A 56949-nucleotide genomic window follows, 5' to 3' on the forward strand; every position below is an offset into this window, starting at 1 on the left:
CCTCTTCGCGGTCTTCACCGGTCTCTGCGCGCTCGCGCAGGGCTATCGCGATCTGCTCGCGTTCCGCACGATGGCGGGCGTCGGCCTGGGCGGGGAATTCGGCATCGGCATGGCGCTCGTCGCGGAAGCGTGGCCCGCGCATCAGCGGGCGCGCGTGTCGTCATATGTCGGGCTCGGCTGGCAGCTCGGCGTGCTCGCCGCCGCGCTGCTCACGCCGCTCCTTCTGCCGGTGATCGGCTGGCGCGGCATGTTCGCCGTCGGCCTGATGCCGGCGGTCGTGTCGTTCTTCGTGCGGCGGCGCGTGGCGGAGCCGGCGCTTTTCACCGAGCGCCGTCTGAACACGGCCGCGACCGCGACCGCGCCCGGGCTGCCGCTGCGGCGCCTCTTTCACGACGCACGCACCGCGCGTGCGAGCCTCGGCGTGATCGTGCTGTGTTCGGTGCAGAACTTCGGCTACTACGGCTTGATGATCTGGCTCCCGAGCTATTTGTCGAAAACCTTCGGCTATTCGCTCACGAAGTCAGGCGTGTGGACCGCCGCGACGGTCCTCGGCATGGCGCTCGGCATCTGGCTCTTCGGCATGGCCGCCGACCGCTTCGGACGCAAGCCGGCGTTCCTCGTCTATCAGATCGGCGCCGTCGCGATGGTCTTCGTCTATTCGAACCTCACGAGCCCGGCCGCCCTTCTCGTCGGCGGCGCGGTGATGGGCGTGTTCGTCAACGGCATGATCGGCGGCTACGGCGCGCTCATCTCCGAGATCTACCCGACCGAAGCGCGCGCCACCGCGCAGAACGTGCTGTTCAACATCGGGCGCGCGGTCGGCGGGCTCGGACCTGTCGTGGTCGGCGCGCTGGCGGCGCGTTATACGTTCGCGGTGGCGCTCGCCTTTCTCGCGTCGATTTATCTTCTCGATATCCTGGCCACGCTCTTTCTCATTCCGGAGATGCGCGGCGCAGACCTCCAATAAAGCGCCGCCGCCGGCCGTTCATCCGACGAAACGCACGCCCGCCAACGCTGTGCGCGCGAAATGCTGCTTCGCGCCATTTGAACTATGCGGTGTACACTGAACGTCCAAATAAAAGCCTCCGTCCGCCCGCGTCATCCTTGCCGGGCGGCACGTTGCGTCTATCCGACGCGCCGGGCGACTGAAAACATTGGTCCATCGATTCACACACCCGCACACAATGTTGAGCGGTCGCAGGCTGTGAACCCTGTTCAAATAATTTCTACACGTCTCAGGCTAATCATGGACGAACAACTCAAGCAAAGCGCCCTCGCGTACCACCAGAATCCGCGTCCCGGCAAGATCTCGGTCACGCCGACCAAACCCCTGTCCAACCAGCTCGACCTGTCGCTCGCGTATTCGCCGGGCGTCGCCGCCGCATGCATGGCCATCTACGACGAACCGCTCGACGCCCAGAAGTACACGTCGCGCGCGAACCTCGTCGGCGTCGTGACGAACGGCACCGCCGTGCTCGGCCTGGGCAACATCGGCCCGCTCGCCGCCAAGCCGGTGATGGAAGGCAAGGGCTGTCTCTTCAAGAAGTTCGCGGGCATCGACGTGTTTGACATCGAACTGAACGAGACGGACCCGGACAAGCTCGTCGATGCCATCGCGATGCTCGAGCCGACGCTCGGCGGCATCAATCTCGAAGACATCAAGGCGCCGGAATGCTTCTACATCGAAAAGAAGCTGCGCGAGCGCATGAAGATTCCGGTCTTCCACGACGACCAACACGGCACGGCGATCATCGCGTCGGCGGCGATTCTCAACGGCCTCAAAGTGGTCGGCAAGACGCTCGACAACGTGAAGCTCGTCTGCTCGGGCGCGGGCGCGGCGGCAATCGCGTGTCTGGACCTGCTCATCGACCTGGGCCTGAAGAAGTCGAACACGATCGTCGTCGATTCGAAGGGCGTGATCTACGAAGGGCGCGGCAACCTCGACGCCTCGAAGGAGCGCTATCAGGCAAGCACCGATGCGCGCACGCTCGGCGACGCGATGCACGGCTGCGACGTGTTCCTCGGCTGTTCGAGCGCCGGCGTGCTGAAGCCGGAGATGGTCGCGACGATGGCCGACAAGCCGCTCATCCTCGCGCTCGCGAATCCGGAGCCGGAAATCCGCCCGGAAGAGGCGAAGAAGGTGCGTCCGGACTGCATCATCGCGACGGGCCGTTCGGACTATCCGAATCAGGTCAACAACGTGCTGTGCTTCCCGTTCATCTTCCGCGGCGCGCTCGACGTGGGCGCGACGACGATCACCGAGGAGATGAAGCTCGCGTGCGTGCGCGCGATCGCGGAACTCGCGGAAGAAACCGATCAGGGCGATGAAGTCGCGAAGGCCTACGAAGGCCATTCGCTCGAATTCGGTCCGGAGTATCTGATTCCGAAGCCGTTCGATCCGCGTCTCATCATCAAGATCGCGCCGGCCGTCGCGCAGGCCGCGATGGATTCCGGCGTCGCGACGCGCCCGATTCAGGACATGGATGCGTATCGGGAGACGCTCGGCGCAACCGTGTACCGCACGGGCATGGTGATGCGTCCGGTGTTCGCGGCGGCGAAGGCCGCGCCCGCGCGCATCGTGTTCGCGGAAGGCGAGGACGAGCGCGTGCTGCGCGCCGCGCAGTTCGTGCTGCTGGAGAAGATCGCGAAGCCCATCATCATCGGGCGGCCGGCGGTCGTGGAAATGCGCTTGCAGAAGATGGGCTCGAAGCTGAAGCCGGGCGCCGATTTCGAGATCGTGAATCCGGAGGACGATCCGCGTTATCAGCAAAGCTGGCAGGCGTATCACGAAATCGCGGCGCGTCAGGGTGTGACGCCGGACAGCGCGAAGGCCGCGCTGCGCAAGTTCAACACGCTGATCGGCGCGATTCTGATTCATACGGGCGACGCCGACGGCATGATTTGCGGCCTGATCGACACGTATCAGGATCATCTGAAGTTCATCGATCAGGTGCTCGGCAAGTCCGACGACGCGCAAAACTTCGCCGCAATGAATCTGCTGATGCTGCAAGGGCGCAATCTCTTTATCAGCGATACGTATGTCAACGAAGTGCCGACGCCCGAACAACTCGCCGATATGACGATTCTCGCGGCGCGTGAAATCGAGCGATTCGGCATTCAGCCGAAGGTTGCGCTGGTGTCGAACTCCAATTTCGGCAGTGTGCCGAGCGCATCGAGCAAGCGAATGGCCGAAGCGCGCAAGCTGATTGCGGAACGCGCGCCGAATCTCGAAGTGGACGGCGAAATGCACGGCGATGCGGCTTTGTCGGAAGCGGTGCGTAAAGCGGCGTACCCTGGCACGTCACTCACGGGCGAAGCCAACCTGCTCATCATGCCGAACGTCGAAGCGGCGAATATCACGTACAACCTGCTCAAGATGGTGAGCGGGGAAGGCGTGACCGTCGGGCCGTTCTTGCTGGGCGCTTCGAAGCCGGTGCATATTCTGACGCCGGCGGCTACGGTGCGGCGGATTATCAATATGACGGCGGTGGCGAGCGCTAATGCCAGTGTGAAGAAGGCGAAGTAAAGTTCTCTTTAGTTTTGAAACGGCGGTCCGGGAAACTGGACCGCCGTTTTTTTTCGCACGTTCGTGTATCGGCGCGCAATGCATTGGCATTCGAACGAAGCACTGGACCTTTCAGTATGGAGCTTCTATAAAAAGAAATTGAAAGCACGTCTGAAAGCCATTCATCAGGAACGTCGATGCGCGTCTTTTGTCTTTGGTAATCCGAAATATTCTCCAGTAGGAAAGAAAATCGGAGGTCCGTCATGGGCAGCTTCAGCCGTTCAGGAAAGCACTCCATCGTGTCGGTAGCGGCAACAGTCGCCGGCCTGTTCGCGGCATCGGCCGGATGGGGACAGACGCTTCCCAAACAAGGGCAAATCGAAGCCACGTACACGGCATCCGGAGCGGATGTCCGAAACATCAGCGTGAGCGGTGACGACGCCGTATATCTCTTCGAATCCACGCTTCTGATGACGAACAACAGCAAGGCGCCGCTCATGCAGAACGTCACCGCGCGTTGTGTCGAGGCGGGCTTCAGCGCGGGCACGGCGACGGGATACTGCGTTTATTCGGACAAGGACGGCGACAAATTCGTCGAAGCGTTCACTTATCAGGGCGGTTCCACCACTGGAAAGGGAACGCTCGGATCAGGCACCGGGAAATACAAGGGCATCGAAGGCCACTTCGACTGGCAGCAAGTGCTCGCGTTGCCTTCCGACAAAGGCACGTATAACTACGTCGGGAAAAAGACGGGAAGCTACCGCATTCCTTAAGCGCCGTACCCGGCTTGAATCCCGCGATAAAAAAAGCGGTCCACTTTCGCGGACCGCTTCTGCGTTGAGCAGAGATTCTTCAGGCCACTTGCCGCTTCGGCGCGCCTTCGCGATCGCGCCATCGCGCCAATAACCTTTCCCACTTGACCTTCGCCGCCTTGACGTTGTTCTCCTTGATATGCCCATACCCCCGCATCGAATCCGGCAGGCCCGCCAGTTCGACAGCCAGCGGCAGTTTCTGCATCGTCAATCCGGCGATCAACTCTTTCACGAGCGCTTCATATTCGCCGATCAAGGCGCGCTCCATTTTCCGCTCGCCGGTTTTGCCGAATGGATCGAGCGCCGTCCCGCGCAGGAACTTCAATCGCGCGAGTACGCGCATCGCCGGCATCATCCACGGTCCGAATTGCTTCTTGACCAAATGGCCGTGCGAATCCTTCTTCGACAAAGCAGGCGGCGCGAGATGGAACTTGATCTTCCAATCGCCTTCGAAACTGCTCTTCACTTTCTCGAGAAACGCGGGATCGGCATATAGACGCGCGACTTCATACTCGTCCTTATAAGCCATCAGCTTGTGCAGATTTCTCGCGACCGCTTCGGTGAGCAGATAATCGCTGCCGCCAAGCGCCGCCTCCGCCGCGCGCACATCGGCGACGAGCCGTCCATAACGCGCCGCATACGCGGCGTTCTGATACTTCGCGAGATAGTCGAGCCGCTTGTCGATTAGCGCATCGAGCGCCTTGGGCGTATGCAGCGTAATGACCTTGCTCGGTGCGGCGGTGTCCGGCGTCTGCGTTCCCTGCGCAAGACGCGTCACGGCGGACAAATCGTGCGCCGCGCGGCGTCCCCATTCGAACGCGGCCAGATTCTTTTCGACCTGCACGGCATTCAACTCGATCGCGCGAACCAGCGATTCGTGGCGCAGCGGCACCCAGCCTTTTTGCCACGCGTATCCGAGCACGAACGGATTCGTATAGATCGCATCGCCCATCAGCGCGACCGCGAAGCGGTTTGCATCGACGAGCGCGACGTGCTCGCCCGCCGCCGCGCGGATATCGGCTTCCGCGCTCGCGCCCGGAAAGCGCCAGTTCGGGTCCTTGATGAACGCGGCGGTCGGCGTCTGCGCGCTGTTGACGACCACGCGCGTATGCCCCGGCTGCATGCGCGAACCGCACTCGTCGCTCGCGGTGACAAGCGCATCGCAGCCGATGACGAGATCCGCTTCGCCCATCGCGATGCGCGTCGCGTGAATGTCGGCGGGGCGATTCGCGATCTGAACGTGGCTCATCACGGCGCCGCCTTTCTGCGCGAGGCCGGTCACGTCGAGCACGGTCACGCCTTTTTGCTCCAGATGCGCCGCCATGCCGAGCAACGCGCCGATCGTCACGACGCCCGTTCCGCCGACGCCCGTCACGAGCACGCCATACGGCCGCTCGATGTCAGGCAATTCCGGCGTGGGAACGGACGGCATCGCATCGCCGGCAACGCTCGTCGCCTTCGGCTTCTTCAACTGACCGCCTTCCACCGTCACGAAGCTCGGGCAGAAACCGTTCACGCAGGAATAGTCCTTGTTGCACGTCGACTGATTGATCTGCCGCTTCGTGCCGTACTCGGTGTCGAGCGGCTCGACGGACAGGCAATTGGACTTCACCGAGCAATCGCCGCAGCCTTCGCACACCGCTTCGTTGATGACCACGCGCTTCGCCGGATCGGGAAACGCGCCGCGCTTCCTGCGGCGGCGCTTCTCGGTCGCGCAGGTCTGGTCGTAGATCAGGATCGTGGTGCCGGGAATCTCGCGCAACTGGCGCTGAATGTCGTCGAGTTCGTCGCGATGATGCACTTCGATGCCCGGCGCGAGCCCGACATCCGGCGTGTACTTCTCCGGCTGATCCGTGACGACGACGAGCTTCGCCGCGCCTTCCGCCGCCAGCTGATGCGTGATCTGCGGCACGGTCAGCACGCCGTCGACGGGCTGGCCGCCGGTCATCGCGACCGCATCGTTGTACAGAATCTTGTAGGTGATGTTCACCTTCGCCGCGATAGCCGCGCGAATCGCGATGAGGCCGGAATGGAAGTACGTGCCGTCACCGAGATTGGCGAAGACGTGCTTGTCGTTCGTGAACGGCGCCTGACCGACCCAGGCGACGCCTTCGCCGCCCATCTGACTGAACGTGCTCGTGTTGCGGTCCATCCAGACCGTCATGTAATGGCAGCCGATGCCCGCCATCGCGCGCGATCCTTCCGGCACGTTCGTCGACGTGTTGTGCGGGCAGCCCGAGCAGAACCACGGCTTGCGCTCCGCTTCGACGCGCGGCCGCGCGAGCGCTTTTTCCTTCGCCTCGATCACGGCGATGCGCGCCGCGATGCGCGCGCGAACGTCGGCGGGCAAGTCGAACTTGGCGAGCCGCGCGGCGATCGCCTTCGCGATGATCGCGGGCGACAGCTCATAGTGCGCGGGCAGAAGCCAGTTGCCCATCGGCACGGACCATTCGCCGCCCGCGCCGTCCTTTTCGTCGAATTTGCCGAAGACGCGCGGACGCTGCGCATCCGGCCAGTTGTACAGCTCTTCCTTGATCGCGTATTCGAGAATCTGGCGCTTCTCTTCGACGACGAGAATCTCGTCCAGCCCGCGCGCGAACGCCTGCGCGCCTTGCGCTTCGAGCGGCCACACGCAGCCGACCTTGTAGAGGCGAATGCCGATCTGCGCGCAGGTTTCATCGTCGAGACCGAGGTCGGTCAGCGCCTGACGCACGTCGAGATACGCCTTGCCGCCCGTCATGATGCCGAAGCGCGCGTGCGGCGAATCGATGTCGATGCGGTCGAGCTTATTCGCGCGCACGTAGGCGAGCGCCGCGTACCACTTGTAGTCGAGCAGACGCGCTTCCTGAACGAGCGGCGGATCGGGCCAGCGGATGTTGAGCCCGCCTTCGGGCATCGCGAAATCGGTCGGGATCACGATTTCCGTGCGATGCGGGTCGATATCCACCGACGCCGACGATTCCACCACGTCCGTCACGCATTTCATCGCGACCCAGAGGCCGGAGTAGCGGCTCATCGCCCAGCCGTGCAGCCCGAAATCGAGATATTCCTGCACGTTCGACGGAAACAGCACCGGCAGTCCGCACGCCTTGAAGATGTGCTCGGACTGATGCGCGAGCGTCGACGACTTCGCGGCGTGATCGTCGCCGGCGAGCACGAGCACGCCGCCGTGCGCAGCTGATCCCGCCGAATTGCCGTGCTTGAAGACATCGCCCGAGCGGTCGACGCCGGGGCCTTTGCCGTACCACATCGAGAAAACGCCGTCGTATTTGGCGCTCGGGTACAGGTTGACCTGTTGCGAGCCCCAGACGGCGGTGGCCGCGAGGTCTTCGTTGACGCCCGGCTGGAACACGACCTGATGCCCGGCGAGATGCTTCTTCGCCTTCCAGAGCGACTGGTCGAGTCCGCCGAGGGGAGAGCCGCGATAGCCGGAGATGAATCCGGCCGTGTTGAGACCGGCGGCTTTGTCGCGCTCTTGCTGGAGCATCGGCAGGCGAACCAGCGCCTGGATGCCGCTCATGTACGCGCGGCCGCGTTCGAGGGTGTATTTGTCGTCGAGTGTGACGGATTTCAGCGCGGCTTCTAGCGAAGCTCTTTGTTCTGCGTCTAGCGGGGCGTTCATTCTGTGTGCTCCTCCACCCGAGTTTGGGATCGCCAAAGCATGTTTCGGGCCGTTGACGTCTTGTGAACGCGCAGGCCGGGACTTCAAGTTTGCCGATGCCCGCGCCCTGGAGACAGTGGGACAAACCCGTTAAAAAGTCCTCACTTAACCGGGATTTGCGTCAAAACGTTGAAGCGATGCGCGCTGCCGCGAGTCGTTTGTTACAGGGTGTAAATGTGACCGATGCGCGGAACCCTCGACCTCACTCCTGTCTAACCGGGCGCTTGGGCCGTTCTGCGCGCGCTTCACGACGTGCGGAAATGCCCGGTGCCGTACACACGCAGTCAGAAGGAGAAAACAATGAAGCAACGCCACATCCAGAATTTTCTAATGGTTTCGGCCGCATTTTTCGCGATCAGCGCGCCGGTGGGCGGCGCGCGCGCGAATGCTTCGCCGCTCGCGGCGACGTCCGTCCAGCACATTACGCAAGTGCGCGTGCCGAATGCCAGACGCGCAGCGGCGATCGCGACGATTCCGAACGCGGCAGCGACGGCAACGCCTGATCCGTTCGCTTAAAAGGCAAAAGGGACATGAACCTCGCGGTCCATGTCCCTTTTTTTGCCCACGCGGGCGATCAGCTCGCGCTGGTGTCCTTCAGCACGCCGCGCCGCATTTGATCCAGTTCGATGGATTCGAACAGCGCCTTGAAATTGCCCTCGCCGAAGCCCTGATTCCCCTTGCGCTGGATGATCTCGAAGAAGATCGGCCCGATCTGGTTCTCCGTGAAGATCTGCAGCAGGATTTCGTCGTGCACGCCGTCGATCAGAATCTTGCGCTTCTTCAGTTCCGCGACCGATTCGCCGTGATTCGCCACGCGCCGGTCCACTAGCTCGTAATACGTGTCGATGGTATCGAGCAGCGCGATGTTCGACGCGCGCAGGCCGTCCACGGTGCCGTAGATGTTGTCCGTGCCGAGCGCGATGTGCTGAATGCCTTCTCCGCGATACGCGTCGAGATATTCCTGAATCTGGCCGGCGTTCTCCGAACCTTCCTCGTTGATCGGAATGCGGATCTTGCCGCACGGCGACGTCATCGCCTTGGACTTCACCGCCGTCACCTTGCCTTCGATGTCGAAATAGCGCACTTCGCGGAAGTTGAAGAGGCGCTCGTAGAACTCTGCCCATTCGATCATCCGGCCGCGATGCACGTTGTGCGTGAGGTGATCGATATACGTGAGTCCGTGCCCGACCGGGTTCGGGTTCGCGCCGGGAATCGGCTCGAAGTCGACGTCGTAGATGCTGATGTCGCCGATGCTGCCCGGCTCCGCGCCGTTCTTGCCGCGCCAGCGATCGACGAAATAGATCAGCGAATCGCCGATGCCCTTGATCGCGGGAATATTCAGCTCCATCGGGCCGGTCCTGTTGTCGAAGCCCCACGCGCCCAGTTCCAGCGCGCGCTTATAGGCTTGCGCGGCATCCGCCACGCGAAACGCGATCGCGCAAATCGACGGCCCGTGCAGGCGCGCGAAACGTTGCGCGAAGGAATCCGGCTCCGCGTTGACGATGAAATTGATCTCGCCCTGACGATACAGCGTCACGTTCTTGTGCCGATGCCGCGCAATGGCGGTGAAGCCCATCTGCTCGAAGAGCTTGCCGAGCGCAACCGGATCGGGCGCCGTGTGTTCGATGAATTCGAAGCCGTCCGTGCCGACGGGGTTCTCCCAAGTTTGAGGCGTCATGTGAGTCTCCTGAATGTGGGACGCTTTGTCGCGACGTGAGGAAAGTCTAGCCAGAGAGCGGCGACAAAAACTTGCGAAACAAATCGCCGGTTTCTAATATTGCGCACGAAACTGCTACACCGGGACGACGTGGAGACCGAAGATGCCCCAGCCGGAGTTGGACACGATAGATAGGCGCATTCTCGCGATCCTCCAGGAGAATGGCCGATTGTCGAATCAGGAGATTGCGGATCGCGTGAGCCTGTCGCCGAGCCCGTGTTTGCGGCGCATCCGGCGGCTTGAAGAAACCGGCGTGATTCGCGGCTACGTCGCGCTGCTCGACGCGAAGAAGCTCGGGCTCGGCCTGCTGGCCTACGTCAACGTGCGGCTGGAAAAGCGCGGCGGGATGCCGGTGGCGGTGGGGACGCCGAATCCGCCGACGCACGGCGATCTCTTTCGCGAGGCTGTGCGCTCATGGCCGGAAGTCGTCGCCTGCGACGCGATGACCGGCGAGATGGATTTTCTCCTGCGCGTTCAGGTGCGCGACATGGAGCACTTTTCGCGCTTCGTGCAGGATCAGCTGCTGCATCATCCTTCGGTGATCGACGTTCGCTCGAGCTTTTCACTCGAGCGCATCAAGGAAACGACGGCGCTGCCGCTGCGTTGATCGGAAGCCGGAACGGAAAAGGGCGGCTCGTTCGGAGCCGCCCTTTTTTTACCTTGCTGCCTGCCGCGGCGCGGATTCAGGCGGCATCGACCGTCGGCATGAACGCCTGAAAGACTTGCGATGCGCGATGCGCCTGACGCTTGATCGCGTAGTCGAACACGGCCGCTTGTTCCTGAAGCATCTCGGAGACGATGCTCGTCTGATCCGCCGGCGTCAGCGACAGATATGCGTCGGCCTCGCCGTATGCGTATTCGATCTTCATCCCCGACTTTCGCGCGATGTGCATCATGGTCTTGTTGCGCGACAGGCAGTGCATGTAAAGCACCGAGACGTGCGTATTGCGGCTGCGCATGGCGGCGCGCTCGAAAAGCCGCGTGCCGATGCCGCGTCCGCGCGCGCTTTCGAGGACCGAGACGCCGAATTCGGCGGTGCGCTTGTCGCCATCGGCCGGCAGATACGCCAGGTGCCCGACGCCCAGCAATTCCAGCGACGCGCCGAACACGCCGAACACGGTGTCGTTCGTGAAGTTCAGGCTGCGCACGTAGTTCTCGATGACATGATCCGGCACGATCTGGCCGAAGCGCAGAAGGCGGTCGTCTTCATCGAGCGCGAGGAAGTGGGTGAGCAGGCGCTCGCGGTCCGCAGACGAGAGTTCGCGGACCAGAACCGGCAAGCGCGCGGCATCCGGCAGCGGGCGCTCACTTGCGACGATCTGCTCGGCGTTGCGATTGAAAGTCAGTTCCACGGTTTCTCCTGTACGTTCGTTCATGCTGCAAAGCAAAACGAATTTTATCCGCTTTAGGAAAAACGAGTACGGGAAAACCCTTAAAACAGTGCCGAGGGCGACTTCTAAACGGTCGTCTGTTTTTTTATTCGCTGACAAATCAAGAGCTTGCAAGCGGCGGAGCATTTCGTCGCAGTGCAGCAAAGACGTCATGCACCGGCGAGTCCATGCTCGATCATCCCGACGACCTGCTCGCCAAACTCGCGGTAGCCGAGCTTTCCGCCCGGCTTGAGCCAGGTGAACGTCCAGTTGATCATGCCGAAGACCATCATCGTGAGCGCGGTCTGGTTTTGCTTGTTGACGCGCTGCGGATACGCGCGCGCCAACTGACGAGCGAACGCCGCGACGATGTCGCGCTGCCGGTCGAGGACGATTTCGCGCTGCGCGTCTTCGAGATATTTGACGTCGTTCAGAAGCGCGACATGCCGGCTGTGCGACGTCTCGTACTCCGCGAGAAACGCGCGCACGAGTTCCGCAAACGCCTCGCGCTCGCCGAGCCCGCGCCGCTGGCTCGCGCCTTCGACCTCCGCGATGATTAGCATGAGCCGCTTCGTGTAGCGGTCGAGCAGATCGAAGAGAATCGCTTCCTTGCTCTCGTAGTAGTGATAGAGGCGCGCTTTCGACGTGCCGCTCGCGGCGGCGAGATCGGCCATCGACGTGCTCGGGTAGCTGGTTTGCGCGAATTTCGCGGCGGCGAGTTCGAGAATCTGTTCGCGTTGTGTTTCGTGGTCAGGCGCTTTGGTACGGGCCATGTGGTCGGCAGCGTTCTTTTCGGCTCATTGAATTAGCGTCGCAATTCGGCATCCGCCATTTCCGACGGCGTGCCGCGTATTTTAAGGCGGCCCGCCGTCACCAGTTCCCGGCAGCGCCAGAACGCGATGCTGTCGCTCACGAGGAAGTCGAAGCTCCGCGCCATCGCGCCGGCGGCGATGCGCCGCGCCGGTTGCCACTCGGCGGTGGCGATGTCGAGCAGCGCCTCGTCGACATCGAGCCACGTTGCGGACACGAGCATGTTGTCGCGCAGGCGCCGGTTTTCGGCATTCGAATGCTTCGCTTCCTGCCACTCCAGCGCGAGCCGGCTGATGCGCAGCACCGAAATGGGCGCGGCGCTCGGCAGCTTCGCGAGCAGTTGCCTCGGCGAAAACATGCCGGCGGCGGTCGCGCGATCCGGCCTGCGCACGCCCTCCGGCTGCGCGTCGGGCGCGGCGATGGAGAAGTCGTCGAACGTGAGCTTCGCTTCGTTCAGGCGCTGCGGCGCATTGCGCAGGTGATAGGCGACGCGGCGCAGCGTGAGCTGATCCGCCGCACTCTGTCCGTGCCACACGACGACTTGCCCGTCGCCGCGCGCGAGCCGCGCAAGCAGGGCGTGCTGCGCGTCGAGTTCGTCCTCGAGATCGGCGGTCGTGGTCAGCACCTGACGCCAGAACGCCGCGCGGCCAATCGGCGCTTCGTCGATATCGCGCAGCGGCCCGACCGCGAGATCGTCGCGCAGGGCGATGACCTGCTCATCGCGCTCGGCGAGCCGCAGCGCGTGCGTGAGGGCGTCGGCTGCGCAGTCGCCATTGGTGACGTGAATCGTATTCATCGATATCGGCTTGCCGGAGGACAAAAGGACGAAGAACGCTCGAAGGAGCGACTCTCAGTTTAGCCAATCGCGATGCGCGCCGGTGTGGGATCGGCCGCTGAACTAGCGCTCGTCGAAGCTCACGACGACGCGCTCGCTCACCGGATGACACTGGCAAGTCAGCACGAAACCGTCGTCGATTTCGTGCTGCTCCAGCGTGTAGTTCTTGTCCATCGTCACCTTGCCTTCGAGCACCTTCGCGCGGCAGGTGCAGCAGACGCCGCCCTTGCACGCATACGGCAGCGCAAGCCCCGCCTTCAGCCCGACGTCCAGCACGCTCACGCCTTCGTACGGCAGACGCAGCTTGCGCCGCTTGCCGTCGATGACGAGTTCGAGATCCGCCGCGGGCGTGTTCTCCGTGATCTCGATGGCCGGCGCGCCCGCCTGCGGCAGCGGCGAGCCGAAGCGCTCGACGTGAATGCGCTCTGGCGCGACGCCCGCGTGCTTCAGCGCGGCTTCGGCGGCGTCCATCATCGGCGCGGGACCGCAAATAAAGGCTTCGTCGATGTCGCCGGGCGGCAGCAGTGTGTCGAGAAACGCGTTGCACTTCGCCTGATCGAGCACGCCGTTGAAAAGCTCGACATCCTGCAAATCGTCGGACAGAACGTGATACAGCGAAAACCGGCTCATGTAGCGATTCTTCAGGTCTTCGAGTTCCTCGGCGAACATGATCGTGTCGACGCTGCGGTTGCCGTAGACCAGCGTGAAGCGGCTCGTCGGCTCCATGTCGAGCGTCGTCTTGATGATGGCCAGCACCGGCGTGATGCCCGAGCCGCCCGAGAACGCGACGTAATGCTTCGCGTGATCGGCGTTCAGGTGCGTGTAGAAACGGCCGTCGGGCGTCATCACGTCGATTTCATGGCCGGGCTTCAGCGTGTCGAACGCGAAGTTCGAGAAGCGCCCGCCGCGCACGCGCTTGATGCCGATGCGCAATTCGCCGTCGCGGTCGTAGTCGGTCACGCCGACGCAAATGGAATACGAGCGGCGCGTCTCCTCGCCGTCGATATGCGTCTTCAACGTCACGAACTGGCCCTGCGTGAAGCGAAATGCGTCGCGCAGTTCGGGCGGCACGTCGAACGAAACGGTGACCGCGTCGGCGGTTTCGGGGCGAACGTCGCGGATGCGCAGCGGATGAAATTGCGGAGTCGCCATGATGGTCGTGTCGTGGAGTTCAGTACGGCTTGAAGTAATCGAACGGCTCGCGGCAATCGAGACAGCGATAGAGCGCCTTGCACGCCGTCGAACCGAATTGCGCGAGCCTTTCCGTATGCGCCGAGCCGCAGCGCGGACAGGCGACGACTTCCGGCTTGCGCGGCACGAAGCGGATCGGTTGCACGGCGCTGGCGCACGCGCCCGTCGGCGGCGCGATCCCGTAGCGGCGCAGCTTGTCGCGCGCTTCGTCGGTGATCCAGTCGGTGGTCCACGCGGGCGCGAGCACCGTCTCGATGCGATGCGCGCCGAGCTGCGCGCGCTCGATGGCGTTCGCGACGTCCTCCGCGATTTGCGACATCGCCGGGCAACCGGAGTACGTCGGCGTGATGACGACTTCGAGCGCGCCGTCCGCGCCGCGGCGCACGTCGCGCAGAATGCCGAGTTCGCGGATCGACACGACCGGAATCTCGGGATCGGGCACCGCTTCCAGTACGGACCACGCGCGTTCGATGGCGGCGTCCATCATCACCAGCTCGCGCCCGGATGCTGCCGTGCGAGGCTTTGCATTTCCGCGAGCAGATAGCCCATGTGCTCGGAATGCTCGCCGAGCTTGCCGGTGCTCACGTGCCTGACTTCGGCGGGCGATTGCAGCGTCGCTTCGTCGAGCGCGGCGCGCACATCGTCGCGCCAGACGGCCTCGAAATCGTTCGCGAGCGGCGCGATGCCGGCTTCCGCGACCGCGCGCTCGATGGCGTCGGCGTGGAAGAATTCGCGCGTGTACGGCATCAGATAGTCGAGCGCCGCCTGCGCGCGCCGATGCGATTGCTCCGTGCCGTCGCCGAAGCGCACGAGCCAGTCACGCGCGTGATGCACGTGATAGCGCGTTTCCTTGATCGACTTCGCCGCGATTGCCGCGAGTTGCGCATCCGTCGATGCCTGAAGCGCCGTCCACACGTGCGCCATGAACGCGCAGTACAGGAAGTTGCGCACGATGGTCACCGCGTAGTCGCGTTCGGCGCGCGCCGTGCCCGCGAGCGGGCCGAAATGCGGCAGCTCGACGAGCGTGTAGTTCGCGAATTCGCGCTCCGTGCGGAAGTACGCGTAGTCGTCTTCGGTCTTCTGCGCGCCGGTGAGCGCGGCTTCCAGCGCCGCCGCGTGCGAGTACAGAAGACGCGCCTGACCGATCAAATCGAGGCTGATATTCGCGAGCGCGATGTCTTCCTCGAGCGCCGGGCCGTGGCTGCACCATTCGGCGTTGCGCTGGCCGAGAATCAGCGCGTTATCGGCGAGGCGCAGCACATAGGCGAGATGTTCGTGGCTCATGTCGCGCGCTCACATATGGTTGATTTCGTCGGGCAGCACGAAGAACGTCGGATGCCGATAAATCTTGTCGCCCGCCGGCTCGAAGAATTCGCCCTTGTCCGCCGGATCGGACGCCGTGATCGCCGACGATGGCACCACCCAGAGGCTCACGCCTTCCTGACGTCGCGTGTAGACGTCGCGCGCCATGCGCAGCGCGGCGCTCGCGTCGGGCGCGTGGAGGCTGCCGCAATGCTTGTGATCGAGTCCCTGCTTGCTGCGCACGAACACTTCCCAAATCGGCCATTCCTTGTTCATTTCGATGTCTCCTGTTGCGCGGCTTTACGCGGCTTGCTTCTGCGCCCGCGCCTTCTGCTTTTCCGCATGGGCGAGCGCGGCTTCGCGTACCCACGCGCCTTCGCTGTCGGCCTTTACGCGCGTGGCGAGGCGTTCCTTGTTGCACGGACCGTCGCCGTTGACGACGCGCCAGAATTCTTCCCAGTCGATCTCGCCGTAGTCGTGCGCGCCGCGCGCCGCGTTCCACTTCAGGTCCGGATCGGGCAAGGTGACGCCGAGAATCTTCGCCTGCTCGACGGTGGCATCGACGAATTTCTGGCGCAGATCGTCATTCGAAATGCGCTTGATGCCCCATGCGAACGACTTGCCGCTGTGGATCGAATCCTTGTCGCTCGGGCCGAACATCATCAGAACGGGCCACCACCAGCGGTTCACCGCCTGCTGCACGAGATCCTTCTGCGCGTCGGTGCCTTTCATCATCGCGAGGAGCGCGTCGAAACCCTGGCGCTGATGGAACGACTCTTCCTTGCAGATGCGGATCATCGCGCGGGCGTAAGGGCCGTAGGTGCAGCGGCAGAGAGGAATCTGGTTCATGATCGCGGCGCCGTCCACCAGCCAGCCGATCACACCGACATCCGCCCACGTGGGCGTCGGATAGTTGAAGATGCTCGAGTACTTGGCCTTGCCCGCGTGCAGCGCGTCGACCAGCTGATCGCGCGAGACGCCGAGCGTTTCAGCGGCGCTATATAGATAGAGGCCGTGGCCGCCTTCGTCCTGCACCTTGGCAAGCAGAATCGCCTTGCGCTTCAGACTCGGCGCGCGGCTGATCCAGTTGCCCTCCGGCTGCATGCCGATGATCTCGGAATGCGCGTGCTGCGAAATCTGGCGCACGAGCGTCTTGCGATACGCCTCCGGCCTCCAGTCTTGCGGCTCGATTTTGCCGTCGGCCTGCATCACGGCGTCGAAACGCTGCTGCTCGGTCGAGGCTTCCGGCGAAGCGTCGGATTGTGCGGCCTGGCCGGGAAGGTCGAGAGATTGGGTGTACATGGCGGACACTCGCTCTGGAAAAGTCGCGGTGCGCCGATTATAAACCGACCGGACGGTCGGGAAATAGATTTTTCGAGACGCGCGGGAAATCACCTAGGGCGCGTCTCGCGGCGAAAAAAGCGGTGCCGTTCGCGAGGAGCGGCACCGCTCGGTCGATGCGGACTTCGGTGGCGCAGCGCGTGCCGCTCAGCGGCTTAGCGGCTCCGCTCGCCGGCGAAGTCCTCTGCGTCGACGTCATATCCGGACGGTTCCCAGCGCACCGCGAACAGCGCGGCGAGCCCGGCGAGCGGCGCGATCGCGATGATCCAGAACACCTTCGTGCCGAGCGTCGCCGACAGCACCGGGAACAGGAAGAGCGATAGCGTCGAACTGGCGCGCATGAGCGTCTGATTGAAGCCGACGCCCACGCCGCGCAACGACGTCGGATAGCTCAGCGACGCGAACGTCATGCTGTGCGAGCCCGGCCCGATGCCTTGCCCGAGCAGGAAAGCCGCGAGCAGCGCGATCGCGATGACGACCTGCGCGCCGGTCGCGGGCTTGCCGACGACCGCGAGGCCGACGAGCGCGACGAGCTGAAACGCGTAGCCGATGACCGTCAGATTCCACGCGCCGAACTTCGGCACCGTGCGCACGGCGAACAGGCCGCCGACGAACGCGAAGCACAGATTGAGCGCGAGCGACGCGAGAATCGTCGTGAGCATCGACTGCGCGAGGAAACTCGAAATGATGACCGGCAGCCCGAACGCGACAGCGTTATACGCGAACGAAGACGCAATCGCGATGACGGTTGCGAGCACCGTGCGGCGCAGGTAGACGCCGCGCAGCAGCGCGCCGTAGTTGCCGAGCGTCGCGCGGCGCGCTTTCGGCGCTTTTTCAGACGCCAAGCGCGCATCCGGCTCGACGCGCGCATCGACGCCATACGAGCGCTTGAGAATCGCGGCGGCGCCGGCGAGATCGCCCTGATTCGCCGCCCACACGGGCGATTCGCTCATATAGCGGCTGCGAATCACGATGATCGCGATGGCCGGCACCGCGCCGAAGCCGAGAATCATCCGCCACAGCCAGCCGGCGTCGTGCGCGGGCAGCGCCGCGTAGAGACCGAGGACGAGCAAATATGAAATGCTGATCGCGGCATACCACGTCGGGCACCACATCGCCACGCGCGCGGCCTTGTTGCCGCGCCCCTGAAGCCGCGAAAACTCCGCGAGAAACGCCATCGCGACCGGCAAGTCGATGCCGACGCCGAGGCCCATCACGAAACGCGCTCCGCCGAGCACCCACGCATTCGGCGCGAGCGCGCACGCGATGGCCGCCACGACGAAGAAGAACATGTCGGCCATGAAGACGCGATAACGCCCGATCCGATCGGTGAGATAGCCGCCGAGGAACGCGCCGATGATCGCGCCGAACGTGATCGCCGAGGCGACGAAACCGGTTCCAGTCGGCGTCAGCGAGAATTCGCGGGCGATGTCCTTGACGCCGAAGGCCAGCGCGCCGAGGTCGTAGGCGTCGAGAAAAATGCCGCCGAGCGCAATCGCGACGACGATGCGCGCGTCGCTGCCGATAGCGGCGCCGCGATTGACGAGACTCGAAACGTCGGCGGCGCTGCGAATGACGGGCCGCGCGTCGGCGGTCGAGGTTCTGCCGGAAGCGCGTTCAGGCGCAGTGGTAACGGACATGATCGGACGTGAAAAATTGTGAATGCAACGAATCGCGCGATGCTACTTGGGCGGTCGGGCGCAACCAAATTCTTTTTTGTTATTTAATGACTTACGGCTCTTGGGCGGCTCGCTGGCGTCTTTCGCGGCGATGCGCCGGATGCAGTGCGACAATGTCGCTCCCCGTTTTTAGTCGGCCCTCAGCATGGCGTCAGTGGAAAGCATCGAATCGGTGGAAGTCGCGGTCGTCGGCGGCGGTCCGGCCGGCCTCATGGCGGCGGAAGCGCTCGCGGCGGGCGGCGCGCGCGTCGATCTTTTCGACGCGATGCCGTCCGTCGGCCGCAAGTTTCTGATGGCGGGCAAGGGCGGCATGAATCTCACGCATTCCGAACCCGCCGATGCGTTCGTCGCCCGCTACGGCGCGCGGCGCGGGAACATCGCGCCGCTGCTCGCTCGCTTCGACGCCGCCGCGTTGCGCGAGTGGGTCCACGCGCTCGGCGTGGAGACGTTCGTCGGCAGTTCGGGCCGCGTCTTTCCGACCGACATGAAAGCCGCGCCGATGCTTCGCGCGTGGCTGCATCGGCTGCGCGCGTCGGGCGTCACCTTCCATATGCGGCATCGTTGGCTCGGTTTCGGGGACGACGGCATCGCGGTTTCCCGCTTCGCGACGCCGCAGGGCGAAAAGCGCGTGCGTCACGGCGCGCTCGTGCTGGCGCTTGGCGGCGCGAGCTGGCCGCAGCTCGGCTCGGACGGAAGCGCGGTCGCGCAACTGGCGGCGTGCGGCATCGACGTGCGGCCGTTCCTGCCGTCGAACTGCGGTTTCGATGTCGAATGGACGCCGCATTTCCGCAGCCGGTTCGCGGGCGAGCCGCTCAAGTCGGTCGCGATCGGCCTGGAGCGCGACGACAGCGGCGTGGATTGGCGCGTCGGCGAGTGCGTCGTCACCGAGCATGGAATCGAAGGCAGTCTGATTTACGCGCTCTCCGCGCCGATTCGCGAGCGCGTTTTCGAAAGCGGCGACGCGGGCGCACGAATTCTGCTCGATCTCGCGCCGCAGTTGCCCGCGGAGCGCGTGCGCGCCGAAGTGCTTCATCCGCGTGGGGCGCGCTCGCTGTCGAGTCATCTGCAAAGCCGCCTGCATCTCGCGGGCGTCAAGGCCGGGCTGCTGCGCGAGTGCCTGACGAAAGACGAATTCGCCGACCTCGACACGCTCGCCGGGCGCATCAAGGCGTTGCCGGTGCGCGTCGTGCGTCCGCGCCCGATCGCGGAAGCCATCAGCAGCGCGGGCGGCGTCGCGTTCGAATCGCTCGATGCCCGGTCGATGCTGAGCGCGCTGCCCGGCGTCTTCTGCGCAGGCGAAATGCTCGACTGGGAAGCGCCGACCGGCGGCTACCTGCTGACGGCGTGCTTCGCGAGCGGGCTCGTCGCCGGCGAAGGCGCGCTCGCGTGGCTCGCCGCGCGACGCTGAACGCGAGCCGCCTTCTTCGCGCTACCCGGCGACCAGCCGCCAGAGCGACGTCACTTCGGCGGATCGCGCGGCGTGGAGCGGATCGGATTTGTCCGTCGAACGGGGATGGTGCGGCTTCGTGTCGATGCGGCCATCGACCTTCAGACCCGCTGCATCGATCCATTCCTGCAACTGCGCGCGCGTGCGCAAGCCGAGATGCTCCGCGAAATCCGAGAGAATCAGCCATCCTTCGCCGCCTGGCGTCAGATGCGCGGCGAGGCCGCCGAGAAAACCGCGCAGCATGCGGCTTTCGGGGTCGTAGATCGCGTGCTCGATGGCCGCGCTCGGGCGCGCGGGCAGCCACGGCGGGTTGCAGACGACGAGCGGCGCGCGTCCTTCGGGAAAAAGATCGGCTTCGATCACGTCCACCTGCTTTCCGAGTCCGAGCCGCGCGATGTTCTCGCGCGCGCAGGCGAGCGCGCGCGGATCCATGTCCGTTGCCACGACGCGCTGCACGCCGCGCCGCGCGAGCACAGCGGCGAGCACGCCGGTGCCCGCGCCGATGTCGAATGCCAGCGCCGACGACGGCAGCGGCTGGTTCGCGACAAGATCGACGTATTCGCCGCGCACCGGCGAGAAAACGCCGTAGTACGGGTGAATCCGGCCACCGGCCGCCTTGATCTCGACGCCTTTCTTGCGCCATTCATGCGCGCCGATCAATCCGAGCACTTCGCGCAGCGAAACCACCGATGCCTCCTGCGGCGGGCCGTAGGCTTCCTCGCAGGCTTCCCGCACGTTGGGCGCGCGGCGCAGCGGAATGACGTACTGCTCGTCGAGCGGAAGGACGAGCATCGCGAGCGTGCGCGCGCGCTGCGATTGCGCGAGACGATGCATATTGAACGCATCGACGGGCGACGCGGGCTGTTCGGCCGCCGGCTTCTTCGCCTTGCGCGGCTTGTTGTCGATCCGCCGGGCCATCGCCTGAAGTAATTGGCGCGCGTTCTGGAAGTCGCCGCGCCAGAGAATCGCGGTGCCTTCGCAGGCGAGCCGGTACGCGTGGTCGGCGGTCATCTGATCGTGTCCGATCACGAGGCGCTTCGGCGGCTGATTGCCGCTTTCGGACCGCCACACGGCGGAGCGGCTTTCGCCGTCTTCTTCCCATTCGAGTTGGGGCTTCGGGTTTTTCGATTGCATATTGGCGTTGGATGCAGGGCGGGACGGGCCCGCGAAGAAAGTTTGGCTGCATTGTGACGCTATTTCGACCGCGCCGGCCGCCGAAGTTGGCGCGAGGCGCGTGTCGATCGGGCACAATTTAGGCTTTTTCCGAACGCCGACGCCGAATGAAACCCAAGGTTATCGCCGCGATCCGCGTGGCCGCGCTTCTTCTTCCGCTGACTTCCGCATCGCTCGTGTTCGCCGCCGAGACGGTCGCGCAATCGCCCAGCGAACACTGGGTCAGCGCGTGGGGCACGGCGCTGCAGTCGATTCCGCAACTGGCCGATCTTCCGCCGCTCTATCGCGCGCCGGCAGTCGGCGGGCGGACCGTGCGCCAAGTGATCTATCCGCAGATTGCCGGAAAGCAGATGCGCCTGCGCATCAGCAACCTGTTTGCGACGGAACCGCTCGTGATCGAATCGATGAGCGTCGCGCGCGCGGCGAGCGGCAGCAGCGCCGCGATTCGCGCGGAGAGCAGCCGTCCGGTGCTGTTCGGCGGGCGCAGGAGCATCACTGTCGCGCCGGGTGCGCAGGTGACGAGCGATATCGTCGCCTTCGACGTCGCCGCGAATCAGCCGCTCGCGGTAAGCACGTTCATGGGGCGGGACCAGAAACTGACGGCGTGGCATCGCACGGCGAGCCAGGTCAACTACGTCTCGACGCCCGGCGACCGGACCGACGACGCGTCGGCTGCGGCGTTCCGCACGCGCTTCACGCAGTACGCGTGGCTGACCAACGTCGCGGTCGAGAATGCGTCGGCGAGCGCGGTGGTCGCCATCGGCGACTCGATCACGGACGGCCTGCGCTCGACGCTCAACGGGAACCGTCGCTGGCCCGACGCGCTCGCGCGCGAGATCGCGCAGCGCGGCGGCGCGCAGGCGGCAGTGGTCAATGTGGGCATCAGCGGAAACCGGCTGCTCAGCAATTCCCCGTGCTACGGCGAGGCGCTCGCGGCCCGCTTCGACCGCGACGCGCTCCGGCAGCCGGGCGTGCGGGCGATCATCGTGCTGATCGGCATCAACGACATCAATTTCGCGGCGATGCCCGCGCGCGCCGGCCTCGACTGCGACGCGCCGCACACGGAAGTCAACGCGGACGCGCTCGTGCGCGGCTATCAGCGGCTGATCGCGCAGGCGCACCAGCGCGGCGTCAAGATCTATGGCGCGACGTTGACGCCCGCTTCGCTGCCGCCCGAGCGTGAGGCGATCCGCACCGCGGTCAACGCGTCGATACGTTCGAGCCGCGCATTCGACGGCGTGATCGATTTCGACGCGGCGCTGCGCGACCCGGCGCGGCCCGACGTTTTGCAGCGGCGTTTCGATAGCGGCGATCACATCCATCCGAGCGATGCCGGCTACGCGGCGATGGGGTCGGCGGTGCCTGTGAACGTCGTCCTCGGGACGGCGAAGTAGCCCGCGACGATGGCGGAAAAAATAATTGCTTCACCATCTTGTCATTGGCGTTTGCTTCGCCTAATATTCCGCTCCTCGTCGCAAGACGGGGCCGCCGAAGAAACAGGTGGTCTCCGAAGTTGGCAGATTTCGAAGCGAAAGCAGAAAAAAGCTGTTGACGAAGAGAAAAAGATTCTTCATAATCTCGTTTCTCTGCTGCTGATGCAGCGACGCAAGACGGAAAGCAGGAAAGTCTTGGCGGATTGCTCTTTAAAAACTAACAGCCGATAAGTGTGGGCGCTTGATGGCGAGTGCGGTTTCAGTCTTTCGGGGCTGAGGCGACAAGCAAAAGTAATCAAGAGTCTCACACGAAGTATCAGAGGAAGGTTGATCCGTCTTAGGATGGATTAATCATCGTCAGTACGTTGAGTGAGCGACCGGTTCTACGGAACCGAAAACAGTAACAGGCATTGAACTGAAGAGTTTGATCCTGGCTCAGATTGAACGCTGGCGGCATGCCTTACACATGCAAGTCGAACGGCAGCACGGGGGCAACCCTGGTGGCGAGTGGCGAACGGGTGAGTAATACATCGGAACGTGTCCTGGAGTGGGGGATAGCCCGGCGAAAGCCGGATTAATACCGCATACGCTCTAAGGAGGAAAGCGGGGGATCTTTCGGGACCTCGCGCTCAAGGGGCGGCCGATGGCAGATTAGCTAGTTGGTGGGGTAAAGGCCTACCAAGGCGACGATCTGTAGCTGGTCTGAGAGGACGACCAGCCACACTGGGACTGAGACACGGCCCAGACTCCTACGGGAGGCAGCAGTGGGGAATTTTGGACAATGGGGGCAACCCTGATCCAGCAATGCCGCGTGTGTGAAGAAGGCCTTCGGGTTGTAAAGCACTTTTGTCCGGAAAGAAAACCGCCGCCCTAATATGGTGGCGGGATGACGGTACCGGAAGAATAAGCACCGGCTAACTACGTGCCAGCAGCCGCGGTAATACGTAGGGTGCGAGCGTTAATCGGAATTACTGGGCGTAAAGCGTGCGCAGGCGGTCTGTTAAGACCGATGTGAAATCCCCGGGCTTAACCTGGGAACTGCATTGGTGACTGGCAGGCTTTGAGTGTGGCAGAGGGAGGTAGAATTCCACGTGTAGCAGTGAAATGCGTAGAGATGTGGAGGAATACCGATGGCGAAGGCAGCCTCCTGGGCCAACACTGACGCTCATGCACGAAAGCGTGGGGAGCAAACAGGATTAGATACCCTGGTAGTCCACGCCCTAAACGATGTCAACTAGTTGTTGGGGATTCATTTCCTTAGTAACGTAGCTAACGCGTGAAGTTGACCGCCTGGGGAGTACGGTCGCAAGATTAAAACTCAAAGGAATTGACGGGGACCCGCACAAGCGGTGGATGATGTGGATTAATTCGATGCAACGCGAAAAACCTTACCTACCCTTGACATGGTCGGAACCCTGCTGAAAGGTGGGGGTGCTCGAAAGAGAACCGGCGCACAGGTGCTGCATGGCTGTCGTCAGCTCGTGTCGTGAGATGTTGGGTTAAGTCCCGCAACGAGCGCAACCCTTGTCCTTAGTTGCTACGCAAGAGCACTCTAAGGAGACTGCCGGTGACAAACCGGAGGAAGGTGGGGATGACGTCAAGTCCTCATGGCCCTTATGGGTAGGGCTTCACACGTCATACAATGGTCGGAACAGAGGGTTGCCAAGCCGCGAGGTGGAGCCAATCCCAGAAAACCGATCGTAGTCCGGATCGCAGTCTGCAACTCGACTGCGTGAAGCTGGAATCGCTAGTAATCGCGGATCAGCATGCCGCGGTGAATACGTTCCCGGGTCTTGTACACACCGCCCGTCACACCATGGGAGTGGGTTTTACCAGAAGTGGCTAGTCTAACCGCAAGGAGGACGGTCACCACGGTAGGATTCATGACTGGGGTGAAGTCGTAACAAGGTAGCCGTATCGGAAGGTGCGGCTGGATCACCTCCTTTCTCGAGCTTCGCACACTAAATTAAGCGCTCACGCTTATCGGCTGTGGTTTGAAGAAACAGGCTTTGGGTCTGTAGCTCAGTCGGTTAGAGCACCGTCTTGATAAGGCGGGGGTCGTTGGTTCGAATCCAACCAGACCCACCACGAGTCAAGCAAGACACGGGGGGATTAGCTCAGCTGGGAGAGCACCTGCTTTGCAAGCAGGGGGTCGTCGGTTCGATCCCGTCATCCTCCACCAAGTCCTCAATGCTTAGGGTTGAGCTCAAGAGAGAGCGAACCTTAAGCATTGGCGATTGCGAGCCAGTTGATGCTGTAGGTAGTGAAGTAGACCTATCGGCTAAACGTTCTTTAACAATCTGGAAGAAGTAGTAAAGAGAATCTGCGAAAGCACTTAGAGATGGGTGCGAGTAGGAGATTCAGGGTAGTGATTGTATCAAGTATGAAAAGGTAATCGAAAGATTGCTTTGGAATACGGCACACACGTAGTGTGGGGTTCACGTAAGTGCTAAAGCACTAACGCGGACCGACACGCGAATACTCAGCCTATGGCGGGGCGGCTCGATGAGAGACGCACTCGTTATAGGGTCAAGCGAACAAGTGCATGTGGTGGATGCCTTGGCGATCACAGGCGATGAAGGACGCGGTAGCCTGCGAAAAGCTTCGGGGAGCTGGCAAACGAGCTTTGATCCGAAGATGTCCGAATGGGGAAACCCACTCCGTATGGAGTATCCATGACTGAATCCATAGGTCATGTGAAGCGAACGCGGTGAACTGAAACATCTAAGTAACCGCAGGAAAAGAAATCAACCGAGATTCCCAGAGTAGTGGCGAGCGAAATGGGATCAGCCTGTACTCTTTATCTGTGTTGTTAGCTGAACGCTCTGGAAAGTGCGGCCATAGCAGGTGATAGCCCTGTAAGCGAAAACAGCGTGGAAGAACTAGGGGTACGACAAGTAGGGCGGGACACGTGAAATCCTGTCTGAAGATGGGGGGACCATCCTCCAAGGCTAAATACTCGTGATCGACCGATAGTGAACCAGTACCGTGAGGGAAAGGCGAAAAGAACCCCGGGAGGGGAGTGAAATAGATCCTGAAACCGCATGCATACAAACAGTCGGAGCCTGGAAACGGGTGACGGCGTACCTTTTGTATAATGGGTCAGCGACTTACGTTCAGTAGCGAGCTTAACTGATTAAGGCAGGCGTAGCGAAAGCGAGTCCGAATAGGGCGATCAGTTGCTGGGCGTAGACCCGAAACCAAGTGATCTATCCATGGCCAGGTTGAAGGTGCGGTAACACGTACTGGAGGACCGAACCCACTAACGTTGAAAAGTTAGGGGATGAGCTGTGGATAGGGGTGAAAGGCTAAACAAACTTGGAAATAGCTGGTTCTCTCCGAAAACTATTTAGGTAGTGCCTCGTGTATCACCTTCGGGGGTAGAGCACTGTCATGGTTGTGGGGTCCATTGCGGATTACTACGCCATAGCAAACTCCGAATACCGAAGAGTGCAATCACGGGAGACAGACATCGGGTGCTAACGTCCGGTGTCAAGAGGGAAACAACCCAGACCGCCAGCTAAGGTCCCAAAGATTGGCTAAGTGGGAAACGAAGTGGGAAGGCTAAAACAGTCAGGAGGTTGGCTTAGAAGCAGCCACCCTTTAAAGAAAGCGTAATAGCTCACTGATCGAGTCGTCCTGCGCGGAAGATGTAACGGGGCTCAAGCCAGTCACCGAAGCTGCGGATGCGAGTTTAACTCGCATGGTAGGAGAGCGTTCCGTAAGCCTGCGAAGGTGCGTTGAAAAGCGTGCTGGAGGTATCGGAAGTGCGAATGCTGACATGAGTAGCGATAAAGGGGGTGAAAAGCCCCCTCGCCGTAAGCCCAAGGTTTCCTACGCAACGTTCATCGGCGTAGGGTGAGTCGGCCCCTAAGGCGAGGCAGAAATGCGTAGCTGATGGGAAGCAGGTCAATATTCCTGCACCATTGTTAGATGCGATGGGGGGACGGATCGCGGAAGGTTGTCCGGGTGTTGGACGTCCCGGTCGCTGCATTGGAGAAGGCACTTAGGCAAATCCGGGTGCGCAATTCAAGGGTGTGGCGCGAGCTTCTTCGGAAGCGAAGCAATTGGAAGTGGTTCCAAGAAAAGCCTCTAAGCTTCAGTCTAACGATGACCGTACCGCAAACCGACACAGGTGGGCGAGATGAGTATTCTAAGGCGCTTGAGAGAACTCGGGAGAAGGAACTCGGCAAATTGGTACCGTAACTTCGGGATAAGGTACGCCTCTGTAGCTTGACTGGCCTGCGCCAGGAGGGTGAAGAGGTTGCAATAAACTGGTGGCTGCGACTGTTTAATAAAAACACAGCACTCTGCAAACACGAAAGTGGACGTATAGGGTGTGACGCCTGCCCGGTGCCGGAAGATTAAATGATGGGGTGCAAGCTCTTGATTGAAGTCCCGGTAAACGGCGGCCGTAACTATAACGGTCCTAAGGTAGCGAAATTCCTTGTCGGGTAAGTTCCGACCTGCACGAATGGCGTAACGATGGCCACACTGTCTCCTCCCGAGACTCAGCGAAGTTGAAGTGTTTGTGATGATGCAATCTCCCCGCGGCTAGACGGAAAGACCCCATGAACCTTTACTGTAGCTTTGCATTGGACTTTGAACCGATCTGTGTAGGATAGGTGGGAGGCTATGAAACCGGAACGCCAGTTTCGGTGGAGCCGTCCTTGAAATACCACCCTGGTTTGTTTGAGGTTCTAACCTTGGTCCGTGATCCGGATCGGGGACAGTGCATGGTAGGCAGTTTGACTGGGGCGGTCTCCTCCCAAAGTGTAACGGAGGAGTACGAAGGTACGCTAGGTACGGTCGGAAATCGTGCTGATAGTGCAATGGCATAAGCGTGCTTAACTGCGAGACCGACAAGTCGAGCAGGTGCGAAAGCAGGTCATAGTGATCCGGTGGTTCTGTATGGAAGGGCCATCGCTCAACGGATAAAAGGTACTCTGGGGATAACAGGCTGATACCGCCCAAGAGTTCATATCGACGGCGGTGTTTGGCACCTCGATGTCGGCTCATCTCATCCTGGGGCTGTAGCCGGTCCCAAGGGTATGGCTGTTCGCCATTTAAAGAGGTACGTGAGCTGGGTTTAAAACGTCGTGAGACAGTTTGGTCCCTATCTGCCGTGGGCGTTGGATATTTGAAGGGGGCTGCTCCTAGTACGAGAGGACCGGAGTGGACGAACCTCTGGTGTACCGGTTGTCACGCCAGTGGCATCGCCGGGTAGCTATGTTCGGAAGAGATAACCGCTGAAAGCATCTAAGCGGGAAACTCGCCTTAAGATGAGATATCCCCGGGGCTTCGAGCCCCTTGAAGGGTCGTTCCAGACCAGGACGTTGATAGGTCAGGTGTGTAAGTGCAGTAATGCATTGAGCTAACTGATACTAATTGCCCGTAAGGCTTGATCCTATAACCGGTGTGTCTTAACCTGCGCCGGTTGAGTAAGCGACTGTGCCCAAACCAGTCACTACCCACTACTTCTTCCCAGATTGGTCGTGGCGCACCCCCGTGCGACGCGACAACCCGTCATGCCTGATGACCATAGCGAGTCGGTCCCACCCCTTCCCATCCCGAACAGGACCGTGAAACGACTCCACGCCGATGATAGTGCGGATTCCCGTGTGAAAGTAGGTAATCGTCAGGCTCCTCATGCTCCAACACAAAAACCCCACCCCGCAAAGGTGGGGTTTTTGCATTTGGCCATCGACTATAGGTGAGAGCCTCGATTGGCTCGGGGCGCAAGAAATGCTTGACAAGAGCTTGTTGTTACCCCATAATCGATAGTTCTCTGCGGAGGGGTGCCCGAGTGGCTAAAGGGGGCAGACTGTAAATCTGTTGGCTTACGCCTACGTTGGTTCGAATCCAACCTCCTCCACCAGAATTCAAGCGGTAAGAAATCCAACCCTCGCGGGTGTAGCTCAATGGTAGAGCAGAAGCCTTCCAAGCTTACGACGAGGGTTCGATTCCCTTCACCCGCTCCAGTGTCGGTTACGTAGTGCCCATGTGGCTCAGTGGTAGAGCACTCCCTTGGTAAGGGAGAGGTCGGCAGTTCGATCCTGCCCATGGGCACCAGTAGTATCTGTTTGGTGATGAGTAAGTTGCGCGCGGCGCAAGGTGCGAAAATCCTGTTAGGAGTCGAAAATGGCCAAAGGTAAATTCGAGCGGACCAAGCCGCACGTGAACGTGGGCACGATCGGTCACGTTGACCACGGCAAGACCACGCTGACGGCAGCGATCACGACGGTGCTGACGAAGAAGTTCGGCGGCGAAGCCAAGGCGTATGACCAGATCGACGCGGCGCCGGAAGAAAAGGCGCGCGGCATCACGATCAACACCGCGCACGTCGAGTACGAAACGGCTAACCGCCACTACGCACACGTCGACTGCCCGGGCCACGCCGACTACGTGAAGAACATGATCACGGGCGCCGCGCAGATGGACGGCGCGATCCTGGTGTGCTCGGCCGCTGACGGCCCGATGCCGCAAACGCGTGAGCACATCCTGCTGGCCCGTCAGGTTGGCGTGCCGTACATCATCGTGTTCCTGAACAAGTGCGACATGGTCGACGACGCCGAACTGCTCGAGCTCGTCGAAATGGAAGTGCGCGAACTTCTGTCGAAGTACGACTTCCCGGGCGACGACACGCCGATCATCAAGGGTTCGGCCAAGCTCGCGCTGGAAGGCGACACGGGCGAGCTGGGCGAAGTGGCGATCATGAACCTGGCCGACGCACTGGACACGTACATCCCGACGCCGGAGCGCGCAGTAGACGGCGCCTTCCTGATGCCGGTGGAAGACGTGTTCTCGATCTCGGGTCGCGGCACGGTGGTGACGGGGCGCGTCGAGCGCGGCGTGGTGAAGGTCGGCGAGGAAATCGAAATCGTCGGTATCAAGCCGACGGTGAAGACGACCTGCACGGGCGTGGAAATGTTCCGCAAGCTGCTGGACCAAGGTCAAGCGGGCGACAACGTCGGTATCCTGCTGCGCGGCACGAAGCGTGAAGACGTCGAGCGTGGCCAGGTGCTGGCCAAGCCGGGTTCGATCACGCCGCACACGCACTTCACCGCTGAAGTGTACGTGCTGAGCAAGGACGAAGGCGGCCGTCACACGCCGTTCTTCAACAACTACCGTCCGCAGTTCTACTTCCGTACGACGGACGTGACCGGCTCGATCGAGCTGCCGAAGGACAAGGAAATGGTGATGCCGGGCGACAACGTGTCGATCACGGTCAAGCTGATCGCCCCGATCGCCATGGAAGAAGGTCTGCGCTTCGCCATTCGTGAAGGCGGCCGTACCGTCGGCGCTGGTGTCGTTGCGAAGATTATCGAGTAAGAGCCAGAGATCTCTCGATAGTCTGTAGGTTTCGGGGTCGGCAAAACCGCCGGCCCCAATGGTTTAGGGGTATAGCTCAACTGGCAGAGCGTCGGTCTCCAAAACCGAAGGTTGGGGGTTCGATTCCCTCTGCCCCTGCCACATTCTTGCGCCAAGTGGCGCTGTTTAAGGTGTTATGGCGAATCCTTCCGTCGAAACTGTTAATACTTCCAGCGACAAGCTGATGTTGGCGGCTGGTGTATTGCTGGTCTTGGCCGGGTTCGTGGGTTTCTTCCTGCTCGCTGGTCAAGAGTGGTACATCCGCGGCGCGGCGCTTGCTGTCGGTGTTATCGCGGGTGTGGCTGTCGGTCTGTTTTCAGCACCTGGCAAGGGCTTCATCGCTTTCGCCAAAGACTCCTACAAAGAAGTTCGCAAGGTCGTCTGGCCGACTCGCAAAGAGGCGACGCAGACCACGCTTGTGGTTTTTGCGTTTGTGCTCATCATGGCCATCTTCCTTTGGCTTAGCGATAAGTCAATCGAGTGGGTGATTTTCTCGGCGATTCTGGGTTGGAAATGATATGAGCGATACTCCGACATCCCCGAGCGGAAAACGTTGGTATGTGGTGCACGCCTACTCCGGCATGGAGAAGAGCGTGCAACGTGCGCTTCAGGAGCGCATCGAGCGGGCTGGCATGCAAAACCAGTTCGGTCAAATTCTGGTCCCGACTGAAGAAGTGGTGGAAGTCAAGGGTGGCCACAAGTCGGTCACTGAACGTCGTTTCTTCCCGGGCTATGTCCTGGTTGAAATGGAAATGACGGATGAAACGTGGCATCTCGTGAAGAACACGGCCAAGGTGACGGGATTCGTGGGCGGTGCGCGGAACCGTCCGAGCCCCATCTCGCCGCGTGAAGTCGAGAAGATCATGTCGCAGATGCAGGAAGGCGTCGAGAAGCCGCGGCCGAAGACGCTCTTCGAGGTGGGCGAGATGGTCCGCGTGAAGGAAGGTCCGTTCACTGATTTCAACGGTAACGTCGAAGAAGTGAATTACGAAAAGTCCCGAGTTCGCGTGTCCGTCACGATTTTCGGCCGCTCGACCCCTGTCGAACTCGAGTTCGGGCAAGTCGAGAAGGTTTGATGTGGAATACGTCGCGTGAGCCTAAATCAGGTTCGCGCGATTCGCGCTTACGGTCCGCGTAACGGCCGTTGAGGAGCGTCAGTAGTCGTTTTCGTCGAACGCGCGCTATCACTCACCGAACGCTACGGCGTTCAGCAGAGGTTTTCAACATGGCAAAGAAAATCATCGGCTTTATCAAACTGCAGATTCCTGCAGGTAAAGCCAATCCGTCGCCGCCGGTCGGTCCGGCACTGGGCCAGCGCGGCCTGAACATCATGGAGTTCTGCAAGGCGTTCAACGCGCAGACTCAGGGCATGGAGCCGGGTCTGCCGGTGCCGGTCGTCATTACGGCATTCGCGGACAAGAGCTTCACGTTCATCATGAAGACCCCGCCGGCTACCGTTCTGATCAAGAAGGCAGCCGCAGTGCAAAAGGGTTCGAGCAAGCCGCATACCGATAAGGTCGGCAACATCACCCGCGCTCAAGCGGAAGAAATCGCAAAGACCAAGATGCCGGACCTTACGGCAGCTGATCTGGACGCAGCCGTGCGTACTATCGCCGGCAGCGCGCGTTCGATGGGTATCACTGTGGAGGGCGTGTAAATGGCTAAGCTTTCGAAGCGCCTTCAGGCATTCGCAAACAAGGTTGACCGTCAGAAGCTGTATCCGGTCGAAGACGCTCTCGCGCTCGTCAAGGAATGCGCAAGCGCGAAGTTTGACGAGTCGATCGACGTGGCTGTGCAGCTCGGCATCGACGCCAAGAAGTCGGACCAAGTGGTCCGCGGCTCCGTCGTTCTGCCGGCTGGTACCGGCAAGTCCGTGCGCGTGGCAGTGTTCGCCCAGGGCGACAAGGCCGAACAAGCGCGTGCCGCTGGCGCAGACGTGGTCGGTATGGAAGACCTGGCTGAGCAAGTGAAGGCTGGCAATCTGAATTTCGACGTCGTCATTGCTTCGCCGGACACGATGCGCGTTGTCGGTACGCTCGGTCAGATTCTTGGCCCGCGCGGCCTGATGCCGAACCCGAAGGTCGGCACCGTTACGCCGGACGTGGCGCAAGCCGTGAAGAACGCCAAGGCGGGTCAGGTGCAATTCCGCGTCGACAAGGCCGGTATCATCCACGGCACGATCGGCCGCGCGTCGTTCGAGCCGGCATCGCTGCGTCAGAACCTGTCGGCGCTCATCGAAGCGCTGAACAAGGCTAAGCCGGCGACGAGCAAGGGCGTGTACCTGCGCAAGATCGCTCTGTCCAGCACGATGGGCGTTGGCGTTCGCGTGGACCAATCCACGCTGGCGCAACAGTAAGAATTTCGGCGCGGTCTTCAAGACTGCGTCTTAAAGGGCTTTGGGCGGTTGTGCCGCGGCAGTCATGCGCGCAACCGGTTGTCAAAGACCGTTGGTGGCGGTGCAGCAGTTACGCACGGCCTTAATTCAAGCCAACGCAGATGGCGAACCCGAAACAGTTTTGCAGTGGTTGAAGTCGGTTGTCGATCATTCTTAGATGGTCACCGATCGATTGAAATACTCCTAACAGTCGGACGCCGTTGTCGAACGTGGTGCATGAGGGTTGGACACCCGAGTGCACCGAATCTGGAGGTTTAACCGTGCCACTGAACAAAGAAGATAAGCAGGCAGTCGTCGCTGAAGTCGCCGCGCAAGTCGCGAAGGCTCAGACGATGGTGCTCGCTGAGTATCGTGGGATCACGGTTGGCGATCTGACCAAGCTGCGCGCGAAAGCGCGTGAGCAACAGGTGTATCTGCGCGTGTTGAAGAACACGCTGGCGCGTCGCGCCGTGGAAGGTACCCCGTTCGCTCCGCTGGCTGAGCAGATGACCGGTCCTCTGATCTACGGCATCTCGGAAGATGCCATTGCCGCTGCCAAGGTCGTCAATGACTTCGGCAAAAGCAATGACAAGTTGATCATCAAGGCTGGTTCCTACGAAGGCAAGGTGATGGATAAGGCGGGCGTTCAGGCGCTGGCCAGCATCCCGAGCCGCGAAGAGCTGCTCTCCAAGCTGTTGTTCGTCATGCAAGCACCTGTTTCTGGCTTCGCGCGTGCCTTGGCCGCGCTGGCGGAGAAGCAAGGCGAAGCTGCGTAACGTCACGCTTGAGCCGCAGTTGCTCAGTTAGGTATTAGCTAGATCGCTAGCTCGATCCGAATTCAATTTAGGAGTATTTCAAATGGCAATCGCAAAAGAAGACATCCTGGAAGCCGTTGGCGCGATGTCGGTTCTGGAACTGAACGAGCTGGTCAAGGCGTTCGAAGAGAAGTTCGGCGTGTCGGCAGCTGCTGTTGCAGTCGCTGGCCCTGCAGGCGGCGGCGCTGCTGCTGCTGTTGAAGAGCAAACGGAATTCACCGTGAACTTGCTCGAAACGGGCGCGAACAAGGTTTCCGTGATTAAGGCAGTTCGCGAACTGACGGGTCTCGGCCTGAAGGAAGCGAAGGACCTGGTCGACGGCGCACCGAAGCCCATCAAGGAAGCGGTGCCCAAGGCTGCTGCTGAAGAAGCGAAGAAGAAGCTGGAAGACGCTGGCGCGAAGGCTGAAATCAAGTAAGTTTCATTGCGCTGTGCGAAGGCTGGCGGTTTTTCACCGCCGGCCTTTTTGTGCTTTGTGGGGACGCAGTTCTTGTGCTTGCCGGCAGGCACAATTGTTCCCGCAGAAGCCAAAGAGAACGGTCGGATCGGTAACCTCTTCCGGGTGTTCTCTTTGTCTTCTGAAGCGACTGCAGAAGGCAAGTTTGGTCGGGTAGCGGGAAACACAGGCATCCGCTGCCGTCAGCCAGCGGTTGGTAGCGGCCAACCACCAAGCTTCTAGACTCGCGCGTCCTCCCCGGACACTCCCGCGGGTCTCAGTCGGTGAACACCGGGCCGTGTCGTCGAGGTATCCCGCCTCGGTAACGCCCGCCGTGATTCGGAGATCGTATGCAATATTCCTTCACCGAGAAGAAGCGTATTCGCAAGAGTTTCGCGAAGCGCCCCATCGTTCACCAAGTTCCCTTTTTGCTGGCGACCCAGCTTGAATCATTCCAGACGTTTCTGCAAGCGGATACGTCTTCCTCGCAGCGCAAGGCAGAAGGCCTGCAGGCTGCGTTCACCTCTGTTTTCCCGATCGTTTCGCACAACGGCTTCGCTCGCCTCGAATTCGTGAGCTACATGCTGTCGCCGCCCGCATTCAACATCAAGGAATGCCAGCAGCGCGGCTTGACGTACTGCTCCGCGCTGCGTGCGAAGGTCCGTCTCGTTCTTCTCGACAAGGAATCGCCGAGCAAGCCCGTCGTCAAGGAAGTCAAGGAACAGGAAGTCTACATGGGCGAAATTCCGCTCATGACGCCGACGGGTTCTTTCGTCATCAACGGTACGGAGCGCGTGATTGTGTCGCAGCTCCACCGTTCGCCTGGCGTGTTCTTCGAGCACGACAAGGGCAAGACGCATAGCTCGGGCAAGCTGCTCTTCTCGGCTCGGATCATTCCTTACCGCGGCTCGTGGCTCGACTTCGAATTCGACCCGAAGGACGTGCTGTACTTCCGCGTCGACCGTCGTCGCAAGATGCCGGTCACGATTCTGCTGAAGGCCATCGGTCTGTCGCCGGAACAGATCCTCGCGAACTTCTTCGTGTTCGACAACTTCGCGCTCATGAGCGAAGGCGCGCAAATGGAATTCGTGCCGGAGCGCCTGCGCGGTGAAGTCGCGCGCTTCGACATTCAGGATCGCGAAGGCAACGTCATCGTCACGAAGGACAAGCGGATCAACGCGAAGCACATTCGCGATCTCGAAAACGCCAAGACGAAGTACATCTCCGTGCCCGAGGAGTATCTGCTCGGCCGCGTGCTGGCGAAGAACGTCATCGATCCGGACACGGGCGAAGTGATCGCCAACGCGAACGAGGAAATCACCGAAACGGTCCTCGAAAAGCTGCGCGAAGCGAAGGTCAAGGACATCCAGACGCTCTACACGAACGATCTGGATCAGGGTCCGTACATCTCGTCGACGCTGCGTATCGACGAAACCGCCGACAAGATGGCCGCGCGCATCGCAATCTATCGCATGATGCGTCCGGGCGAGCCGCCGACCGAAGAAGCGGTCGAGGCGCTGTTCAACCGTCTGTTCTACAGCGAAGACGCATACGACCTGTCGAAGGTCGGCCGCATGAAGTTCAACCGCCGCGTGGGTCGCGACGAAATCATCGGACCGATGACGCTGCAGGACGACGACATCCTCGCGACCATCAAGATTCTCGTTGAATTGCGTAACGGCAAGGGCGAAGTGGACGACATCGACCACTTGGGCAATCGTCGCGTGCGTTGCGTCGGTGAATTGGCGGAAAACCAGTTCCGCGCGGGTCTCGTGCGTGTCGAGCGTGCAGTGAAGGAACGTCTCGGCCAGGCCGAAAGCGAAAACCTGATGCCGCACGACCTGATCAATTCGAAGCCGATTTCGTCGGCCATTCGCGAGTTCTTCGGTTCGTCGCAGCTTTCGCAGTTCATGGACCAGACCAACCCGCTGTCGGAAATCACGCACAAGCGCCGTGTTTCCGCACTCGGGCCGGGCGGTTTGACGCGCGAGCGCGCGGGCTTCGAAGTTCGCGACGTGCATCCGACGCACTATGGCCGCGTGTGCCCGATTGAAACGCCGGAAGGTCCGAACATCGGCCTGATCAACTCGCTGGCGCTCTACGCGCACCTGAACGAATACGGCTTTCTCGAAACGCCGTATCGCAAGGTCGTGGACAGCAAGGTCACGGACCAGATCGACTACCTGTCGGCAATCGAAGAAGGCCGCTACGTGATCGCGCAGGCGAACGCGGCCGTGGCGGAAGATGGTTCGCTGACCGACGAACTCGTGTCGTCGCGTGAAGCGGGCGAAACGTTGATGGTCACGCCGGACCGCATCCAGTACATGGACGTGGCGCCGTCGCAGATCGTGTCGGTGGCGGCATCGCTGATTCCGTTCCTCGAGCACGACGACGCGAACCGCGCGTTGATGGGCTCGAACATGCAGCGTCAGGCCGTGCCGTGTCTGCGTCCGGAGAAGCCGGTGGTCGGTACGGGTATCGAACGCACGGTCGCGGTCGACTCGGGCACGACGGTTCAGGCGATGCGCGGCGGTGTGGTGGATTACGTCGACGCGGGCCGTATCGTGATTCGCGTGAACGACGATGAAGCCGTCGCCGGCGATGTGGGCGTGGACATCTACAACCTCATCAAGTACACGCGTTCGAACCAGAACACGAACATCAACCAGCGTCCGATCGCGAAGATGGGCGACAAGGTCTCGCGCGGCGACGTACTGGCCGACGGCGCCTCGACGGACCTGGGCGAGCTTGCGCTCGGCCAGAACATGCTGGTCGCGTTCATGCCGTGGAACGGCTACAACTTCGAAGACTCGATCCTGATCTCGGAAAAGGTCGTGGCAGATGACCGTTATACGTCGATCCACATCGAAGAACTGAACGTCGTCGCTCGCGACACGAAGCTCGGACCGGAAGAAATCACGCGCGACATCTCGAACCTCGCGGAAGTGCAGCTTGGCCGTCTCGACGAGTCCGGCATCGTGTACATCGGCGCGGAAGTCGAAGCGGGCGACGTGCTCGTCGGCAAGGTCACGCCGAAGGGCGAAACCCAGCTGACGCCGGAAGAAAAGCTGCTGCGCGCGATCTTCGGTGAGAAGGCGTCGGACGTGAAGGACACGTCGCTGCGCGTGCCGTCGGGCATGAGCGGCACGGTCATCGACGTTCAGGTGTTCACGCGCGAAGGCATCACGCGTGACAAGCGCGCGCAACAGATCATCGACGACGAACTGAAGCGTTATCGCCTCGATTTGAACGACCAGCTGCGCATCGTGGAAGGCGACGCGTTCTCGCGTCTCGCACGTATGCTGAACGGCAAGGTCGCGAACGGCGGTCCGAAGAAGCTCGCGAAGGGCACGAAGATCGACCTCGCGTACCTCGAAGATCTCGACCACTACCACTGGTTCGACATCCGCCTCGCGGACGAAGAAGCAGCGGCTCAGCTGGAAGCCATCAAGGACTCGATCGAGCAGAAGCGTCACCAGTTCGACCTCGCGTTCGAAGAGAAGCGCAAGAAGCTCACGCAGGGCGACGAACTGCCGCCGGGCGTGCTGAAGATGGTCAAGGTGTACCTCGCGGTCAAGCGTCGTCTGCAGCCTGGCGACAAGATGGCGGGTCGTCACGGTAACAAGGGTGTCGTGTCGAAGATCGTGCCGATCGAAGACATGCCGTACATGGCCGATGGCCGTCCGGCCGACGTCGTGCTCAATCCGCTCGGTGTGCCGTCGCGGATGAACGTGGGTCAGATTCTCGAAGTGCACCTGGGCTGGGCCGCGAAGGGCCTCGGCTGGCGCATCGGCGAGATGATGCAGCGTCAGGCGAGGATCGAAGAACTGCGTCAGTTCCTCACGCAGATCTACAACGAATCGGGCCGCAAGGAAGAGCTGGAAGGCTTCTCCGACGACGAAATCGTCGAACTCGCGAAGAATCTGCGCGAAGGCGTGCCGTTCGCGACGCCGGTGTTCGACGGCGCGACGGAAGACGAAATGTCGCGCGCGCTGAATCTGGCCTACCCGGACGACGTGGCTCGGAACCTCGGCATGAACGCGTCGAAGAATCAGGTCCAGCTTCACGACGGCCGCACGGGTGAACCGTTCGAGCGCAAGGTCACGGTCGGCTACATGCACTACCTGAAGCTGCACCACTTGGTCGACGACAAGATGCACGCGCGTTCGACCGGCCCGTACTCGCTCGTCACGCAGCAGCCGCTGGGTGGTAAGGCGCAGTTCGGTGGCCAGCGTTTCGGTGAAATGGAAGTGTGGGCGCTCGAGGCGTATGGCGCATCGTATGTGCTGCAGGAAATGCTGACGGTCAAGTCGGACGACGTGACGGGCCGGACGAAGGTTTATGAGAACCTCGTCAAGGGCGATCACGTGATCGATGCGGGCATGCCGGAATCCTTCAACGTGTTGGTGAAGGAAATCCGCTCGCTCGGCATCGACATCGATCTCGACCGCAACTAATCGGACTACGGAGAGAAAGCAATGAAAGCTCTGCTCGATCTATTCAAGCAAGTCCAACAAGAAGAAGTCTTTGATGCGATCAAGATCGGCCTCGCGTCGCCCGACAAGATCCGTTCGTGGTCGTTCGGCGAAGTGAAGAAGCCGGAGACCATCAACTACCGCACGTTCAAGCCGGAGCGGGATGGTCTGTTTTGCGCGAAGATTTTCGGGCCGATCAAGGACTACGAGTGCCTGTGCGGCAAGTACAAGCGCCTGAAGCATCGTGGCGTGATCTGCGAAAAGTGCGGCGTCGAAGTGACGTTGGCAAAGGTGCGTCGCGAGCGCATGGGCCACATCGAGCTGGCCTCGCCGGTCGCGCACATCTGGTTCCTGAAGTCGCTGCCGTCGCGTCTGGGCATGGTGCTCGACATGACGTTGCGCGACATCGAGCGCGTGCTGTACTTCGAAGCCTATGTGGTGATCGATCCGGGCATGACGCCGCTGAAAGCGCGGCAGATCATGACGGAAGAGGATTACTACAACAAGGTCGAAGAGTACGGTGACGAGTTCCGCGCCGAAATGGGCGCGGAAGGCGTGCGCGAACTGCTGCGTTCGATCAACATCGACGAGCAAGTCGAGATGCTGCGTACCGAACTCAAGAACACGGGTTCGGAAGCGAAGATCAAGAAGTACGCGAAGCGCCTGAAAGTGCTCGAGGCATTCCAGCGTTCGGGCATCAAGCCTGACTGGATGGTGCTCGAAGTGCTGCCGGTTCTGCCGCCGGAACTGCGTCCGCTGGTGCCGCTGGACGGCGGCCGCTTCGCGACGTCGGACCTGAACGACCTGTATCGCCGCGTGATCAACCGTAACAACCGGTTGAAGCGTCTGCTCGAACTGAAGGCGCCTGAGATCATCGTTCGCAACGAAAAGCGGATGCTGCAGGAAGCCGTCGATTCGCTGCTCGACAATGGTCGTCGCGGCAAGGCGATGACCGGCGCGAACAAGCGTCCGCTGAAGTCGCTCGCCGACATGATCAAGGGTAAGGGCGGTCGTTTCCGTCAGAACCTGTTGGGTAAGCGCGTCGACTATTCGGGCCGTTCGGTGATCGTGGTCGGCCCGACGCTCAAGCTGCATCAGTGCGGTCTGCCGAAGCTGATGGCGCTCGAACTGTTCAAGCCGTTCATCTTCAACAAGCTGGAAGTGATGGGCGTCGCGACGACCATCAAGGCTGCGAAGAAGGAAGTCGAGAATCAGACGCCGGTGGTGTGGGACATTCTCGAAGAAGTCATTCGCGAACATCCGGTCATGCTGAACCGCGCGCCTACTCTTCACCGTCTCGGCATTCAGGCTTTCGAGCCGGTGCTGATCGAAGGCAAGGCGATCCAGCTGCACCCGCTCGTCTGCGCGGCGTTCAACGCCGACTTCGACGGTGACCAGATGGCCGTCCACGTTCCGCTGTCGCTCGAAGCGCAGATGGAAGCGCGCACGCTGATGCTGGCGTCGAACAACGTCCTGTTCCCGGCCAACGGCGATCCGTCGATCGTGCCGTCGCAGGATATCGTGCTCGGCCTGTACTACGCGTCGCGTGAAGCGATCAACGGCAAGGGCGAAGGCCTCACGTTCACGGGCGTGTCGGAAGTGATCCGCGCGTATGAGAACAAGGAAGTCGAGCTGGCTTCGCGGGTCAACGTGCGTATCACCGAAATGGTGGCGAACGAAGACCAGAGCGAAGGCGCGCCGAAGTTCGTGCCGAAGATCACGCTGTACCCCACGACGGTCGGCCGCTCGATTCTCTCGGAAATTCTGCCGCCGGGCCTGCCGTTCTCGGTGCTGAACAAGCCGCTGAAGAAGAAGGAAATTTCGCGCCTCATCAACACGGCGTTCCGCAAGTGCGGTCTGCGCGAAACGGTGATCTTCGCCGACCAGTTGATGCAGATGGGCTTCCGTCTCGCAACGCGCGCCGGTATCTCGATCTGCGTGGACGACATGCTCGTGCCGCCGCAGAAAGAGACGATCGTCGGCGACGCCGCGAAGAAGGTGAAGGAATACGACCGTCAGTACATGTCGGGTCTCGTCACCGCGCAGGAACGCTACAACAACGTGGTCGACATCTGGTCGGCGACGTCGGAAAGCGTCGGCAAGGCGATGATGGAGCAGCTCGCGACGGAGCCGGTCGTGGATCGCGACGGCAACGAGACGAAGCAGGAGTCGTTCAACTCCATCTACATGATGGCCGACTCGGGCGCGCGCGGTTCCGCGGTGCAGATTCGTCAGCTCGCCGGTATGCGCGGCCTGATGGCGAAGCCGGACGGCTCGATCATCGAGACGCCGATTACCGCGAACTTCCGCGAAGGGCTGAACGTGTTGCAGTACTTCATCTCGACGCACGGTGCTCGTAAGGGTCTGGCGGACACGGCGCTGAAGACCGCGAACTCGGGTTACCTGACGCGTCGTCTCGTCGACGTGACGCAGGATCTGGTCGTCGTCGAAGACGACTGCGGCACGTCGAACGGCGTGGCGATGAAGGCGTTGGTCGAAGGCGGTGAAGTGGTCGAAGCGCTGCGTGACCGTATTCTCGGTCGCGTCGCGGTGGCCGACGTCGTCAACCCGGAGTCGCAGGAAACGCTGTACGCATCGGGCGATCTGCTCGACGAAGACGCGGTGGAAAACATCGAGCGCCTCGGTATCGACGAAGTGCGCGTGCGCACGCCGCTGACCTGCGAGACGCGTTACGGCCTGTGCGCTGCCTGCTACGGCCGCGACCTGGGCCGTGGCTCGCGCGTGAACGTCGGCGAAGCGGTCGGCGTGATCGCGGCGCAGTCGATCGGCGAACCGGGCACGCAGCTCACGATGCGTACTTTCCACATCGGTGGTGCGGCGTCGCGTGCGGCGGTGGCATCGACGGTGGAAGCGAAGAGCAACGGTACGGTGCGTTTCACGGCCACGATGCGCTACGTCACCAACGCGAAGGGCGAGCAGGTCGTCATTTCGCGTTCGGGCGAGGCGATCATCGCGGACGACTTCGGTCGCGAGCGTGAGCGTCACAAAGTGCCGTATGGCGCAACGCTGCTGCAACTCGACGGCGCGACCATCAAGGCCGGCGCGCAACTCGCGCAATGGGACCCGCTGACGCGTCCGATCATCACCGAGTGGGGCGGTACGGTGAAGTTCGAGAACGTCGAGGAAGGCGTGACGGTCGCGAAGCAGATCGACGACGTGACGGGTCTTTCGACGCTCGTCGTGATCGATGCGAAGCGTCGCGGTTCGCAGGCTGGCAAGAGCGTGCGTCCGCAGGTGAAGCTGCTCGACGCGAACGGCGAGGAAGTGAAGATCCCGAACACCGAACATTCGGTGCAGATCGGCTTCCAGGTCGGCGCACTGATCACCGTGAAGGATGGTCAGCAAGTGCAGGTCGGTGAAGTGCTGGCACGTATCCCGGTTGAAGCGCAGAAGACGCGCGACATTACCGGTGGTCTGCCGCGCGTGGCCGAACTGTTCGAAGCGCGCTCGCCGAAGGACGCCGGCATTCTCGCGGAAGTCACGGGCACGACGTCGTTCGGTAAGGACACGAAAGGCAAGCAGCGTCTCGTCATCACGGACCTCGAGGGCAATCAGCACGAGTTCCTGATCGCGAAGGAAAAGCAGGTTCTGGTGCACGATGGTCAGGTCGTCAACAAGGGCGAAATGATCGTGGACGGTCCTGCCGATCCGCACGACATCCTGCGTCTGCAGGGTATCGAGGCGTTGTCGCGCTACATCGTGGACGAAGTGCAGGACGTGTACCGTCTGCAAGGCGTGAAGATCAACGACAAGCACATCGAAGTGATCGTGCGTCAGATGCTTCGCCGCGTGCAGATCGTCGATAACGGCGATACGCGTTTCATTCCTGGCGAACAAGTCGAGCGTTCGGACATGCTCGACGAGAACGACAAGATGATCGCGGAAGACAAGCGTCCGGCGACCTACGAGAACGTGCTGCTCGGTATCACGAAGGCTTCGCTCTCGACCGATTCGTTCATCTCGGCGGCGTCGTTCCAGGAAACGACCCGCGTGCTGACCGAAGCGGCGATCATGGGCAAGCGCGACGATCTGCGCGGTCTGAAGGAAAACGTGATCGTCGGCCGTCTGATTCCGGCGGGTACCGGTCTCGCGTTCCACAAGGCGCGCAAGACCAAGGAATCGGCGGATCGCGAGCGCTTCGACCAGATCGCTGCCGAAGAGGCATTCGATTTCGGTACGCCGGAAACCCCGGCAACGGAGCAGCAGCCGCATACCAACGAGTAAGCGAGCGTCTTTCGCTGGCAGCACCTCAAACCGCCCGGCCTCGACCGGGCGGTTTTTTTTCGCCCATTCTTTCCGATTCAAGCCTCCGCCGAATGGCCGACACCGCGCCGCGCGCGTGGGCGCGCGCGCTTGCGTTGATAGAATTCGGTATCTCCCACGCCGCAGTTCGTGCTCGTCTCTATGTCCCGTCCGCTAGAAATCCTCAACGAAGTTTTCGGCTATCCGGCTTTTCGCGGGCAGCAGGCGGAGATCGTCGAACACGTCGCGAACGGCGGCGATTCGCTCGTTCTCATGCCGACGGGCGGCGGGAAATCGCTGTGCTATCAGATTCCGTCGCTGGTGCGCAAGGAGGCGGGCTTCGGCGCGGGAATCGTCGTGTCGCCGTTGATCGCGCTGATGCAGGATCAGGTCGCGGCGCTCACCGAAGTCGGCGTGCGCGCCGCGTATCTCAATTCGACGCTATCGGGCGCGGAAGCCGCAGCGACCGAGCGCGCGCTGCGCAACGGCACAATCGATCTGCTGTACGTGGCGCCCGAGCGGTTGATGACGCCGCGGTTCCTCGATCTCCTCGAAAGCTCGCCGGTCGGCCTCTTCGCGATCGACGAGGCGCACTGCGTTTCACAGTGGGGCCACGATTTCCGGCCGGAGTACATCCAGCTTTCCGTGCTGCACGAGCGCTTTCCGAACGTGCCGCGCATCGCGCTGACGGCCACGGCGGACGCGATCACGCGCGATGAAATCGTGCATCGGCTGGCGCTGGACGATGCGCGCATCTTCGTATCGAGTTTCGATCGGCCCAATATCCGTTACCGGATCGTCGAGAAGGACAACGCACGCTCGCAACTGCTCGATTTCATCCGCGCCGAACATACGAACAAGGACGGCACGACGGACGCGGGCGTCGTGTATTGCCTCTCGCGACGCAAGGTGGGAGAGACCGCCGACTGGCTCAAAGGGCAGGGCGTTCGCGCGCTGCCGTATCACGCCGGCATGGAGTTCGAAACGCGTCAGAAGCATCAGGAGATGTTCCAGCGCGAGGAAGGCATCGTGATGTGCGCGACGATTGCGTTCGGCATGGGCATCGACAAGCCCGACGTGCGCTTCGTCGCGCATCTGGATTTGCCGAAGAGCGTGGAAGGCTATTACCAGGAGACCGGCCGCGCGGGCCGCGACGGTATGCCGGCGAATGCGTGGATGGCCTATGGCCTCGGGGACGTCGTTCAGCAACGCAAGATGATCGACGAATCCGACGCCGACGATGCCCACAAGCGCGTCCAGACCGGCAAGCTGGACGCGCTGCTCGGCCTGTGCGAAGCCGCGACGTGTCGCCGCGTGCGCCTGCTCGCCTACTTCGGCGAGACGAGCAAGCCGTGCGGCAACTGCGATACGTGTCTGGAGCCGCCCGCGTCGTGGGACGCGACGCGCGAGGCGCAAATGGCGCTGTCGTGTGTGTATCGCGCGCAGAAGGCGAGCGGTTTTCACTTCGGCGCGGGGCATCTGATCGACATCCTTCGAGGAACACGGAGCGAGAAGGTCTTGCAGCGCGGGCACGACAAGCTGTCGACGTTCGGCGTCGGCGCGAGCTTGTCCGAGCCGGAGTGGCGCGCGGTGTTTCGTCAACTGGTCGCGTTCGGCTTTCTCGCCGTCGACCACGACGGGTTCGGCGCGCTCGTCCTTACGGATGCCAGCAAGCCGGTGCTGAAAGGCGAAGAGCGCGTCACGCTGCGCAAATACGTGAAGCCCGTGCGCGCGCGCCAGTCGTCCGGACGAACCGGCGAACGCGCCGATCCGACGGCGGGCATGTCGCCGCGCGAGAAAGCGCGCTGGGACCGCTTGCGGACGTGGCGCGCGGAAACGGCCAAGAGCGACGGCGTGCCCGCATATGTCATTTTCCACGACGCCACGCTCGCGGAAATCGCGCGCAGCGATCCCGACACCATCGACGACTTGCGCCACATTCCGGGCATCGGCGTGCGCAAACTCGAGCGTTTCGGCGACGAACTGATCGACGTCGTCGGCGCGGAATGACGTTGCGCCGGCGACCGCGGCATTAATTCACGCAACGTATTGACCCGATTGGCATTTCCGGAATATCATGCTAGGTTCTCGTGCTTGGCCCAGTTTCGGATCTCGCCTACGGCGTTTCATCCAGGCCCGAGTCATCCACGAGAAGGTTAGAAGTGCGATTCCTACGCTTTGCCCGTTGGAGTCGCGCCGATTTTGTTCATTTCTAGGATCAAACGATGCCAACCATCAATCAACTGGTTCGCAAAGGCCGCGCGTCGGAAACGACGAAGAGCAAGTCGCCGGCCCTGCAGGACTGCCCGCAGCGTCGCGGCGTGTGCACCCGCGTGTACACGACGACGCCGAAAAAGCCGAACTCGGCACTTCGTAAGGTCGCGAAGGTTCGCCTCACGAACGGCTTCGAAGTCATTTCGTACATCGGTGGTGAAGGCCACAACCTGCAAGAACACTCGGTCGTGCTGATTCGCGGCGGCCGTGTGAAGGACTTGCCGGGTGTGCGTTACCACATGGTCCGCGGCTCGCTGGATACCCAGGGCGTCAAGGATCGTAAGCAGGCTCGCTCGAAGTACGGTGCGAAGCGTGCCAAGGCCGGCAAGTAAGTAGCCGGTCGAGCAGTCGAAGCAGTTTCAGGTCGCCGCAAGGCGGTTAAGGCGGTGGTGCCGGAAGTGCCGGTGCTATCGAGTAAGTGGTCACCCGGCCAAGCTGGTTTAGTCGAATAGATGGATCGGGTTAGTTGGTGGCCGCGGAGCCGGAAAATGGCTCCAACTGAAAAAGTAAAGGAAGAATCATGCCGCGTCGTCGCGAAGTCCCCAAGCGGGAAGTGTTGCCGGATCCGAAATTCGGCAACGTAGATGTAGCCAAGTTCATGAACGTGCTGATGCTCTCGGGCAAGAAGTCGGTTGCCGAGCGTATCGTGTACGGCGCTTTTGAGCAGATCCAGACCAAGGGTGGCAAGGACCCGCTGGAAGTGTTCACGGTTGCGCTCAACAACGTGAAGCCGGTGGTCGAAGTGAAGAGCCGTCGCGTTGGTGGTGCGAACTATCAAGTTCCGGTCGAAGTGCGTCCGTCGCGTCGTATGGCATTGGCGATGCGTTGGTTGCGCGAAGCCGCGAAGAAGCGCAGCGAAAAGTCGATGGCCCTGCGCCTCGCAGGTGAACTCTCCGAAGCGGCTGAAGGCCGTGGTGGCGCAATGAAGAAGCGCGACGAAGTTCACCGCATGGCAGAAGCCAACAAGGCATTCTCGCACTTCCGTTTCTAAGCTCCCGCTCGTAGGGCAAACGGAAAAATCAGGGCGGGTGCGCTGTGTTTGGCGCCTCGCCCGTTTGTGTTAGGGCGCTGCCGGTTCATTTCGATGACTGGCGCGTCGACCGAATAAAGGATCCAAAGTGGCTCGCAAGACACCTATCGAGCGCTACCGCAACATCGGTATTAGCGCTCACATCGACGCCGGCAAGACGACGACGACCGAGCGCATCCTGTTCTACACGGGCGTGAACCACAAGATCGGTGAAGTTCACGACGGCGCAGCAACGATGGACTGGATGGAGCAGGAGCAGGAGCGCGGCATCACCATCACGTCCGCTGCTACGACCGCTTTCTGGAAGGGCATGGGCGGCAACTACCCCGAGCACCGCATCAACATCATCGACACGCCGGGACACGTCGACTTCACGATCGAAGTGGAGCGCTCGATGCGCGTCCTCGACGGCGCGTGCATGGTCTACTGCGCGGTCGGCGGCGTTCAGCCGCAGTCGGAAACCGTGTGGCGTCAGGCGAACAAGTACAAGGTTCCCCGCCTCGCGTTCGTCAACAAGATGGACCGTACCGGCGCGAACTTCTTCAAGGTCTACGACCAGCTGAAGACGCGCCTGAAGGCGAATCCGGTACCCGTCGTCGTGCCGATCGGCTCGGAAGAGAACTTCAAGGGCGTCGTCGATCTGCTGAAGATGAAGGCGATCATTTGGGACGAGGCCTCGCAAGGCACGAAGTTCGACTACGTCGACATCCCGGCTGAACTGGTCGACTCGTGCAACGAGTGGCGCGAGAAGATGATCGAATCGGCTGCCGAAGCCAGCGAAGAGCTGATGGAAAAGTACCTCGGCGGCGAAGAGCTGAGCGAAGCGGAAATCGTCAAGGCGATCCGCGACCGGACCATCGCGTGCGAAATCCAGCCGATGCTGTGCGGCACCGCGTTCAAGAACAAGGGCGTGCAGCGCATGCTCGACGCCGTCATCGACTTCCTGCCGTCGCCGGTCGACATTCCCCCGGTCACGGGCGAACTCGAGAGCGGTGAAAAGGGTGAGCGTCGCGCAGCCGACGACGAAAAGTTCGCGGCGCTGGCGTTCAAGATCATGACCGACCCGTTCGTCGGCCAGCTGATCTTCTTCCGCGTGTACTCGGGTATCGTAAATTCGGGCGACACCATCCTGAACGCGACCAAGGACAAGAAGGAACGTCTGGGTCGTATTCTGCAGATGCACGCGAATCAGCGCGAAGAAATCAAGGAAGTGCGCGCGGGCGACATCGCTGCAGCCGTCGGCCTGAAGGAAGCGACCACGGGCGACACGCTGTGCGATCCGCAAAGCCCGATCGTGCTCGAACGCATGGTTTTCCCGGAGCCGGTGATTTCGCAGGCCGTCGAGCCGAAGACGAAGCCCGACCAGGAAAAAATGGGTCTGGCGCTGAACCGTCTCGCACAGGAAGATCCGTCGTTCCGCGTTCAGACGGACGAGGAATCGGGCCAAACCATTATTTCGGGTATGGGCGAGCTGCACCTGGAAATTCTGGTTGACCGTATGAAGCGCGAATTCGGCGTGGAAGCAACGGTCGGCAAGCCGCAGGTTGCTTACCGCGAAACGATCCGCGGCACGGCGGCGGACGTCGACGGCAAGTTCGTCAAGCAGTCGGGTGGTCGCGGCCAGTACGGTCACGCGGTCATCACGCTTGAGCCGAACGAGCAGGGCAAGGGCTACGAGTTCCTGGACGAGATCAAGGGCGGTGTGATCCCGCGCGAGTACATCCCGGCAGTGGACAAGGGCATCCAGGAAACGCTGAAGTCGGGCGTGCTGGCTGGCTTCCCGGTCGTGGACGTGAAGGTTCACCTGACGTTCGGTTCGTACCACGACGTCGACTCGAACGAAAACGCGTTCCGTATGGCCGGCTCGATGGCCTTCAAGGAAGCAATGCGCAAGGCAAGCCCGGTCATCCTCGAACCGATGATGGCCGTGGAAGTCGAGACGCCTGAAGACTACATGGGCAACGTGATGGGCGATCTGTCCAGCCGTCGCGGCATCGTCCAGGGCATGGAAGACATGATCGGCGGTGGCAAGATCGTCCGTGCGGAAGTTCCGCTGTCGGAAATGTTCGGCTACTCGACGTCGCTGCGTTCGGCGACGCAAGGCCGTGCAACGTACACGATGGAGTTCAAGCACTACGCCGAAGCTCCGCGTAACGTCGCCGAGGCGATCATCAACGCCAAGGGCAAGTAATTCGGCGCAAGCCACAAGCTTTAACCGATAACCAAACTCTGAAAGAAGGTAATCATGGCAAAAGGTAAATTCGAGCGGACCAAGCCGCACGTGAACGTGGGCACGATCGGTCACGTTGACCACGGCAAGACCACGCTGACGGCAGCGATCACGACGGTGCTGACGAAGAAGTTCGGCGGCGAAGCCAAGGCGTATGACCAGATCGACGCGGCGCCGGAAGAAAAGGCGCGCGGCATCACGATCAACACCGCGCACGTCGAGTACGAAACGGCTAACCGCCACTACGCACACGTCGACTGCCCGGGCCACGCCGACTACGTGAAGAACATGATCACGGGCGCCGCGCAGATGGACGGCGCGATCCTGGTGTGCTCGGCCGCTGACGGCCCGATGCCGCAAACGCGTGAGCACATCCTGCTGGCCCGTCAGGTTGGCGTGCCGTACATCATCGTGTTCCTGAACAAGTGCGACATGGTCGACGACGCCGAACTGCTCGAGCTCGTCGAAATGGAAGTGCGCGAACTTCTGTCGAAGTACGACTTCCCGGGCGACGACACGCCGATCATCAAGGGTTCGGCCAAGCTCGCGCTGGAAGGCGACACGGGCGAGCTGGGCGAAGTGGCGATCATGAACCTGGCCGACGCACTGGACACGTACATCCCGACGCCGGAGCGCGCAGTAGACGGCGCCTTCCTGATGCCGGTGGAAGACGTGTTCTCGATCTCGGGTCGCGGCACGGTGGTGACGGGGCGCGTCGAGCGCGGCGTGGTGAAGGTCGGCGAGGAAATCGAAATCGTCGGTATCAAGCCGACGGTGAAGACGACCTGCACGGGCGTGGAAATGTTCCGCAAGCTGCTGGACCAAGGTCAAGCGGGCGACAACGTCGGTATCCTGCTGCGCGGCACGAAGCGTGAAGACGTCGAGCGTGGCCAGGTGCTGGCCAAGCCGGGTTCGATCACGCCGCACACGCACTTCACCGCTGAAGTGTACGTGCTGAGCAAGGACGAAGGCGGCCGTCACACGCCGTTCTTCAACAACTACCGTCCGCAGTTCTACTTCCGTACGACGGACGTGACCGGCTCGATCGAGCTGCCGAAGGACAAGGAAATGGTGATGCCGGGCGACAACGTGTCGATCACGGTCAAGCTGATCGCCCCGATCGCCATGGAAGAAGGTCTGCGCTTCGCCATTCGTGAAGGCGGCCGTACCGTCGGCGCTGGTGTCGTTGCGAAGATTATCGAGTAAAATCTCGGGCTTGCTTTGCAGTAGCAGCACAGCAGTAATGTGACCGGGGCCGGGTGTTCGCCCTCCGCGAATGCCTGGTCCCTCGCTCTTTTGCCAATCGGCGGCGCAATACCGCCTCGCTCTTTTCAAGGAATCGTCATGCAGAACCAGAAAATCCGTATTCGTCTGAAGGCTTTCGACTATCGCCTGATCGATCAATCGGCAGCCGAGATCGTCGATACGGCGAAGCGGACTGGCGCGATCGTCCGTGGCCCGGTGCCGCTGCCGACGCGTATTCAGCGTTTTGACATCCTGCGTTCGCCGCACGTCAACAAGACGTCGCGCGACCAGCTCGAAATTCGCACGCACCAACGCCTGATGGACATCGTCGATCCGACGGACAAGACGGTCGACGCGCTGATGAAGCTCGATCTGCCCGCTGGCGTGGACGTCGAAATCAAGCTGCAGTAAGCCTTAAAGCTCCGCTGGTGCGCCAGTCGGAGCTAAGTCTTTGATTGCTTGCAGAATTCGAAAAGCCTTGTTATACTTCAAGGCTTTTCGCGCCTATGCACACGCAAAGGCGCAAGAATAGCCGACCCAGTTTCTCGTAACGAAGCCGGCATTTGTAAATCAGCCCCGACCAATCGCAGTCGGGAATGGAGAAAACGATGAGCCTTGGACTCGTAGGTCGCAAGGTTGGCATGACCCGTATCTTCACGCCTGAAGGGGACTCGATCCCCGTCACCGTGCTGGACGTGTCGGACAACCGCGTGACGCAGATCAAGACCGTTGAAACGGATGGTTATACCGCCGTTCAGGTTGCATTCGGTACTCGCCGCGCTTCGCGCGTGACGAAGCCGCTGGCGGGTCATCTCGCCAAAGCCGGCGTTCAAGCTGGCGAAATCCTCAAGGAATTCCACGTCGATACGGCTAAGGCAGGTGAACTGTCGAATGGCGCCGTGGTCGGTACGGATATCTTTGAAGTAGGCCAAAAGGTCGATGTGCAAGGTACGTCGATCGGTAAGGGCTACGCCGGTACCATCAAGCGTTACAACTTCGCATCTGGCCGCGCATCCCACGGTAACTCGCGTTCGCACAACGTTCCGGGTTCGATCGGTATGGCGCAAGATCCGGGTCGCGTGTTCCCGGGCAAGCGCATGACGGGTCACATGGGTGACGAGACCGTCACGGTCCAGAATCTCGAAATCGCCCGCATCGACGCTGAGCGCAATCTGCTGCTCGTCCGCGGCGCTGTTCCGGGTGCGAAGGGCGGCAAGGTCTTCGTGACTCCGGCCGTCAAGACGCGTGCTGCGAAAGGAGCGAAATAATGGAACTCAAGCTCCTGAATGCTAATGGTCAGGAAGGTGCTGGCGTAACCGCATCGGACGTCGTGTTCGGTCGCGATTACAACGAAGCCCTGATTCACCAGGTCGTCGTCGCTTATCAAGCGAACGCACGTAGCGGCAATCGCGCGCAGAAGGACCGCGAGCAGGTCAAGCACACTACCAAGAAGCCGTGGCGTCAGAAGGGTACGGGCCGCGCTCGTGCCGGTATGTCGTCGAGCCCGTTGTGGCGTGGCGGTGGTCGCATTTTCCCGAACTCGCCGGAAGAAAACTTTTCGCACAAGGTCAACAAGAAGATGCATCGCGCGGGTCTCCGCTCGATCTTCTCGCAGTTGGCTCGCGAAGGCCGTATCTCGGTGGTGGAAGAGCTGACGCTCGAAGCGCCGAAGACCAAGCTGTTGGCCGAAAAATTCAAGGCGATGGGTCTCGATTCCGTGTTGGTGATCACCGATACGGTCGACGAGAACCTGTACCTCGCGTCGCGCAATCTGGCCAATGTGGCCGTTGTCGAGCCGCGTTACGCCGACCCGCTCTCGCTGATCTACTTCAAGAAGATCCTGATCACGAAGGCTGCGGTCGCTCAGATCGAGGAGTTGCTGTCATGAGCGAAGTTCGCAAAAACGATCATCGTTTGATGCAAGTTCTGCTCGCGCCGGTGATCTCCGAAAAGGCGACGCTGGTTGCCGACAAGAACGAACAAGTCGTGTTCGAAGTCGCGCCGGACGCCACGAAGCAGGAAGTCAAGGCTGCTGTCGAGCTGCTGTTCAAGGTCGAAGTCAATTCCGTCAACGTGCTCGTCACGAAGGGCAAGGCAAAGCGCTTTGGCCGCTTCAACGGCAAGCGCAAGGACGTGAAGAAGGCTTACGTCTGCCTGAAGCCCGGCCAGGAAATCAACTTTGAAGCGGAGGCCAAGTAATCATGGCAATCGTGAAAGTTAAGCCGACCTCGCCGGGTCGCCGCGCGATGGTCAAGATCGTCAACAAGGATCTGCACAAGGGCAAGCCGCATGCAGCGCTGCTCGACTCGCAATCCAAGTCGGCGGGCCGTAACAACAACGGCCGTATCACCACGCGTCACCAGGGTGGCGGTCACAAGCAGCACTACCGTATCGTCGATTTCCGTCGCAACAAGGACGGCATCCCGGCGAAGGTCGAGCGTCTCGAGTACGACCCGAACCGTAGCGCGAACATCGCGCTGGTTCTGTACGCAGACGGCGAGCGCCGTTACATCATCGCGCCGAAGGGCGTGGCGGTTGGCGCGCAGCTGATGTCCGGCTCCGAAGCGCCGATCCGCGCGGGCAACACGCTGCCGATCCGCAACATCCCGGTCGGTACGACGATCCACTGCATCGAAATGTTGCCGGGCAAGGGCGCGCAGATCGCGCGTTCGGCTGGCACGTCGGCGATGCTGCTGGCTCGCGAAGGCGTCTACGCGCAGGTTCGCCTGCGTTCGGGCGAAATCCGCCGCGTGCACGTCGAGTGCCGCGCGACGATCGGTGAAGTGGGTAACGAAGAGCACAGCCTCCGTCAGATCGGTAAGGCCGGCGCGAACCGCTGGCGCGGTATCCGTCCGACGGTGCGAGGCGTTGCGATGAACCCGATCGATCACCCGCACGGTGGTGGTGAAGGCCGCACGGCTGCAGGTCGCGATCCGGTGAGCCCGTGGGGCACGCCGACGAAGGGCTACCGCACCCGCAGCAATAAGCGCACGACGACGATGATCGTCCAGCGCCGTCACAAGCGTTAAGGAGTAGGCAATGACACGTTCTGCTAAAAAAGGTCCGTTCTGCGACGCTCATTTGCTGAAGAAAGTTGAGACGGCTGCGTCCACGCGTGACAAGAAGCCGATCAAGACCTGGTCGCGTCGTTCGACGATTCTGCCGGACTTCATCGGTCTGACGATCGCCGTCCATAACGGCCGTCAGCACGTTCCGGTGTACGTCACGGAAAACATGGTCGGCCACAAGCTTGGCGAGTTCGCACTGACCCGCACGTTCAAGGGTCACGCGGCCGACAAGAAGGCCAAGAAATAAGGGGCTATCAAGATGGAAGTGAAAGCAATTCATCGCGGTGCCCGCATCTCGGCGCAGAAAACGCGCCTTGTGGCTGACCAGATTCGTGGTTTGCCGGTCGACAAGGCGCTGAACGTTCTGACGTTCTCGCCGAAGAAGGCGGCGGGTATCGTCAAGAAGGTCGTGCTGTCTGCGATCGCGAATGCGGAACACAACGAAGGCGCCGATATCGACGAGCTCAAGATCACGAGCATCTACGTCGACAAGGCAGCTTCGCTGAAGCGTTTTACCGCACGCGCCAAGGGTCGCGGTAACCGCATCGAGAAGCAATCCTGTCACATCACTGTGACGGTCGGGAATTAAGGAGCCATACGATGGGACAGAAAATTCATCCGACTGGCTTCCGTTTGGCCGTCAGCCGCAATTGGGCTTCGCGCTGGTACGCGAACAACAACAATTTCGCGGCGATGTTGCAGGAAGACATCGGTGTTCGTGAATACCTGAAGAAGAAGCTGAAGAACGCGTCCGTCGGCCGCGTTGTGATCGAGCGTCCTGCAAAGAACGCGCGCATCACGATTTTCAGCTCGCGTCCGGGCGTGGTGATCGGCAAGAAGGGCGAGGACATCGAGTCGCTCAAGGCCGAACTGCAGAAGCGCATGGGCGTTCCGGTTCACGTCAACATCGAAGAGATCCGCAAGCCGGAAACCGATGCTCAACTGATCGCCGATTCCATCACGCAGCAGCTCGAGCGCCGGATCATGTTCCGCCGCGCGATGAAGCGCGCGATGCAAAACGCGATGCGTCTTGGCGCCCAGGGCATCAAGATCATGAGCGCGGGCCGTCTGAACGGTATCGAAATCGCTCGTACCGAGTGGTATCGCGAAGGTCGCGTGCCGCTTCATACGCTGCGTGCCGATATCGACTACGCGACGTCCGAAGCGAAGACCACCTACGGCATCATCGGCGTGAAGGTGTGGGTCTACAAGGGCGACACCCTCGGCCGCAATGAAGCGCCGGTAGTGGAAGAAGTCGCGGAAGAAAAGCGTCCGCGTCGCAACGCACGTCCGGGTGGCGATCGCCGTCCGCGTCGTGACGGTGAAGGCGCGCCGGCTGGTGCACGCCGCGGTGGTCCCCGTCGTGGCGGCGCTGGCGGTGACGCGAAGAGTGGAGAATAACGATGCTGCAACCGAAACGCAGAAAGTATCGCAAAGAGCAGAAGGGTCGTAACACCGGCAAGGCGACGCGCGGCAACGCAGTGTCGTTCGGTGAATATGGTCTGAAGGCTATCGGTCGCGGCCGTTTGACCGCGCGTCAAATCGAAGCGGCGCGTCGTGCAATGACCCGTCACATCAAGCGTGGCGGCCGGATCTGGATCCGCATTTTCCCGGACAAGCCGATTTCGCAGAAGCCGGCCGAAGTGCGTATGGGTAACGGTAAGGGTAACCCGGAGTACTACGTCGCTGAAATTCAACCGGGCAAGATGCTGTACGAAATGGACGGTGTCTCCGAAGAACTGGCGCGCGAAGCGTTCCGTCTGGCTGCAGCCAAGCTGCCGCTCAAGACGAACTTCGTCGTTCGTCAGCTCGGCGCCTAAGGAGTAAACGATGAAGGCATCTGAACTTCACCAGAAGGACCAGGCCGCGCTCAACAAGGAGCTGTCGGACCTGCTGAAGGCGCAATTCGGCCTGCGCATGCAACTCGCGACCCAGCAGCTCACGAACACGAGCCAGCTGAAGAAGGTTCGTCGCGACATCGCACGTGTGCGGACTGTCCTGACTGAAAAGGCGAACCAGAAATGAACGATAGCGTAAAAACCTCGCTCAAGCGGACGCTGGTCGGCAAGGTCGTCAGCAACAAGATGGACAAGACGGTTACCGTGCTGGTCGAGCACCGCGTGAAGCATCCGATCTACGGCAAGTACGTCGTGCGCTCCAAGAAGTACCACGCGCATGACGACGCGAACACGTACAACGAAGGCGATCTCGTCGAGATCCAGGAAACTCGTCCGATTTCGAAGACGAAGGCCTGGGTTGTGTCGAAGCTGCTCGAAGCCGCTCGCGTGATCTGAAGCAGCAGTACCGCGATGCAGTATGTCGAAGTGTCGCAGTAAGTTTCGCTTGCAAGACCGAGATTATTTGTTATAATCTCGGTCTTCCCTCTTTGTGGGAGCCCCGTCGCGGGCGAAACTGGTGGGGGAAGCCGGTTCAGGCGCCAGCCTGTATCGACAGATTCACCGGATTGCGATGGCGGGTTTCGTCTGCCCTCGCTGCCTGTTCTAACCCAAGCAGCCGATTGGCTGACGGGACCAAGACTGACCGGATGTGCCATGGTGGTGCGACCGGATTAAGTTGGGAAAGATAAACCATGATCCAGACCGAAACTCGGCTTGAAGTGGCCGACAACACGGGTGCGCGTGAAGTCATGTGCATCAAGGTGCTCGGCGGTTCGAAGCGTCGTTACGCTAGCATTGGCGACATCATCAAGGTGACCGTCAAGGAAGCGACGCCGCGCGGACGCGTGAAGAAGGGCGAAATTTACAACGCCGTGGTCGTTCGCACGGCCAAGGGCGTGCGTCGCCAGGATGGCTCGCTGATCAAGTTCGACGGCAATGCTGCTGTCCTCTTGAATACGAAGCTCGAGCCGATCGGCACGCGTATTTTCGGGCCGGTGACGCGTGAACTGCGTAGCGAACGATTCATGAAGATCGTTTCGCTCGCGCCGGAAGTGCTGTAAGGAGTCGCGATGAACAAGATTCGCAAGGGTGACGAAGTCATCGTCATCACCGGCAAGGACAAGGGCAAGCGCGGCACCGTGCTGGTCGTTGATGGCGAGCGTGTCACCGTCGAGGGCATCAACCTCGTCAAGAAGCACGTGAAGCCGAACCCGATGAAGGGTACGACGGGCGGTGTGGAAGCCAAAACGATGCCGCTGCATATTTCGAACGTCGCATTGGTCGACGCGAACGGCAAGGCATCGCGCGTTGGCATCAAGGTCGAAGACGGCAAGAAGGTTCGCTTCTTGAAGTCGACCGGCGCCACGTTGAACGCCTGACGCGGAGTTAAAAAATGGCTCGTCTCCAAGAGATTTATAAAGAAAAGGTTGTGCCGGAACTGGTTGAAAAGTTCGGCTACAAGTCGGTCATGGAAGTGCCGCGCCTCACCAAGATCACCCTGAACATGGGTCTTGGCGAAGCCGTCGCTGACAAGAAGGTCCTTGAGCACGCCGTTGGCGACCTCACGAAGATCGCCGGCCAGAAGCCCGTTATCACCAAGTCGCGTAAGGCAATCGCTGGTTTCAAGATCCGCGAAGGCTACCCGATCGGCACGATGGTTACCCTGCGTGGCAATGCCATGTACGAATTCCTGGACCGTTTCGTCACCGTTGCGCTGCCTCGCGTGCGCGACTTCCGTGGCGTGTCGGGCAAGGCGTTCGACGGCCGCGGTAACTACAACATCGGTGTGAAAGAGCAGATCATTTTCCCCGAAATCGACTACGACAAGATCGACGCGCTGCGTGGGCTGAACATCAGCATCACGACGACTGCGAAGACCGACGAAGAAGCAAAGGCACTGCTCGCCGGCTTCAAGTTCCCGTTCAGAAACTGAGGTTACCGTGGCTAAACTGGCACTGATCGAACGTGAAAAGAAGCGCGCACGCCTGGCCGCAAAGTACGCTCCGAAGCGTGCTGAACTGAAGGCTGTGATCGATGACTCGAGCAAGTCGGACGAAGAGCGCTATTTCGCCCGTCTCGCGCTGCAACAACTGCCGCGTAACTCAAACCCCACCCGCAAGCGTAACCGCTGCGCGATTACGGGTCGTCCGCGTGGCACGTTCCGCAAGTTCGGACTTGCGCGTAACAAGATCCGCGAAATCGCTTTCCGCGGCGAAATCCCCGGCCTCACCAAGGCGAGCTGGTAATAGGAGAAACATAAATGAGCATGAGTGATCCTATCGCCGATATGCTGACTCGCATCCGCAATGCGCAGATGGTCGAGAAGGTTTCGGTGACTATGCCCTCGTCGAAAGTCAAGGTTGCGATTGCGCAGGTTTTGAAGGACGAAGGTTATATCGACGACTTCGCAGTGAAGGCTGAAGGTGCGAAGACGGAATTGAACATCGCGTTGAAGTACTACGCTGGCCGTCCGGTTATCGAGCGCCTCGAGCGCGTGTCGAAGCCTGGTCTGCGCGTGTACCGCGGTCGCAACGACATTCCTCAGGTGATGAATGGCCTGGGCGTTGCAATCGTGTCGACGCCGAAGGGTGTGATGACCGACCGCAAGGCGCGCCAGAACGGCGTCGGCGGCGAAGTCATCTGCTACGTCGCTTAACGCCGAAGGGAGAGGAAACATGTCTCGAGTAGGTAAAAGCCCGATCGCGCTGCCGCAAGGCGCGGAAGTGGCCGTCAAGGGCGACGTCATCACCGTGAAGGGTCCGCTCGGCACGATCTCGCAAGCGGCTAACCCGCTGGTGAGCGTGGCGAACGACAACGGCACGCTGAACTTCGCGCCGGCCAACGAAAGCCGTGAAGCGAACGCGATGTCCGGCACGATGCGCGCCCTGGTGGCGAACATGGTGCTGGGCGTCACCAAGGGTTTCGAGCGCAAGCTGACGCTGGTTGGCGTCGGTTATCGTGCGCAAGCGCAAGGCGACAAGCTGAACCTGTCGCTGGGTTTCTCGCACCCGGTGGTGCACCAGATGCCGGAAGGCGTCAAGGCTGAAACCCCGTCGCAGACCGAAATCGTGATCAAGGGGATCGACAAGCAGAAAGTCGGACAAGTCGCGGCGGAAGTGCGCGGCTATCGTCCGCCGGAGCCTTACAAGGGCAAGGGCGTGCGCTATTCCGACGAGGTCGTGATCCTGAAAGAA

At 61.2% G+C, this 56949-nt stretch carries 50 protein-coding genes, 6 tRNA genes and 3 rRNA genes (2 of these 59 running past the window's edge); 47 read left to right on the plus strand and 12 right to left on the minus strand.

Annotated features, from left to right (window positions below; all coding sequences use genetic code 11):
* The 3 genes from LDZ27_RS01295 to LDZ27_RS01305 form a co-directional block, all read left to right on the plus strand.
* A protein-coding gene (locus LDZ27_RS01295; RefSeq protein WP_244814989.1) for an MFS transporter crosses the window boundary here: on the plus strand, window positions 1-967 show its 3' portion. Its footprint begins 281 nt before the window's first position; the window shows 967 of its 1248 coding nt (coding positions 282-1248); the start codon falls outside the window, past its left edge; the stop codon is at window positions 965-967.
* 279 nt (window positions 968-1246) lie between these two features.
* Window positions 1247-3526, plus strand: coding sequence for an NADP-dependent malic enzyme (locus tag LDZ27_RS01300; protein WP_244814990.1), 2280 nt, complete (start codon window positions 1247-1249; stop codon window positions 3524-3526).
* A 242-nt stretch (window positions 3527-3768) separates the two neighbouring features.
* Window positions 3769-4278, plus strand: coding sequence for a hypothetical protein (locus LDZ27_RS01305; RefSeq protein WP_244814991.1), 510 nt, complete (start codon window positions 3769-3771; stop codon window positions 4276-4278).
* Window positions 4279-4357: 79 nt separating this feature from the next.
* Here the strand turns inward: LDZ27_RS01305 and LDZ27_RS01310 are convergent, their stop codons facing one another.
* A complete protein-coding gene (locus tag LDZ27_RS01310; RefSeq protein WP_244814992.1) occupies window positions 4358-7939 on the minus strand; it encodes an indolepyruvate ferredoxin oxidoreductase family protein in 3582 nt (1193 codons plus the stop codon).
* Between the two features lie 339 nt (window positions 7940-8278).
* Between LDZ27_RS01310 and LDZ27_RS01315 the strand changes: the two genes are divergently transcribed.
* Window positions 8279-8494, plus strand: coding sequence for a hypothetical protein (locus LDZ27_RS01315; RefSeq protein ID WP_244814993.1), 216 nt, complete (start codon window positions 8279-8281; stop codon window positions 8492-8494).
* Window positions 8495-8552: 58 nt separating this feature from the next.
* On the opposite strand, the gene hppD is transcribed toward LDZ27_RS01315, so the two are convergent.
* Window positions 8553-9656, minus strand: a complete 1104-nt coding sequence (gene hppD / locus LDZ27_RS01320; protein WP_244814994.1) for a 4-hydroxyphenylpyruvate dioxygenase — start codon at window positions 9654-9656, stop codon at window positions 8553-8555.
* Between the two features lie 142 nt (window positions 9657-9798).
* Here hppD and LDZ27_RS01325 point away from each other — a divergent pair, with 142 nt between their 5' ends.
* Window positions 9799-10302, plus strand: coding sequence for an Lrp/AsnC family transcriptional regulator (locus LDZ27_RS01325; protein WP_244814995.1), 504 nt, complete (start codon window positions 9799-9801; stop codon window positions 10300-10302).
* A 76-nt stretch (window positions 10303-10378) separates the two neighbouring features.
* Here the strand turns inward: LDZ27_RS01325 and LDZ27_RS01330 are convergent, their stop codons facing one another.
* The 9 genes from LDZ27_RS01330 to LDZ27_RS01370 form a co-directional block, all read right to left on the minus strand.
* Window positions 10379-11047, minus strand: coding sequence for a GNAT family N-acetyltransferase (locus tag LDZ27_RS01330; protein WP_244814996.1), 669 nt, complete (start codon window positions 11045-11047; stop codon window positions 10379-10381).
* A 188-nt stretch (window positions 11048-11235) separates the two neighbouring features.
* Window positions 11236-11838: a TetR/AcrR family transcriptional regulator gene (locus LDZ27_RS01335; RefSeq protein WP_244814997.1), complete on the minus strand. Its 603-nt coding sequence runs from the start codon at window positions 11836-11838 to the stop codon at window positions 11236-11238.
* A 32-nt stretch (window positions 11839-11870) separates the two neighbouring features.
* On the minus strand, window positions 11871-12671 hold the full coding sequence (locus LDZ27_RS01340; protein ID WP_244814998.1) for a DUF1835 domain-containing protein: 801 nt from the start codon (window positions 12669-12671) through the stop codon (window positions 11871-11873).
* A gap of 102 nt (window positions 12672-12773) precedes the next feature.
* A complete protein-coding gene (gene paaE, locus LDZ27_RS01345; protein ID WP_244814999.1) occupies window positions 12774-13862 on the minus strand; it encodes a 1,2-phenylacetyl-CoA epoxidase subunit PaaE in 1089 nt (362 codons plus the stop codon).
* 19 nt (window positions 13863-13881) lie between these two features.
* Entirely contained in the window at window positions 13882-14388 is a 507-nt protein-coding gene (gene paaD, locus LDZ27_RS01350; protein ID WP_244815000.1) for a 1,2-phenylacetyl-CoA epoxidase subunit PaaD, read from the minus strand.
* Window positions 14388-15185 carry a 1,2-phenylacetyl-CoA epoxidase subunit PaaC gene (gene paaC, locus LDZ27_RS01355; RefSeq protein WP_244815001.1) on the minus strand — a complete coding sequence of 266 codons (798 nt, stop codon included), beginning with the start codon at window positions 15183-15185 and terminating at the stop codon, window positions 14388-14390. Before paaC ends, paaD begins: the two co-directional genes overlap by 1 nt.
* 9 nt (window positions 15186-15194) lie before the next feature.
* Window positions 15195-15479 carry a 1,2-phenylacetyl-CoA epoxidase subunit PaaB gene (gene paaB, locus LDZ27_RS01360; RefSeq protein ID WP_244815002.1) on the minus strand — a complete coding sequence of 95 codons (285 nt, stop codon included), beginning with the start codon at window positions 15477-15479 and terminating at the stop codon, window positions 15195-15197.
* Window positions 15480-15503: 24 nt separating this feature from the next.
* Entirely contained in the window at window positions 15504-16505 is a 1002-nt protein-coding gene (gene paaA / locus LDZ27_RS01365) for a 1,2-phenylacetyl-CoA epoxidase subunit PaaA (protein ID WP_244815003.1), read from the minus strand.
* 194 nt (window positions 16506-16699) lie between these two features.
* Entirely contained in the window at window positions 16700-18184 is a 1485-nt protein-coding gene (locus LDZ27_RS01370) for an MFS transporter (protein WP_244815004.1), read from the minus strand.
* Between the two features lie 184 nt (window positions 18185-18368).
* Between LDZ27_RS01370 and LDZ27_RS01375 the strand changes: the two genes are divergently transcribed.
* The gene (locus tag LDZ27_RS01375; RefSeq protein WP_244815005.1) at window positions 18369-19631 is read left to right on the plus strand and encodes a TIGR03862 family flavoprotein; all 1263 of its coding nucleotides are present in this window, start codon (window positions 18369-18371) and stop codon (window positions 19629-19631) included.
* A gap of 21 nt (window positions 19632-19652) precedes the next feature.
* On the opposite strand, the gene LDZ27_RS01380 is transcribed toward LDZ27_RS01375, so the two are convergent.
* Entirely contained in the window at window positions 19653-20804 is a 1152-nt protein-coding gene (locus LDZ27_RS01380) for a class I SAM-dependent methyltransferase (RefSeq protein ID WP_244815006.1), read from the minus strand.
* 146 nt (window positions 20805-20950) lie between these two features.
* Here LDZ27_RS01380 and LDZ27_RS01385 point away from each other — a divergent pair, with 146 nt between their 5' ends.
* The 41 genes from LDZ27_RS01385 to rplF form a co-directional block, all read left to right on the plus strand.
* Entirely contained in the window at window positions 20951-22237 is a 1287-nt protein-coding gene (locus LDZ27_RS01385; RefSeq protein WP_244815007.1) for an SGNH/GDSL hydrolase family protein, read from the plus strand.
* Between the two features lie 451 nt (window positions 22238-22688).
* Window positions 22689-24222: ribosomal RNA gene (locus tag LDZ27_RS01390) — 16S ribosomal RNA — on the plus strand.
* A gap of 65 nt (window positions 24223-24287) precedes the next feature.
* Window positions 24288-24364: transfer RNA gene (locus LDZ27_RS01395), tRNA-Ile, on the plus strand.
* Window positions 24365-24382: 18 nt separating this feature from the next.
* Window positions 24383-24458, plus strand: a tRNA-Ala gene (locus LDZ27_RS01400).
* Window positions 24459-24803: 345 nt separating this feature from the next.
* Window positions 24804-27685, plus strand: a 23S ribosomal RNA gene (locus LDZ27_RS01405).
* 122 nt (window positions 27686-27807) lie between these two features.
* A 5S ribosomal RNA gene (gene rrf, locus LDZ27_RS01410) occupies window positions 27808-27920 on the plus strand.
* Together the 16S, 23S and 5S rRNA genes with 5 tRNA genes alongside form the textbook arrangement of a ribosomal RNA operon.
* Window positions 27921-28068: 148 nt before the next feature.
* Window positions 28069-28154, plus strand: a tRNA-Tyr gene (locus LDZ27_RS01415).
* Window positions 28155-28183: 29 nt separating this feature from the next.
* Window positions 28184-28257, plus strand: a tRNA-Gly gene (locus LDZ27_RS01420).
* Window positions 28258-28273: 16 nt separating this feature from the next.
* Window positions 28274-28348 (plus strand) — tRNA-Thr (locus LDZ27_RS01425).
* Between the two features lie 69 nt (window positions 28349-28417).
* Window positions 28418-29608: an elongation factor Tu gene (gene tuf, locus LDZ27_RS01430; protein ID WP_090541958.1), complete on the plus strand. Its 1191-nt coding sequence runs from the start codon at window positions 28418-28420 to the stop codon at window positions 29606-29608.
* Window positions 29609-29673: 65 nt separating this feature from the next.
* A tRNA-Trp gene (locus LDZ27_RS01435) sits at window positions 29674-29749 on the plus strand.
* A 34-nt stretch (window positions 29750-29783) separates the two neighbouring features.
* Window positions 29784-30164, plus strand: a complete 381-nt coding sequence (gene secE / locus LDZ27_RS01440) for a preprotein translocase subunit SecE (RefSeq protein WP_244815008.1) — start codon at window positions 29784-29786, stop codon at window positions 30162-30164.
* A 1-nt stretch (window position 30165) separates the two neighbouring features.
* Entirely contained in the window at window positions 30166-30723 is a 558-nt protein-coding gene (nusG, locus tag LDZ27_RS01445) for a transcription termination/antitermination protein NusG (RefSeq protein WP_244815009.1), read from the plus strand.
* A 149-nt stretch (window positions 30724-30872) separates the two neighbouring features.
* Window positions 30873-31304 (plus strand): 50S ribosomal protein L11, encoded by a 432-nt coding sequence (gene rplK, locus LDZ27_RS01450; RefSeq protein WP_008343796.1) that lies wholly within the window; start codon window positions 30873-30875, stop codon window positions 31302-31304.
* The gene (gene rplA / locus LDZ27_RS01455; protein WP_244815010.1) at window positions 31305-32003 is read left to right on the plus strand and encodes a 50S ribosomal protein L1; all 699 of its coding nucleotides are present in this window, start codon (window positions 31305-31307) and stop codon (window positions 32001-32003) included.
* 299 nt (window positions 32004-32302) lie between these two features.
* A complete protein-coding gene (gene rplJ, locus LDZ27_RS01460; protein WP_040050478.1) occupies window positions 32303-32797 on the plus strand; it encodes a 50S ribosomal protein L10 in 495 nt (164 codons plus the stop codon).
* Window positions 32798-32879: 82 nt separating this feature from the next.
* On the plus strand, window positions 32880-33254 hold the full coding sequence (gene rplL, locus LDZ27_RS01465; protein WP_244815011.1) for a 50S ribosomal protein L7/L12: 375 nt from the start codon (window positions 32880-32882) through the stop codon (window positions 33252-33254).
* A gap of 368 nt (window positions 33255-33622) precedes the next feature.
* On the plus strand, window positions 33623-37729 hold the full coding sequence (gene rpoB, locus LDZ27_RS01470) for a DNA-directed RNA polymerase subunit beta (RefSeq protein WP_244815012.1): 4107 nt from the start codon (window positions 33623-33625) through the stop codon (window positions 37727-37729).
* 21 nt (window positions 37730-37750) lie between these two features.
* Entirely contained in the window at window positions 37751-41992 is a 4242-nt protein-coding gene (gene rpoC / locus LDZ27_RS01475) for a DNA-directed RNA polymerase subunit beta' (protein ID WP_244815013.1), read from the plus strand.
* Between the two features lie 180 nt (window positions 41993-42172).
* Window positions 42173-44020 carry a DNA helicase RecQ gene (gene recQ / locus LDZ27_RS01480; protein WP_244815014.1) on the plus strand — a complete coding sequence of 616 codons (1848 nt, stop codon included), beginning with the start codon at window positions 42173-42175 and terminating at the stop codon, window positions 44018-44020.
* 215 nt (window positions 44021-44235) lie between these two features.
* Window positions 44236-44616, plus strand: a complete 381-nt coding sequence (gene rpsL, locus LDZ27_RS01485) for a 30S ribosomal protein S12 (RefSeq protein WP_006998493.1) — start codon at window positions 44236-44238, stop codon at window positions 44614-44616.
* A gap of 188 nt (window positions 44617-44804) precedes the next feature.
* The gene (rpsG, locus tag LDZ27_RS01490) at window positions 44805-45275 is read left to right on the plus strand and encodes a 30S ribosomal protein S7 (RefSeq protein WP_006053291.1); all 471 of its coding nucleotides are present in this window, start codon (window positions 44805-44807) and stop codon (window positions 45273-45275) included.
* Window positions 45276-45402: 127 nt separating this feature from the next.
* A complete protein-coding gene (gene fusA / locus LDZ27_RS01495; protein ID WP_244815015.1) occupies window positions 45403-47505 on the plus strand; it encodes an elongation factor G in 2103 nt (700 codons plus the stop codon).
* Between the two features lie 54 nt (window positions 47506-47559).
* Complete coding sequence (gene tuf, locus LDZ27_RS01500) at window positions 47560-48750, plus strand: elongation factor Tu (RefSeq protein ID WP_090541958.1); 1191 nt, start codon at window positions 47560-47562, stop codon at window positions 48748-48750.
* Window positions 48751-48888: 138 nt separating this feature from the next.
* On the plus strand, window positions 48889-49200 hold the full coding sequence (gene rpsJ / locus LDZ27_RS01505) for a 30S ribosomal protein S10 (RefSeq protein ID WP_006998489.1): 312 nt from the start codon (window positions 48889-48891) through the stop codon (window positions 49198-49200).
* Between the two features lie 197 nt (window positions 49201-49397).
* On the plus strand, window positions 49398-50057 hold the full coding sequence (rplC, locus tag LDZ27_RS01510) for a 50S ribosomal protein L3 (RefSeq protein ID WP_244815016.1): 660 nt from the start codon (window positions 49398-49400) through the stop codon (window positions 50055-50057).
* Window positions 50057-50677 (plus strand): 50S ribosomal protein L4, encoded by a 621-nt coding sequence (gene rplD, locus LDZ27_RS01515; RefSeq protein WP_244815017.1) that lies wholly within the window; start codon window positions 50057-50059, stop codon window positions 50675-50677. The genes rplC and rplD overlap by 1 nt, the downstream gene beginning before the upstream one ends.
* Window positions 50674-50988, plus strand: coding sequence for a 50S ribosomal protein L23 (rplW, locus tag LDZ27_RS01520; RefSeq protein WP_035967599.1), 315 nt, complete (start codon window positions 50674-50676; stop codon window positions 50986-50988). The genes rplD and rplW overlap by 4 nt, the downstream gene beginning before the upstream one ends.
* A gap of 2 nt (window positions 50989-50990) precedes the next feature.
* A complete protein-coding gene (gene rplB, locus LDZ27_RS01525) occupies window positions 50991-51818 on the plus strand; it encodes a 50S ribosomal protein L2 (protein WP_061120223.1) in 828 nt (275 codons plus the stop codon).
* A 10-nt stretch (window positions 51819-51828) separates the two neighbouring features.
* Window positions 51829-52104, plus strand: coding sequence for a 30S ribosomal protein S19 (gene rpsS / locus LDZ27_RS01530; protein WP_061138392.1), 276 nt, complete (start codon window positions 51829-51831; stop codon window positions 52102-52104).
* Between the two features lie 12 nt (window positions 52105-52116).
* The gene (rplV, locus tag LDZ27_RS01535) at window positions 52117-52446 is read left to right on the plus strand and encodes a 50S ribosomal protein L22 (protein WP_007730533.1); all 330 of its coding nucleotides are present in this window, start codon (window positions 52117-52119) and stop codon (window positions 52444-52446) included.
* Window positions 52447-52457: 11 nt separating this feature from the next.
* Entirely contained in the window at window positions 52458-53258 is an 801-nt protein-coding gene (gene rpsC, locus LDZ27_RS01540; RefSeq protein WP_244815018.1) for a 30S ribosomal protein S3, read from the plus strand.
* Between the two features lie 2 nt (window positions 53259-53260).
* Entirely contained in the window at window positions 53261-53677 is a 417-nt protein-coding gene (gene rplP, locus LDZ27_RS01545) for a 50S ribosomal protein L16 (RefSeq protein ID WP_008343852.1), read from the plus strand.
* A gap of 10 nt (window positions 53678-53687) precedes the next feature.
* On the plus strand, window positions 53688-53882 hold the full coding sequence (rpmC, locus tag LDZ27_RS01550; RefSeq protein ID WP_007180130.1) for a 50S ribosomal protein L29: 195 nt from the start codon (window positions 53688-53690) through the stop codon (window positions 53880-53882).
* On the plus strand, window positions 53879-54151 hold the full coding sequence (gene rpsQ, locus LDZ27_RS01555; RefSeq protein WP_035933074.1) for a 30S ribosomal protein S17: 273 nt from the start codon (window positions 53879-53881) through the stop codon (window positions 54149-54151). Before rpmC ends, rpsQ begins: the two co-directional genes overlap by 4 nt.
* A gap of 296 nt (window positions 54152-54447) precedes the next feature.
* Complete coding sequence (gene rplN / locus LDZ27_RS01560; protein ID WP_006998478.1) at window positions 54448-54816, plus strand: 50S ribosomal protein L14; 369 nt, start codon at window positions 54448-54450, stop codon at window positions 54814-54816.
* 9 nt (window positions 54817-54825) lie between these two features.
* A complete protein-coding gene (gene rplX / locus LDZ27_RS01565; protein WP_244815019.1) occupies window positions 54826-55134 on the plus strand; it encodes a 50S ribosomal protein L24 in 309 nt (102 codons plus the stop codon).
* Window positions 55135-55148: 14 nt separating this feature from the next.
* On the plus strand, window positions 55149-55688 hold the full coding sequence (rplE, locus tag LDZ27_RS01570) for a 50S ribosomal protein L5 (protein ID WP_061138390.1): 540 nt from the start codon (window positions 55149-55151) through the stop codon (window positions 55686-55688).
* Window positions 55689-55695: 7 nt separating this feature from the next.
* Complete coding sequence (gene rpsN / locus LDZ27_RS01575) at window positions 55696-56001, plus strand: 30S ribosomal protein S14 (protein WP_244815020.1); 306 nt, start codon at window positions 55696-55698, stop codon at window positions 55999-56001.
* A 14-nt stretch (window positions 56002-56015) separates the two neighbouring features.
* Complete coding sequence (rpsH, locus tag LDZ27_RS01580) at window positions 56016-56411, plus strand: 30S ribosomal protein S8 (RefSeq protein WP_035967610.1); 396 nt, start codon at window positions 56016-56018, stop codon at window positions 56409-56411.
* 19 nt (window positions 56412-56430) lie between these two features.
* Window positions 56431-56949: the 5' portion of a 50S ribosomal protein L6 gene (gene rplF, locus LDZ27_RS01585; protein ID WP_244815021.1), read on the plus strand. Its footprint extends 15 nt past the window's final position; the window shows 519 of its 534 coding nt (coding positions 1-519); the start codon lies at window positions 56431-56433; its stop codon lies off the right edge, out of view.

The organism is Caballeronia sp. Lep1P3 (genome assembly GCF_022879595.1).
In the GTDB taxonomy this organism is placed as follows: Bacteria; Pseudomonadota; Gammaproteobacteria; order Burkholderiales; family Burkholderiaceae; genus Caballeronia.

Bases quoted from the DNA above. Each gene is read 5' to 3' on its own strand.
- rpsQ (WP_035933074.1), top strand. From the start codon at position 53,879: ATGAACGATAGCGTAAAAACCTCGCTCAAGCGGACGCTGGTCGGCAAG.
- paaA (WP_244815003.1), bottom strand. From the start codon at position 16,505: ATGTACACCCAATCTCTCGACCTTCCCGGCCAGGCCGCACAATCCGAC.
- LDZ27_RS01375 (WP_244815005.1), top strand. From the start codon at position 18,369: ATGGCGTCAGTGGAAAGCATCGAATCGGTGGAAGTCGCGGTCGTCGGC.
- paaE (WP_244814999.1), bottom strand. From the start codon at position 13,862: ATGGCGACTCCGCAATTTCATCCGCTGCGCATCCGCGACGTTCGCCCC.
- LDZ27_RS01315 (WP_244814993.1), top strand. From the start codon at position 8,279: ATGAAGCAACGCCACATCCAGAATTTTCTAATGGTTTCGGCCGCATTT.
- recQ (WP_244815014.1), top strand. From the start codon at position 42,173: ATGTCCCGTCCGCTAGAAATCCTCAACGAAGTTTTCGGCTATCCGGCT.
- rpsL (WP_006998493.1), top strand. From the start codon at position 44,236: ATGCCAACCATCAATCAACTGGTTCGCAAAGGCCGCGCGTCGGAAACG.
- rplE (WP_061138390.1), top strand. From the start codon at position 55,149: ATGGCTCGTCTCCAAGAGATTTATAAAGAAAAGGTTGTGCCGGAACTG.
- rplD (WP_244815017.1), top strand. From the start codon at position 50,057: ATGGAACTCAAGCTCCTGAATGCTAATGGTCAGGAAGGTGCTGGCGTA.
- rplV (WP_007730533.1), top strand. From the start codon at position 52,117: ATGGAAGTGAAAGCAATTCATCGCGGTGCCCGCATCTCGGCGCAGAAA.
- secE (WP_244815008.1), top strand. From the start codon at position 29,784: ATGGCGAATCCTTCCGTCGAAACTGTTAATACTTCCAGCGACAAGCTG.
- hppD (WP_244814994.1), bottom strand. From the start codon at position 9,656: ATGACGCCTCAAACTTGGGAGAACCCCGTCGGCACGGACGGCTTCGAA.
- paaD (WP_244815000.1), bottom strand. From the start codon at position 14,388: ATGATGGACGCCGCCATCGAACGCGCGTGGTCCGTACTGGAAGCGGTG.
- rplN (WP_006998478.1), top strand. From the start codon at position 54,448: ATGATCCAGACCGAAACTCGGCTTGAAGTGGCCGACAACACGGGTGCG.
- rpsS (WP_061138392.1), top strand. From the start codon at position 51,829: ATGACACGTTCTGCTAAAAAAGGTCCGTTCTGCGACGCTCATTTGCTG.
- LDZ27_RS01325 (WP_244814995.1), top strand. From the start codon at position 9,799: ATGCCCCAGCCGGAGTTGGACACGATAGATAGGCGCATTCTCGCGATC.
- LDZ27_RS01385 (WP_244815007.1), top strand. From the start codon at position 20,951: ATGAAACCCAAGGTTATCGCCGCGATCCGCGTGGCCGCGCTTCTTCTT.
- rpsC (WP_244815018.1), top strand. From the start codon at position 52,458: ATGGGACAGAAAATTCATCCGACTGGCTTCCGTTTGGCCGTCAGCCGC.
- tuf (WP_090541958.1), top strand. From the start codon at position 47,560: ATGGCAAAAGGTAAATTCGAGCGGACCAAGCCGCACGTGAACGTGGGC.
- rpmC (WP_007180130.1), top strand. From the start codon at position 53,688: ATGAAGGCATCTGAACTTCACCAGAAGGACCAGGCCGCGCTCAACAAG.
- paaC (WP_244815001.1), bottom strand. From the start codon at position 15,185: ATGAGCCACGAACATCTCGCCTATGTGCTGCGCCTCGCCGATAACGCG.
- rplP (WP_008343852.1), top strand. From the start codon at position 53,261: ATGCTGCAACCGAAACGCAGAAAGTATCGCAAAGAGCAGAAGGGTCGT.
- LDZ27_RS01370 (WP_244815004.1), bottom strand. From the start codon at position 18,184: ATGTCCGTTACCACTGCGCCTGAACGCGCTTCCGGCAGAACCTCGACC.
- rplC (WP_244815016.1), top strand. From the start codon at position 49,398: ATGAGCCTTGGACTCGTAGGTCGCAAGGTTGGCATGACCCGTATCTTC.
- tuf (WP_090541958.1), top strand. From the start codon at position 28,418: ATGGCCAAAGGTAAATTCGAGCGGACCAAGCCGCACGTGAACGTGGGC.
- rpoC (WP_244815013.1), top strand. From the start codon at position 37,751: ATGAAAGCTCTGCTCGATCTATTCAAGCAAGTCCAACAAGAAGAAGTC.
- rplA (WP_244815010.1), top strand. From the start codon at position 31,305: ATGGCTAAGCTTTCGAAGCGCCTTCAGGCATTCGCAAACAAGGTTGAC.
- LDZ27_RS01335 (WP_244814997.1), bottom strand. From the start codon at position 11,838: ATGGCCCGTACCAAAGCGCCTGACCACGAAACACAACGCGAACAGATT.
- rplB (WP_061120223.1), top strand. From the start codon at position 50,991: ATGGCAATCGTGAAAGTTAAGCCGACCTCGCCGGGTCGCCGCGCGATG.
- rpsG (WP_006053291.1), top strand. From the start codon at position 44,805: ATGCCGCGTCGTCGCGAAGTCCCCAAGCGGGAAGTGTTGCCGGATCCG.
- nusG (WP_244815009.1), top strand. From the start codon at position 30,166: ATGAGCGATACTCCGACATCCCCGAGCGGAAAACGTTGGTATGTGGTG.
- LDZ27_RS01340 (WP_244814998.1), bottom strand. From the start codon at position 12,671: ATGAATACGATTCACGTCACCAATGGCGACTGCGCAGCCGACGCCCTC.
- rplL (WP_244815011.1), top strand. From the start codon at position 32,880: ATGGCAATCGCAAAAGAAGACATCCTGGAAGCCGTTGGCGCGATGTCG.
- LDZ27_RS01310 (WP_244814992.1), bottom strand. From the start codon at position 7,939: ATGAACGCCCCGCTAGACGCAGAACAAAGAGCTTCGCTAGAAGCCGCG.
- rpsH (WP_035967610.1), top strand. From the start codon at position 56,016: ATGAGCATGAGTGATCCTATCGCCGATATGCTGACTCGCATCCGCAAT.
- rplX (WP_244815019.1), top strand. From the start codon at position 54,826: ATGAACAAGATTCGCAAGGGTGACGAAGTCATCGTCATCACCGGCAAG.
- rpoB (WP_244815012.1), top strand. From the start codon at position 33,623: ATGCAATATTCCTTCACCGAGAAGAAGCGTATTCGCAAGAGTTTCGCG.
- paaB (WP_244815002.1), bottom strand. From the start codon at position 15,479: ATGAACAAGGAATGGCCGATTTGGGAAGTGTTCGTGCGCAGCAAGCAG.
- LDZ27_RS01300 (WP_244814990.1), top strand. From the start codon at position 1,247: ATGGACGAACAACTCAAGCAAAGCGCCCTCGCGTACCACCAGAATCCG.
- LDZ27_RS01380 (WP_244815006.1), bottom strand. From the start codon at position 20,804: ATGCAATCGAAAAACCCGAAGCCCCAACTCGAATGGGAAGAAGACGGC.
- LDZ27_RS01305 (WP_244814991.1), top strand. From the start codon at position 3,769: ATGGGCAGCTTCAGCCGTTCAGGAAAGCACTCCATCGTGTCGGTAGCG.
- rpsJ (WP_006998489.1), top strand. From the start codon at position 48,889: ATGCAGAACCAGAAAATCCGTATTCGTCTGAAGGCTTTCGACTATCGC.
- rplK (WP_008343796.1), top strand. From the start codon at position 30,873: ATGGCAAAGAAAATCATCGGCTTTATCAAACTGCAGATTCCTGCAGGT.
- rplW (WP_035967599.1), top strand. From the start codon at position 50,674: ATGAGCGAAGTTCGCAAAAACGATCATCGTTTGATGCAAGTTCTGCTC.